Genomic DNA, 57,160 nt, shown 5'->3' with positions numbered 1-57,160 from the left:
GGTGTGCGCGCCTGCGCACGCGTGGAGCCGCGCGCCGCCGCCCCATGACGGCGCCACGCGTCGCAACTTGCCGTTACGTATAGGGGGCGGGCTGCCACAGACCCGACATAGGATAACCATTCATCAACCATACTCGGCGATGAATAAAATCCCGGTGCCGGGCGGATTTCGGCGGTTCTGGCGAGGTACCCATGAGCGACGACCTTCGGGCTGCGAGCAAGGGCGGAGATGCGGAGAGCCCGGGCATGGGTGCATCCGAGCGGGGCAGCGGCGAGATCACCACCGGGGCCGGCGGAGATGTCGCGGAGACCTTGAAGGCGCTGCGGGCGCTGGACGCCCAGGCCCAGCGGGATGCGGCGCCGCGGGTGCCCGAGCCGGTGGTCGGCCAGGGCGACCGGCCGGTACCGCCGGTCGGCGAGCGTGGTAAGGCCGCGCCCGCGCCCGCCACGCCGGACACGCGGCCGCAGGCGTCGGCCTCGGAGGCCGGGCGCCAGGCATCCGCCGGCGACGGCGGGCGGCCGAACTCACTCGTGGTCTGGCAACCGTCGGCCGCGGAGGCGCCGCCACCCGCGGCCGAGCCGGTTCGATCCCTTGCCAGGCCGTTCGCCTTCGCCGCCGGGCTCGCCGCCATGGCGTTGCTCGGCGGCATCGGCGTCAACGCCCTGAGGAACGGAGCGGCTCCGCCCGGCGTCTCGGCAGGTGCCGCGGTCGCGGACGGCGACGCCGGGCCGCAGCCCGCCGTCGCGGCGACCGATACGGACACAGACGCCCGCGCGCGCATCGAGCAGCTCGCGGCCGACGTCGCCGCGCTGAAGACCCAGGTCGCAGCGCTGGACGGCAGCGCCAGGGCGGCCGCCTCGTCCGGCGATCTCGCCGCGGTGCGCGATAAGGTCGCGGCCCTCGACGCGGGGCTCGCCGCCGTGCGGCAGGACGCGGGCCCGGCGAAGGGCGGCGACGTGGCGGCCGAGGCGGAGCGCATGACCCAGCTGGCCGAGCGGCTGAGCAAGGTGGAAAAGCAGTTGGCGGTTCCCCCGCCCAAGCCGGCCGCGGCGGTCAATCCGAGCGTGCCGGCCAAGGACGTCGTGGCAAGCACTGGGGCGATCGGCAATGCACAGGCGGCAGCGGCCAAGCCTGCGCCGCCCAAGCCGCAGGCCCGGCCTCTGGAGCTGGCCAAGGCGACCGCGGAGCCCCACGCCATGCCGGAGCGGCCGGCGGCCGAGAGCCGTGGCGCGGCTGATCTGCGTCCGCCCGCCGAAATCCCCGATCCGCGCAAACGCCAGGCGCGGGGGTGGGTGCTGCGTGACCTCTATGACGGAGTTGCCCTGATCCAGGGCCGCGACGGGGTGATCGAGGTGGCGCCGGGCCAGCGGGTCGCGGGCCTCGGCCGCGTCGAGCGCATCGAGCGGCGCGGATCCGGATGGGTCGTGGTCACCGAGCGCGGCTACATCCCGTCGCTCGGCTATTGAGGTCATGGCGCGGGCCGGACGCGGCATGGGCCGCGCCGGCTTGCGCCCGCGTCTTGACGGGTGCGCCGACGCGAACTAAGGCATGACGCTCGTGGTGATTTGGCCGGCCGGCTTGCAGCCACGTTAAACAAATTGCTAAAGGGCCGCGGACAGCTCTGTTGACCCCGGCCTTGGACTGTGTGCCCGGCCGGGTTTTTTGTTGCCGCGGCTCGCCCCGGCATCGCTGTCCGGAGGCCGAAAAGTGGCACCTAAAGTGGCTCCTTCACGTCCGCTTCACCCCGATACCCGCCTCGTCCACGCTGGCACGATCCGCTCCGAGTTCGGCGAGACCTCCGAGGCGCTGTTCCTCACCCAGGGGCATGTCTACGCCTCGGCCGAGGAATGCGAGGCTCGCTTCAAAGGCGAGATCCCGGGCTATCTCTACGCCCGCTTCTCCAACCCCACCGTGGCCATGTTCGAGCAGCGCATGGCGGCGCTGGAGGGGGCGGAGACGGCGCGAGCCACCGCCACCGGCATGGCGGCGGTGACCGCGGCGCTGATGGGCCAGCTCAAGGCGGGCGACCACGTCGTCGCAGCCCAGGCGCTGTTCGGCTCATGCCGCTGGGTGATCGAGGAACTGCTGCCGCGCTTCGGCGTCGCCTCTACCCTGGTGGACGGGGCCGACCTCGACCAATGGCGGCGGGCGGTGCGGCGTGAGACCAAGACCTTCTTCCTGGAGAGCCCGGCCAATCCGACGCTATCGATCATCGATGTCGCCGCCGTCGCCGAGATCGCCCATGCCGCGGGCGCGACGCTGGTCGTCGACAACGTCTTCGCCACGGCGATCTGGCAGAGCCCGCTGACGCTCGGCGCCGACTGCGTGGTCTACTCCGCCACCAAGCATATCGACGGGCAGGGCCGCTGCCTGGGCGGCGTCATCCTGGGCAGCAACGCCTTCATCGAGACCCACGTGCACAACCTGCTGCGGCAGACGGGGCCAGCCATGTCGCCCTTCAATGCCTGGGTGATGCTGAAGGGGCTGGAGACGCTGTCGCTGCGGGTCGAGCGGCAGACCCGCAGTGCCGGCGCCGTCGCCGACGCGCTCGCCCCGCACGCCAAGATCGACCGGCTCATCTATCCCGGGCGCGCCGACCATCCCCAGGCGGACATCATCAAGAAGCAGATGCGCGGCGGCTCTAGCCTGATTGCCTTCGACGTGGCCGGCGGCAAGGCCGGGGCGTTTCGCTTCCTCAATGCCCTGGAGCTGGTGCGGATCTCCAACAACCTGGGCGACGCCAAGAGCCTGGTCACCCATCCGGCGACCACCACGCACCAGCGCTTCGCGCCGGAGGTGCGGGCCAACATGGGCGTCGGCGAGGGGCTGGTGCGCCTCTCGGTCGGCCTCGAGCATCCCGACGATCTCATCGCCGACCTTGAGCGGGCGCTCGCGCAGGCCTAGAGCATTTTACCATTGGATGAGTCCATCCAAATGGCAGAGAAATGCTCATCGTCTTTTGAATCTGGAGCGGCTCTCAGCGATCGGGTGATTCCACCCGACTGCGAAGCGCTCGAGGCCGTGGCGGCGCGGAACGTGCGGCCGTCGGCGGTGCGGACTGCGGCGCTGAAGGGAGCGGTCATCGTGGACGCCATCCGGTCGCTGGCCTTCAACGCCGCTTTCTATGTCAGTACCTTCGTGTGGGTGCTCGCCATCCTGCCGACGCTGCTGCTCCCGCAGGAGCGTTTCGCCGGGGTGGTGCGGGCCTACATCCGCTCGACGCTGTGGCTGCTCAGGGTGATTGGCGGCATCCGCGTCGAGGTCCGCGGCGTAGAGCATATCCCCAAGGGGCCGCTGCTCGTCGCCGCCAAGCACCAGTCGACGCTCGAGACCTTCGCGCTGCTGCTGGTCTTCGACCGGCCGGCGTTCATCCTCAAGCGGGAGCTCACGCGGATCCCGCTCTTCGGCTGGTACCTGACCAAGTTCGGCAACATCAGCGTCGACCGCGCCGCCGGCGCCGCGGCGCTGCGGGCGATGATGGGCGAAGCCAAGGCTGCCATCGGCCAGGGGCGGCAGATCATCATCTTTCCGGAGGGCACGCGCCGACCCCCGGGGGCGCCGCCGGACTACAAGCCGGGCATCGTGCAGATGTATCGCGGGCTCGGCGTGCCTTGCCTGCCGATCGGCCTCAACACGGGCGTGTTCTGGCCCCGGCGGCGCCTGGCCATGCGCCCGGGTGTCGCGGTGATCGAGATCCTCCCGCCGCTGCCGGCGGAGCTGCCGCGGGCGGACATGCTGCCGGCCCTGATGGCCGCCATCGAGCCGGCCAGCGGCCGGCTGCTGGCGGAGGCCGGGGGCGCGGCTGCGTCCGGCGCTCCGCAGCGCGAGCGGGCCTGAGCCGTCCCGGCCCAGCCGTCGCCGCGCCGCGGCTTGCCCTCAGCTGCCCAGGTCCACCATCGTGCGCCGACGCGCCTCGTGGTTGGCGGCCAGCAGGTGAACGTGCAGCTCGTTGGCGCCGCGGTTGCGCATGGCGGCGAGCCAGCGGCCGTTGTAGCCGGTGAAGGCGAGATCGGAGCTTTCCCGCGCCTCCATCAGCCGGCGGCTGCCGTCGGCGTCCCGCGACACGGCGAGCAGCAAAGCGCCGGCATAGTCGCTGTCCGCATCGTCGAGAGGGTACACCGAGACCACGTAGCGCTTGCCCGAGCGTCCGCGCCAGGCCCGCAGCGCCAGGCCGTGGCTGCCCTCCGCCATCGCGGCGAGGGGCATTTCGCGGGCCGCCCCGGCCACTTCCAGCACACGCGCGGCACCACCCTGGGAGGCTCGGGAGCACATCAACATCTGAGACCTCGATGTTCGCTGTTCGTTCTATGAAACGAAAAGAGAACATAACGAGAGGCAAGTCAAGCCCTGCGCCACAGCCGTGACCCTTGGCGCCGCGTGAGCCGGCCTGATGCGAGGAGCGTTCCGTCCGCTACTCCGCGGCGGCCGGCAGCTGCTGCGTCGCCAGGATCCGCCCGATCTCGCCACGGCAGGAGCCGCAGTTGGTCCCTGCCCGCACCACGGCGCCCACGGCTTCGACGCTCGCCGCGCCTTCGGCGATGGCTGCGGCGATCTGGTTGGCACCGACGGAGAAGCAGGAGCAGACCAGGGCGCCGGGGTCGGGCTGGTCCGCCGCCGCCCGGCCCGACAGCAGGCGCAGGCGCCGGGCCCCTGTGGGCGCCTGCTCGGCCAGGCGCTCAACGGCCCAGGCCCGGGAGACGGCCACCGGGCCGGGCGCGATCCAGATGGCGCCGACGAGATCCCCGTCCCTGAACGCGGCGAACCGATGGTGGCCATGGCGGCGATCCCGGTAGGACAGGAGCTCCAGCAACGCGTCCCCGCCGGGTTCTTCGCCGGTGAACAGATCGCTCGCCAGCGCGGCGAAATCGTCCGCCGCCGCGGTGTCGGCGAGCTCGAGCCGCCAGCCGCCCACCGCCTTGGCCAGGGCCCAGTAGGCAAAGCCGAGGCGCCGCGGCCGCTCGCGCAGGATGGCGAAGCCGTGCCAGGCGGCGGCGAACGGCTGGATCCGGACGGCCGAGCCCTTCAGGCCCGGCTGGCCCGATACCGGGTCGACGGCATCGTCGACCAGCGCATCGACGCGGCCCTTGGCCGCGAACTGGTCGGTCCAGTGCATGGCGGCGAAGACGCTGCCGCGGCGCTGGCGCTCGGTGACGAGCGCGCGGGCGAGCATGGTGCCGTGCGGACTCTCGAGTTGCACCAGCGATGCGGTGGCGATGGCGTGGGCCGCCGCGTCCGCGGGGTGGATCTCGCAGAGCGGCTCGGCCAGATGCCCCATCAGCCGCGGCGATTTCCCCGTCCGCGTCATCGTGTGCCACTGGTCGCGGATGCGGCCGGTGTTGAGGATCAGCGGGAAGCGCGGATCGGCCGCCCGCGCCGGCGCGAGCGGCGTCGCGACGAAGCGGGCGCGGCGGTCGGCGGTGAAGAAGCCGCCGTCCGCGAACAGGCGGATGGGGCCCTCGGGCGCCGCCGTCGTGCGGGCGCGCGGCCATTGCACGGGCGCCAGATCGGCATAGGCGGCGTCGCCCAGGTCGGCGAGGCCGCCGATGTCGAAGTCGCGGCTGCCGTCGTTGCCATGCGCCGACAGGGCCGCGTGCTCGCGAAACACCTCGGCCTCGCTGGCGAAGGCGAAGGCCTCGGCAAAGCCCATGCGGGCGGCCACGTCGCAGATGATGCGCCAGTCCGCACGCGCCTCGCCCGGCGGCGCAAGGAAAGCGCGCTGGCGCGAGATGCGCCGCTCGGAATTGGTGACGGTGCCGCTCTTCTCGCCCCAGCCGGCGGCCGGCAGCAGGACATGGGCGTGGCGCGTCGTGTCGGTGCGCACGATGTCCGACACCACGACGAAGGGGCAGTTCGCCAGCGCCGCCACCGCCGCATCGGCCTTAGGCAGCGAATCGGCCGGGTTGGTGGACATGATCCACAGCGCCTTGATCCGCCCGTCGGCAACCGCCCTGAACATGTCGACCGCCTTCAGCCCCGGCCGGTCGGCGATGACCGGGCTTCTCCAGAACCGCTGCACCAGGTCCCGGTGGCCCGGGTCGGCGAGGCTCATGTGGGCGGCCAGCATGTTGGCGAGGCCACCGACCTCGCGGCCACCCATGGCGTTGGGCTGGCCGGTCACCGAGAAGGGGCCGGCGCCCGCGCGCCCGATGCGGCCGGTGAAGAGGTGGCAATTGATGATGGCGCTGACCTTGTCGGTGCCGACGACCGACTGATTGACGCCCTGGGAGTAGACGGTGACCACGCGCGGCGTCCCGGCCCACAGCCGGTAGAAGGCGGCGAGCCGGTGCTCGTCGATGCCCGTGGCGGCAGCCGCCCCGGCGAGGCCGCAGGCGCGCGCCGCGGCCAGCGCCGGTTCGGCGTCGCGGGTGTGGGCCTCGATGTAGGCGCGGTCGGCGCAGCCCTCCCGCTCCAGGTGGTCGAGCAGGCCGGCGAACAGGGCGACGTCGGAGTCGGGCGCCACGGCCAGGTGCAGGTCCGAGGCCTCGCTGCTGGCGGTGGCACGCGGATCGATGGTGACGATGCGCGTGCCGCGCCCGGCCTTCGCGGCCGCCAGGCGCTGAAACAGCACCGGGTGGCACCACGCCAGGTTGGAGCCGACGAGCACGACAAGATCGGCCGTCTCCAGGTCCTCGTAGGCGCCCGGCACCGTGTCGGAGCCGAAGGCGCGCACGTGGCCGGCGACCGAGGAGGCCATGCACAGGCGCGAGTTGGTGTCGATGTTGGCGGAGCCGACGAAGCCCTTCATCAGCTTGTTGGCGACGTAATAGTCTTCGGTCAGCAGCTGACCGGACACGTAGAGGGCGACCGAGTCGGGCCCGTGCGCGGCGATGGTGGCCGAGAAGGTCTCCGCCACGCGCGCCAGCGCGGCATCCCAGGAGGCTCGCTGGCCGTCGATCTCGGGCACCAGCAGACGGTCGTCGAGGTCGAGCGTCTCGCCGAGCGCCGAGCCCTTCGAACACAGCCGCCCGAAATTCGCGGGATGCTCCGCGTCGCCGCCGATGTCGACGGCGCCGTCGGGCCTGGGCGTCGCAACGATGCCGCAGCCCACCCCGCAATAGGGGCAGGCGGTCTTCACGCCGGCATTGGCGGGGGCGAGACCCGGGCCATGGCCGCCGCTTTGCGTGTCGTCGCCTGCGAGCATCCGCCGACTCCCTGCGTGCCGTTCGTCAGGCGGCGCGGGCGCCGGTGCGCAGCGCCGCCCCAGCGAGCAGCACGCGCCCCGCCTCCACCTTCACCGCCACCGTCGCGGTGCAGCCGTGGTCGGCTCCCTGGGCGGCGCCGTCGGCGAGGCCGATGACCCAGTTGTGCAGCGGGCAGGTCACCGCGTGGCCGTGCACGATGCCCTGGGACAGCGGCCCGCCCTTGTGCGGGCAGCGGTCGAACAGGGCGAACAGCGTGCCGTCGGCCGCCTTGAACACGGCGATGTCGCCGGCCGGCGCCCGCACCACGCGCGATCCGAGCGGCGGCACGTCGGCCTCGGCGCCCACGTCGATCCAGGTGTCCTCGCTCATTACTCAGCCGCCTCCTTGAAGCTGAAGTCCGCCAGCGGCGCGAACTCGTGCGCATCGACGCCCTGGAAGGCGCGCTCGGCCCATGGGTCGACCTGCGCGGTCTTCTGGGATTCCATGAAGCGGTCGTAGAGGGCCTGGCGCTTGTCCGGATCGTCGACGACGGCGGCGCGGATCGACTCCACGCCGACCCTGTCGGCCCACTTGTAGATACGCTCCAGGTAATGCCCCTGCTCGCGGTAGAGCTGGGTCAGCGCCGCGATGATCTGGATCGTCTCGTCTTCGGAGGCCGCCTTGCACAGCACCTGGGTGCCGCGGATGTCGAGCCCGGCGGCGCCGGCGAAATGGATCTCGTAGCCGCTGTCGACGCAGATCACGCCGATGTCCTTGCACGTGGCCTCGGCGCAGTTGCGCGGGCAGCCGGACACGCCGAGCTTCACCTTGGCCGGCGTCCACGAGCCCCACATGCGCTTCTCGAGCTTGATGCCGAGGCCCGTGGAGTCCTGCGTGCCGAAGCGGCACCAGTCCTTGCCGACGCACGTCTTCACCGTGCGCAGGCCCTTGGCGTAGGCGGCGCCCGAGATCATTCCGGCGCGGCCGAGATCGGCCCACACCGCCGGCAGGTCCTCCTTGCGCACGCCGAGCAGGTCGATGCGCTGGCCGCCGGTGACCTTGACCGTGGGGATCTTGAACTTGTCGGCGACATCGGCGATGGCGCGCAGCTCGTCCGGCGTGGTCACGCCGCCCCACATGCGCGGCACCACCGAATAGGTGCCGTCCTTCTGGATGTTGGCGTGCACGCGCTCGTTGATGTAGCGCGAGCGGCTGTCGTCCCGGTATTCGCCCGGCCAGTCGCAGATCAGGTAGTAGTTGAGCGCCGGCCGGCATTTGGCGCAGCCGTTCGGCGTCGTCCAGCCGAGCTCCTGCATCACCGCCGGCACCGACTTGAGGCGGTGGGCGCGGATCAGCTTGCGCACGTCCGCGTGGCCGAGCTCGGTGCAGCCGCATAGGCTGGGGGCCGCCGCGGCCTTGAAGCTCTCGCCGAGCGTCAGCGTCATCAGCTGCTCGACGAGGCCCGTGCAAGTGCCGCACGAGGCCGACGCCTTGGTGTGAGCGCGCACGTCGGCCAGCGAGGTCAGGCCCTTGTCGGCGATGGCCTTGGTGATGGTGCCCTTGCAGACGCCGTTGCAGCCGCAGATCTCCGCGTCATCCGCTAAGGCTGCAACGGCCGCCGTAGGGTCGAGGGGGGACCCTCCCTGGTAGGCCTGGCCGAAGATCAGCGTGTCGCGCATCTCGGAGATGTCGACCGCCTTCTTCTTGAGGTCGCTGAACCAGGTGGCGTCGGCCGTCTCGCCGAACAGCACGGTGCCGATGATGCGGTTGTCCTGGAGGATCACCCGCTTGTAGACGCCGGCCCGGGCATCGCGCAGCACGATGTCCTCGCGATCGTCGCCGTCGGCGAAGTCGCCCAGCGAGAACAGGTCGATGCCGGTCACCTTGAGCTTGGTCGGCGTGTCGCTGTGCACGAAGCCGGCGCTGTCGTCGCCGGCGAGCCGCGCCGCGGCGACCCGCGCCATCTCGTAGAGGGGCGCGACGAGACCGTAGACATGGCCGCCGACCTCGGCGCATTCGCCGAGCGCCAGGATGTCCTCGTCGGAGGTGCGCATGCCGTCGTCGACCAGGATGCCGCGCTTGACGGCGAGGCCCGCCTCCTTGGCGATGCCCGCGTTGGGCCGGATGCCGACGGCCATGACCACCAGCGTCGCCGGGAGAATGGTGCCGTCGGCGAGCTCGACCCCCTCGACCCTGCGGTCGCCGAGGATCGCCTTGGTGTTGGCGCCGGTGATCACGCGGATGCCGCGCTCCTCCACCGCCTTCTGCAAGAGGTAGCCGGCGGCCGGATCGAGCTGGCGCTCCATCAGCGTGGGCATGAGGTGGATGACGGTCACCTCCATGCCGCGGGCCTGCAAGCCCGCCGCCGCCTCCAGGCCGAGCAGGCCGCCGCCGATCACCACGGCCTTCTGCCGCGACTGGGCGGCGAGCAGCATGGCGTTGACATCGTCGAGGTCGCGGTAGGAGAGCACGCCCGGCAGGTCGTGGCCGGGGACCGGGATGATGAAGGGCACCGAACCGGTGGCGATCACCAGCTTGTCGTAGTCGACCGTCTCGCCGGGCTCCGAGGTCACCGTCTTCGCCGCGCGATCGACGGCGACGATCTTGTGCCCCTTGTACAGGGTGATGCCGTGCTTGATGTACCAGCCGTCGCCGTGGATGACGATCTGCTCGTAGTCCTTCTCGCCGGAGAGCACGGGCGACAGCATGATGCGGTCGTAGTTCACCCGCGGCTCGGCGTTGAAGATGGTCACGTCGTAGCGGCCGGGTGCCTTGTCCAGCAGATGCTCCAGCATGCGCCCGGGGGCCATGCCGTTGCCGACGATGACGAGTCTTTCGGGCATGGCCGTTACTCCGCTGCCTGGGTTTGAGGGTGGGCCGCCGCGGCGTTCGCTGCCGGAGGGGCGACGGAGGACCGGGGGCGGTGGTCGGAATTCGTGGCTGACATGGCGGCTATTCCGCCGCCCATTGCGGAGCCGCCTCGGCACGCCGGCCGGTGCGGCGGGCGCGCTTGTCCCTAATCGTGCTCAGCCGTTCGGCCGCAGGATTTGCGCCACCCTCGTAGGCCTCGAGGAAGTCCAGCAGCTCCTCCCGGTAGGCGTAGTAGTCGGGGTGCTCGATCAGCTCCTTGCGCGAGCGCGGGCGCGGCAGGTCGACCTCCATGATGTTGCCGATGCGGGCGTTGGGGCCGTTCGACATCATCACCACGCGGTCGGCGAGCAGGATCGCCTCGTCCACGTCGTGGGTGACGCAGATCGCCGTCACCCGCGTGCGCCGCCAGACGTCCATGAGCACGTCCTGCAATTCCCACCGCGTCAGGCTGTCGAGCATGCCGAACGGCTCGTCGAGCAGCAGCAGCTTGGGCGAGAGCGCGAAGGCGCGGGCGATGCCGACGCGCTGCTTCATGCCGTTGGAGAGCTCGGCGGCCGGCCGGTGCATGGCGTCGGCGAGGCCGACCCGGGCGAGGTAGTATTCGACGATCTCGCGTCGCTCGGCGGCCGACGCGTGCGGGTAGACCCGGTCGACGCCGAGCGCCACGTTCTCGCGCGCCGTCAGCCACGGCATCAACGACGGGGCCTGGAACACGACCGCCCGATCCGGTCCGGCTCCCCTCACTTCGCGGCCGTCCAGCACGATGCCGCCGCCGGAGATGCCGTTGAGGCCGGCGACCATCGACAGCACCGTCGACTTGCCGCAGCCGGAATGGCCGATGAGCGAGATGAATTCGCCCTTCTTCATGATCAGGGAGACGTCGTCGACGACGGTCAGCGGCCCCTTGGGGGTGGGGTAGACCTTGCGCAGCTCGAAGAGCTCCAGGTAGCGATCGAGGAAGGCCGAGCGGCCCGCCGCGCGCACCGCGTCCGGCACAGGCTCCAGCTGCGTCACCGGCTTGACGTCGGGCAGCGAGCGCTCCTCGCTGCCGCCGCCGCGGGTCGCGCCGACCTCCATGAGATAGGTGGTGACGTCGGCGCGCAGGCGCTTGAAGGCCGGATCGTGATTGAGCGCCGCGCGCTCGCGCGGGCGCGGGATCGCCACCTCGAAGGACGGGCCGAGCGCCGCGCCGGGGCCGGGCTTGAGCGGAACGATGCGGTCGGCGAGCAGGATCGCCTCGTCGACGTCGTTGGTGACGAGGACGATGGTCTTGCCGGCCTTGGCGCTGATGGTGGCGAACTCGTCCTGCAATTTGGCCCGGGTGAGCGCGTCGAGCGCCGACAGCGGCTCGTCCATGAGCAGCATGTCCGGCTCGCAGGCGAGCGCCCGGGCCACGGCGACGCGCTGGCGCATGCCGCCCGAGAGCTCCGCCGGCTTGCGCTCGGCGGCGTGGGTGAGGCCGACCATGTCGATGTATTTGGCCACGCGGGCGCGGCGTTCGGCCCTGGTCAGCGCCGTCGCCGTCGCCTCTACCGCCAGCTCGATGTTGCCGCGCACGGTGAGCCACGGCATCAGCGAGTAGGACTGGAACACCACGCCGCGGTCGGGACCGGGGCCTGCGACCGGCCGGCCGCGCACCGCGATGGTGCCGGCATCGGGCTCGATCAGCCCGGCCATCAGCGACACCAGCGTGGTCTTGCCGGAGCCGGAGAAGCCGACGATGGCGATGAACTCGCCCTCCTCGACCTCCAGGTCGATGCCGCGCAGCACGTCGGTGGCACCGGCGCCCTCGCCGTAGCCCTTGTTCACACCGGTGAGGGTCAGGATCGCCATCGCCGCCTCCTCAGCGCCGCGCCGAGGCGGCGAACGCCTGCTGGAAGGCGAACATGATGCGGTCGAGCAGGAAGCCGATGAGACCGATGGTGATGACGGCGACGATGATCTTGGCCAGCGACTGGGACGAGCCGTTCTGGAATTCGTCCCAGACGAATTTGCCGAGGCCCGGGTTCTGGGCCAGCATCTCGGCGGCGATCAGCACCATCCAGCCGACGCCGAGCGACAGCCGCAGCCCGGTGAAGATGAGTGGCATGGCCGAGGGCAGCACCAGCTTGCGCACGGTGGTCGCCGTCGACAGCTGCAGCACGCGGCCGACGTTGACGAGGTCCTTGTCGATCGAGGCGACGCCGAGCGCGGTGTTGATCAGCGTCGGCCACAGCGAGCAGAGCGTCACGGTGATCGCCGAGATCACCAGCGACTTGGGCATCGCGTCCCACGGGTCGACGTAGAGGGCCGAGACCACCATGGTGACGATCGGCAGCCAGGCGAGCGGCGATACCGGCTTGAAGATCTGGATCAGCGGGTTCAGCGCGCCGTTCACGGTGCGCGACAGGCCGCACACGATGCCGGCCGGGACCGCGAGCAGGGTGGCGATGATGAAGCCGAGCGCCACCGTCTTCAGGCTGGTGACGATCTGGTCGAGGTACGTCGGCTTGCCGGTGTAGGCGCGCACCTTCGCCTTGTCGCCCTGGCCGGCGGCGACGAGCTCGGCGTTGCGTGCGTCCTGGCGCTCGTGGAAGGCCCGCTCCTTGGCGCGCTCCGCCGTGTGGTCGGCGTAGAGCGCGCCCGCCTGGGTCCACACCTGCGCCGGGCCGGGAATGGCGCCGAGGGAGGTGACGACGCGCGGCGCCAGCGCCGCCCAGGCGAGCAGGAACAGGCCGATGCCCGTCAGCGGCACCACGAAGCCGGCGACGAAGTCCTTGAAATTCGCCGTCGACCAGTCGCCCAGCGCCGCCCGCGCCAGGTTGACCAGGAAGCCGAGGCCGAGCAGGGCGAGGTGGGGCTTCGCCCGGTCGAGCCGGCGGAAGGCGCCGTCGCGCCAGTCCGTCCGGGAGGCAACGGGGATCATGTCGGTGGCGGCGGTCATGGTGCTGTCCTGGCGGAGGTTGACGGGGCAGGCCGGCCCAACGTGACGCTGGCTAACGGTCCAGCTGCGCACCTCTCTCCGCGTGCGGGGAGAGGCCGGCTTGCGCGAAAGCGCAAGCCGGGTGAGGGGACTTCGCAAGAGAATGCTCGGCCGGTGCGCCGCGCGGGGCGGGCCCCCTCACCCTGCCCTCTCCCCGCAAGCGGAGAGAGGGGCGCCCAGCGGCACGCTCGGTGACTGCTCATGAGCGGCCCCTAGTTCCCGACCACGTCGGCGCCCTCGACCGTCTGCTTGCCCTTGAGGCCGATGGTCAGGGCGTCGAGATAGCCGTTGGGCTTGCGCCCATCGAAGGTGAGGCCGTCGATGAACTCGGCGGTGGGCGCCCGATAGCCGTCCGACGACCAGGGGAAATCGGCTTCCTTGGCCTTGCCGTCCTCCACCACCAGGCGCGCGGCCTTCAGGTAGATGTCGGGGCGATAGACGCTCCTGGCCGTCTCGGCGTACCAGGCGTCGTCCTTGCCGTCCGGGATCTGGCCCCAGCGGCGCATCTGGGTGAGATACCAGACCGCATCCGAGTAGAACGGGAAGGTCGCGTTGTAGCGAAAGAAGACGTTGAAGTCGGGCACCGGCCGCTTGTCGCCCTTCTCGTATTCGAAGGTGCCGGTCATGGAATTGGCGATGACGGCGGCGTCGGCGCCGACGTATTCGGGCTTGGCCAGGATGGTGACCGCTTCGGCGCGGTGGGCGCCATTGTCGGCATCGAGCCATTCGGCCGCGCGTATCAACGCCTTGACCAGCGCCAGCGTGGTATTCGGGTTCTTCTCGGCGAATTCGGCGGTGATGCCGAAGACCTTCTCCGGATTGTTCTTCCAGATCTCATAGTCGGTGACCACCGGTACGCCGACGCCCTTGAACACCGCCTGCTGGTTCCAGGGCTCGCCGACGCAGTAGCCGTTGATGGTGCCGGCCTCGAGCGTCGACGGCATCTGCGGCGGCGGCGTCACCGACAGCTGCACGTCCGCCTTGATGGTGCCGGTGGTGTCGCTCCTGGAGTAGTAGCCCGGGTTCAGGCCGCCCGCGGCGAGCCAGTAGCGCAGCTCGTAATTGTGGGTCGAGACGGGAAAGACCATGCCCATGCGGAAGGCCTTGCCGTCCGCCTTCCAGCGCTCCACCACCGGCTTCAGCGCGGTCGCCTGGATCGGGTGCACCGGCTTGCCGTCGGGGCCGGCGGGGATGTTGGGCTTCATCTCGCCCCACACCTCGTTCGAGACCGTGACGCCGTTGCCGTTCAGGTCCATGGAGAAGGGGGTGACGACGCGCGCCTTGGTGCCGTAGCCGATGGTGGCGGCGAGCGGCTGGCCGGCCAGCATGTGGGCACCGTCGAGCTCGCCGGTGATGACGCGGTCGAGCAGCACCTTCCAGTTGGCCTGCGGCTCCAGGGTGACGTACAGGCCCTCGTCCTCGAAGAAGCCCTTTTCCTTGGCGATGGCGAGCGGCGCCATGTCGGTCAGCTTGATGAAGCCGAGCTTCAGCTCGTCCTTCTCCACCGCGAGCGGTTTGGCGATGGCGCCCGCGCCGGCCAGCGCGGCAATCGCCGCGGCCACGACCAATGCCCGCGTCAACGTCGCCGATGGCAAGTGCTTGAACGTCATGCGCGATCCTCTCGCCGATACAGCCGCCGCAGCGGCGGGTCGAAGTTGCGAAGCCGGAGAACGACAAAAAGCGCCGCGCGATGGGTGTGATCCGGCAATTGCCGTGAAGACATCCATCGGCAACGCTGCCGCTCGCCCATCAATGGGCATAAAATGTACTTGAGATTACTCAGCCATCGTTGGCTGATTCTGCCGCGTGGAGGAGAAGAGCGCTTTCGCCCGATCTCGGAACTCCGACCGACGCCTACTTTGATACCGCTCTAAGGGGTGCAATCGCAAGATTATGTTATCGGCAAAGACTGCCTTTTTGCAGTGCAGCACGCGCATTCCGGCGCCAGTCGGGGATCCCCGGTTCGCCCCGGCACGGCCGGGCCACCTTGCGTTGAAGCTTAGGTTCAGGAGTCGCCGCGCGGCCCGTCGGCAAACCCGGCGAGGTACTCTTCGATGCGGTCCGGATCGAAGATGCGGCCGTCGAAGAAGCCGTCCGGGCCGAGCACCAGCCGTCCGCGGGTGGACGCGACGGCGGTCGGGGCCGTCAGCGCCCCTTCCACCTTGGCGTTGGCGGAGGGCAGGTCGACATCCCAGGGCTTGAGCGCGGCGCGGTAGAGGTCCGGCCGGTAGGCGCGGCGTGCCGCGAGCACCGCATCGGGCCGGTAGCCGGCGTGGCCCCACCGCACCATCTGGCTGTAGAACCACAGCGCGTGGCTGGCCCACGGGAAGGTGGCGGCCGGGCCGCCGAAGGTCAGCAGCGGTCCATGCGGCTCGCCTGCCGCGACGTCGGCGATGACCTGCCGGCCGTCGAGCGCCGCCTCCAGGATCGGCGCCGGCTTGTCGAGCAGGTCCGGGCCGGCCAGCAAACGCGCCAGCTCCGCCCGGTTCTGTGGCGCGCCGCACCACAGCGAGGCGTGATAGAGAGCCCGCAACAGCGCCGCCAGCGTCTCCGCATGAGACTCCGCCCAATCGGTGCGCATGCCCAGCACCTTCTCCGGTCCCGAGCGCCAGATGGCGGCGCCGGTGACGGCGATGACGCCGACGCCCGCCTCCACGGCGAGCGAGTTCCACGGCTCGCCGACGCAGACGCCGTCGACCACCCCCTCGCGCAGCGCATCGACGACGAAGGGTGGCGGCACCACCACGATGCGTACGTCGCGGTCGGGTTCGATGCCGCAGGCGGCGAGCCAGTAACGCAGCTCGTAATTGTGAGCCGAAAACGGGAATACCACGGCCAGCGTGAGCTGCGGCTGGCCCGCAGCCAGCCGGGCCGCGATCACCTGCGCCAGCGCGGCGCCGACCGCCGCCGGTGCCCCGCCGGTACCCGCGCCGGCGGCGGCGAGGGCTTGCCAGAGCGGGCGCGAGAGGGTCACGGCGTTGCCGCCGAGCCCGAAGGAGAAGGGCGCGATCATCGGCGCGGCGAGCGGCAGCAGGCCGAGGGCGGCGGCCACGGGGATCGGTGCCAGCATGTGCGCCACGTCGAAATGGCCGATGGCGACGCGGTCGCGGATGTTGGCCCAGCTGGTCTCGCGCGCGAGGTCGAGGGTGAGGCCCTCCGCCTCGGCGAAGCCCAGGCGTGCGGCGACGATGAGGGGCGCCGCGTCGAGCAGGGGGATGAAGCCCGCGCGCACGATCTCGCTCATGGCTCACCCCCGTCGAGCAGGCTCGCGGCGGTGACGAGACTGCGCGCCACCTCGACCAGCTTGCGGCTCTGGTTCATGGCCGTCTTGCGCAGCAGCGCGTAGGCCTCCTCCTCGCCGATGCCGCGGTTCTTCATCAGGATGCCCTTGGCGCGGTCGATGACCTTGCGTTCGGCAAGCTCGGTCCTGGTTGCCTCCAGTTCGCCCCTGAGGCGGCTGAAGGCGTTGAAACGGCTGATGGCCATGTCGACGATCGGCTTCACCCGCTCACGCTTGAGCCCGTCGACGATGTAGGCGGAGACGCCGGCGTCCACCGCGGCCTCGATCATGGCCCGGTCGGAGCGGTCGACGAACATCGCGACGGGCCGCGCCACCACCCGCGACACCTGGAACATCTGCTCCAGCACGTCGCGGCTGGGATCCTCCAGGTCGATGATCACCACGTCCGGGTCGAGGGCAACGAGCTGGCGCAGCAGGTTGGTCTTGCCGGAGAGCACGCTGACCTGGGCGATCCCGGCCATGTGCAGGCCTTCCTCGAGGATCGCGGCCCGCACGAGGTTGTCGTCGACGATGGCGACGGTGAGGGTGGTGTCGGGTGGATCGGGCCGGTTCATGGGCTGCGCAAGGTCAGTCCAAACCATGACAAGAATCGGAGCACGGCGCCACTATTCCGCCGCCTCCAGCGCGCCGACCACGTGGCTCAGCACCGGGTCGTGCACGCCGAGCTCCAGCAGCTGCGCGTGCGTGCTGCGGACATAGTCCGGGTTGACGCCCGATTGGCCGACGCCATGGCGCACCAGGCGCACCACCTCCGCCGGCGCCAGCCGGCCGGCGTACTGCGGATGTGTCCGATCGACGATGTAGACCAGCGCCCGGATGGCGACGCCGCTGTCGAGCGTGACGGAGGCGGTGCGCTCCAGATAGACCGAGGTGACCTGCTCGCGCTCGCGCAGATAGGCGATGGTGTCGTCGCGCCGCGCGGCCGCCACCCGGAAGGTCGAGCCGCGGCAGGAGCCGCCCCGGTCGAGGCCGAGCACCAGCCCGGGCTCCTCGGGCGTGCCGCGGTGGTAGTGCGAATAGACGCAGAGCGAGCGGTGATAGCCGTGCACGCGGCCGATATGGCGCTCGAGGAAGGGGAATCCCGGCCGCCACATCAGCGAGCCGTAGCCGAACACCCACAGGTCTTCGCCGGCCGCGCTCATGCCGGCCTCCGGCCCGCCGGGCGGCTGCGACGGCGCGGTTGCGAGCGGGGAGGAAAGGCCCACATGGTCGATATCGTTCTTCAAGGCTGGAGGTCGCGATGCGCAGGCGTGGCCCTCTTCTTGAGTGGATGCATAGCGGGGTCAAGCCCCGGCCCTCCGGCTCGATATCGTCGTGGGTTCACCCGGCCAACCATCGCGCCGGCCTCGGTGAGCATCATGTCGCCTCAAATCCGGCCTGCATGGTATGAGCGGCCGGCCGTGCCCGACAGGCCCAAGCGAGGAGTTCCGTGTGAGCGACAGGTCCCCAGAACGCGCGCCCCAGCCCCGTCGACCGTTCCGCTGGGCCCTGTATCTCCCCTATTTCGTGCTGCTGGTCCTGGCGATCGCCTGGTGTGCCTTCTGGTTCGTGGCGCGCCAGCGGGTCGAGGCGGCGATGGAAGGCTGGTTCGCCCAGGAGGCGGCGCAGGGGCGCAACTGGGTGTGCCCGAACCGGCACGTGGCCGGCTTTCCCATGCGCTTCGAGCTCGCCTGCGAGGCGCCCACATTCTCCGGCAATACGCCGCAGGGGCCGATCGAAGGCAGCGTCGCCCATTTCATTGCCGCCGCGCAGATCTACGACCCCAATCTGGTGGTCGCCGATCTCCGGGGGCCGCTCGTCGTCAAGTCGACCGTGACCGGCCAGTCGGCCAAGCTCGGCTGGGCAGCCTTCGACATCAGCGTGCGGCGCGGCCAGGGCGGCCTGGTGCGCATGTCGACCGTCATCCGGGAGCCCAACCTCACGCTGGTTGCCGCCAACGGCGGCGAGACGCCGCTGGCGCGCGGCCAGCTGTTCGAAGCCCATGTGCGGCCCGATCCGGACCGGCCGGCCGAGCAGGGCGCCTACGATCTGGTGAGCCGTCTCGACAAGGCGACGATCCCCATGCTCGACCAGCTGCTGCGCTCGGCCGAGCCCGCATCCCTGGAGCTGCAGTCCACCGCCACTCAGGCCAGTGCCTTCTTCACCGGCGCCGGCCCCGCCCAGTTCGAGCAATGGCGCGCCCGCGGCGGCGCGCTCGATCTGGTGCTGCTCAAGCTCGACAAGGGCCCGCAGCGTCTGGAGGCCAACGGCACGCTCGCGCTCGACGACCAGCACCGTCCGTCCGGCCGCATCACCGCGCGGGCCGCCGGTCTGGGCGAACTCGTCGGCGCCCTTTCCGGGCGTGGCGGCGGGCTCGGCGGGCTGATCGCGGGCGGTCTCGGCATGCTCGGCCGGCCGGCCGCGACGTCCGGCGCAGGCCCGGCGATGACGACGCTGCCGACGGTCGTGCTCGCCAACGGGCAGGTGATGGTCGGCCCGTTCGTCGTTGCTCGTATCCCGCCGCTCTACTGAATACTACAGAAATATTGAGTTATATTACATGCCCGTTGCCATCGGCCTGGCGGCTTTTCTTCCATCGGCCACCAGTAGCCGATGCAGACGAGCGCGAGCCCGACGCCTATGGCGATTGCGAAACCATGCTTCGCAGTTTGGCACCCGCCTCATCGACGGCCCTCGCTCTCGCCGTCGTTATGGTCGCAATGTCGAACGCGTAGGCCGCCCAACCCATGGGGCGGGGTGAGTTCCAGCCAAACATAGCCCTGGCGCGACTTAGTAGAGCGTTTTCGAGCGAAGTGGACGCCGGTTCGCGTGAAGAAAACGCGACAGATCAAACAGATAGAGCATTTCGGCGATTCGAAGAAACGCGGAAATGCTCTATCGGTTGCGTGGCCTGGCAGCGCTACCGCACCTTGGGCGTGAGCAAGGTCTTGGGCCGACGCTGCCGCGCCGTGTTGAACAGCGAGAAGGTGCGCGACACGTAGTTGGTCACCCCGGACAGGCCCTTGATGTATTCCTGCAAGGTCGGCGTCATGTCCGCCTCGATGAGGCGCACGGGGCGTGACGGATCCTGGGTCTCGAAGCGCACGTAGAACAGCGGCTCGCCGCGGCGGATGACGATGTCCTGCTTGGGATCGTACCACTCGAAGGCCCAGACGAGCTGGCGCGGCCACACGTCGATGGGAAACCGCCCGCCGATCAGCAGGCCGGGGAGCGCCGCCGGCCGGTAATGCACGAATGGCGGCATCTGATTGATGTAGACCGGCTCGTCGGCGATGAAGATGTAGGGCGTCATCATCTGCAGCAACGGGCGGCTGGGATGGCGCCACTCCTTCGGCGAGACGATGACCACCATCTGGCTGAGGTGCTTGGTGCGGATCGAGGAGGCGTCGCCGGCCCCGTTGATGAGGCGCGGGACCTTGGTTTGCTCGTCGACGGCGAACTTGAGGTGCAGGTCGATCGGCGACACCACCTCGAACAGCCGCGACTCATAGTCGAGCACGGCCGGGCAATAGGCGACGGACTTGGCGTGCTTGGGCGTCGGCTCGGACCGCGATACCTTCCGCGGCGCGTCCCAGATGAAGCCGGAGCTCTGCGATTCCAGCAGCCAGCCGACTTCGGCGAGCTTGCTCAGCTTCGGCGACCGTGGCCGCAGCCAGCTCATGTTCACGTTCAGCCCCATGGTGCGCCCCGTCCCTCGGGCGCCTGGTGATCCGGCGGCCTTGCCCGATCGCGCAGAAGGCGCCCACATCCAAAAACGTGAAGCCTCCGTCCCGGCCGGACGACCGCACCCGGCCGTGACAGGCTCCTGCCCCCGCGCGGGCGGCACCAATGCCCCGGCCGGACCGCGCCGACCGCTGCGTGAAATGCCGCTCTCGCTGACGAAGCAGAGCCCTCGTGCGCTCGGATCGTCAAGCGTGCGGCCGCACCTCGCGGCGCGCCGCCTGCGTGCCTGCGGGCGAAGGCCAGGCCTCCGTCCGGCCGCGTTCCGCCCATCGCGCCCGCAGGCCATGGCGCGGGACCGACGTGGTCCAATGCGGCCAGAGCCGGTCGACGGCCTGGCGCCGCGCCGTCCGCGCTCGCGCCGGGGCGGTATCGTTGCCCGCGCCATAACGCGGATCGTCGCGGGCGGCGACGATGACCGGGGGCGCGCCGAACTGATCGGCGGTCACGTCGACGATCCACGCGCCCGCCACCAGCCAGGCGTGCGCCTGCCAGGCGCGGCCGTCATGGAAGCCGTAGGGGCCAAGGTTCGGCGCGTCCGCGGCAAGCCTGGGGGTGCCGCTCGTCCAGCGGCTGAGGACAGCAAAATCCTCGCCGAGGACGCGCTGGAGGAACAGGCTCGACCGGCCGCAGGTGCCGCGAGACGGCGGCTCGCGCCGCTCGCTCGACGCGTGCCAGATGTCCCAGGTCGGCTCCAGAAAGGTGCGCACCGCCGTTGCGACCCGCATCAATTGCAGGTCGCAGACCGGCGGCTGCGCGTCGATCACTCCGGCTCCGCCTCGGCGTGACGCCGGCCGAAATCAGGCTCCGCCGTCTCCTGGCCGAGGTCGATGATGCCGCGCCGGATGGCCCGCGTGCGCGTGAAGAGCTCGAACAGCGCGTCGCCATCGCTCCAGCGGATGGCGCGCGCCAGGGCCGCCAGATCCTCGTTGAAGCGGCCGATCATCTCCAGCACAGCGTCCTTGTTGTGCAGGAACACGTCGCGCCACATGGTCGGGTCGGAGGCCGCGATGCGGGTGAAGTCGCGGAAGCCGCCGGCCGAGAACTTGATCACCTCGGAGCGCGTCACCGTCTCCAGGTCGGCGGCGGTGCCGACGATGTTGTAGGCGATGAGGTGCGGCAGGTGGCTGGTGATCGCGAGCACGAGATCGTGATGCTCGGCGGTCATCACCTCGACATTGGCCCCCATCCCCTCCCAGAGCGCGCGCAACGCCGCGACCGCCTCCGGGTTGGCGCCTTCCGGCGGCGTCAGGATGCACCAGCGGTTGAGGAACAGGCCGGCGAAACCCGCCTCCGGGCCCGAGTTCTCGGTGCCGGCGACCGGGTGGGCGGGCACGAAATGCACGCCGAGCGGCAGGTGCGGGGCCACCTGGGTGACGACGGAGGCCTTCACCGAACCCACGTCGGAGACGATTGCCCCCGGCTTCAGGGCGCTCGCGATGGCCGCCGCCACGGCGCCGCAAGCGCCGACCGGCACGCAGAGGATGACGACGTCGGCGGCGCGCGCCGCCGCCGCCGCGTCCGTTCCCACCGCGTCGCCGAGACCGAGACGTCGGGCCGTGTCCGCCGCCGCGGGGTCGTGGTCGGCGATGGCGATGTGGCGCGCCAGCCCGCGCTGGCGCACGGCACGGGCGATCGACGAGCCGATGAGGCCGATGCCGACGATCGCCAGCCGATCCACCAGCGGGGCGGCGAGCCGCTGCGCGAGGCGCTCAGGCATGAGCGACGCGCGCCTCGGGCGCCGGGGCTGTCGCGGCCTGGAACTCGGCCAGGGCTGCGACCAGCAGCCGGTTGGCCTCTTCGCTGCCGATGGTCACGCGCAGGGCATCGGGCAGGCCATAGGCCGCGACCGCCCGCACCACGAGGCCGCGCTTGACCAGGAAGGCGTCGGCGTCCCGTGCCGCGCGTCCCGGCTCGTCGGGAAAATGCACCAGCACGAAGTTGGCGACGCTCGGCGTTACGGCGAGGCCGAGCTTACCGATCTCCTCGGTCAGCCACGGCAGCCAGCGGTTGTTGTGGGCGACGGCGGCGGCCACATGGCCCTCGTCGCCGATCGCCGCCGCGCCCGCCGCGATGGCCGGGGCGCCGACGTTGAACGGGCCGCGGATGCGGTTCAGGGCGTCCACAAGGTGGGCCGGGCCGTAGGCCCAGCCGATGCGGAGTGCCGCCAGGCCGTGGATCTTGGAGAAGGTCCGCGTCATCACGACGTTGTCGTGACGTTCCGCGAGCTCCAGGCCGGAGACGTAGTCGTCGCGAGTGACGTATTCGGCATAGGCCGCATCGATGACCAGCAGCACGTGCGGGGGCAGACCGGCGTGCAGCCGCTCGATCTCGGTCGCCGGCAGATAGGTGCCGGTCGGGTTGTTGGGGTTGGCGAGGAAGACGACCTTGGTGCGCGCGGTGACGGACGCCAGGATGGCGTCGACATCGGCGCGGTGCCGGTGCTCCGGCGCCGTCACGGGCGTGCCGCCCGCCGCCAGGATGGCGATGCGGTAGACCAGGAAGCCGTGCTGGGTGAAGACACCCTCATCACCCGGGCCGATGTAGGCATCGGTGATCATGGTCAGCAATTCGTCCGAGCCTGCGCCGCAGACGATGCGGTCGGCATCGAGCCCGAAGCGATCGGCGATGGCGCGGCGCAGGCGCAGCGAGGAGCCGTCCGGGTAGGATTCCAGATGGGCCGCCGCCGCTCTGTAGGCCTCGACCGCGCGCGGGCTGGGGCCCAGCGGCGTCTCGTTGGAGGACAGCTTGTAGACCTTGGCGACGCCGGGCGCTTCGCTGCGGCCGGGGATGTAGGGAGCGATCGACAGGACGCCGGGGCGCGGCTCCGGACGGATCGGGCGAGGGGCCATGGTGAACTCCAGTCTACACGCGGGCGGCCGTGCCGTCGGCGCGCCACCGTCTGATGACAGGCACTGAGCGCCCGTAACCGCTTGCTTTAGCGCATCTGCCCCGGTTTGTGACACCGCTTTTCGCCAAAGCCCGACGGGAGGAGAGCTGACGCGTCGTCGCGGGGCCAGCGCATGGGCGGGAATGGCGCGCAGAGTGGGAAAACCCTTGCGCGTGTTCTTCGCCCGGCCCGATGTCCCATTGTCCGGTCAGGATCGGGAACGTGCAGGCCTCGTCGATGGCGAGCAGGTCAGAGGGCCCGCACCTGGGCTCGGCCATGCGGCGGCCTCGGCCCCGCCTCGGCCAGGGCGATAGAGGCTACGCGAGCCACTCTCTCACGGCTGAATGATGTCCGCCGCCTTCGGATCGGTGAGAAACAGCTTTTGACGCTGCATGGCCGCGATCCACCAATCTATGTTGGCGGGCGCGACGGTGCTTTGCAGGTTGGGGAAGCCGAGCAGCTTGAGCGCATCGGGCGGCAGCTTGGTGTATCGCGCCAGGCTCTCCAGCGCGGCGGGCTTGTTGTCGGCGACGAACCGCCGCCCGTCGTCGAGAGCCGCGCGGAAGGCGGCCAGCTCTGCCGGGTGCCTGGCGATCCAGTCGTCGGTGGCGACGTATGAGCCGAGCATCACCCCGGCCGGGGCCTTCTCGTAGACGGGACCGGCCGCATAGCCGACGGCCTGGTCGACGGCGCGTGAGAAGAACGGGTCGGTCATCACCGCGGCATCGACCTGCCCGCCCTTCATGACGTCGGCGTGCTGGGCAAACTGAACTTCGACCCATTTGACCCGACCCGGGTCGACGCCGTTCTCCATGAGCCAGTTGCGGGCGGCGATGTGCAGGATCGAGTTCAGGCCGCTCACCGCCACCTTCCTGCCGACGAAGTCCGCGGGCGCGTTGATGCCGCTGCCCGCGCGCGCCACGATGCCGAGCTTGCCGAAGGTCGGCAGGACCGAGCCGCCGGCGATGATCTTGAGCGTCAGGCCGGCGTCGGCCGCCGAAAGGGCGCTCGGCACGCCCGAACCCAAGACGTCGAAGGAGCCCGCCGTCAGCGCAGGCATCGCCGTGCCACCCATGGCTGGGACGTAGGTCACGTCGAGACCGTGCTTCCTGAACAATCCCTGATCCAGCGCGACGTAGGCTGCCAGGAAATCGCTCGTCGGCGCCAGACCGAGCTTCACCGGCTCGCCCGCATGGGCGGCCATCGGCAGCAGCGCGAGCGCGGCGACGCGGAGAATGAACGAGGGACGCATCCGAAGGCCTTTCGATGGAGTAGCGATGCGAGGAGGTCCGCCGTGCGCACCCCCGTGGAGAGCGGTTTTTGGTGTCGGCATGGCCGTCGAGGGTCAGGACGCGAGCCGCCAGCGCAGGCAGCGAGCTTCCAGGATGGACAGCAGCATCGCCCCGGCCATTCCGATGAGCCCCAGGATGGCGACCCCGGCGAAAACGTTCGCCGACCTCATCAGGCGGCCGGCGTCGAGGATGGCCGCCCCGAGGCCGTCGCCGCCGGCCATCATCTCCGTGACCGCGGTCAGGATGAGCGCAACGGTGAGGCTGAGCCGTAGCCCCGCCAGGATGTCCGGGATGGCGCTGGGCAACGCGATGTCGCGGATGACGCGCCGGCGCGGCATGCCGAGCGCGTGCGCCACTTCCAAGAGCCTCGGCTCGACCGACTGGACGCCGTGCATCGTCCCCACCAGCATGGGCCATACCGCGCCGAAGGCGATCACCGCCAGGACCATGCTCTCACCGAGGCCCAGCAGGGCGATGGCGACCGGGATCGTGGCGGAGGCCGGCAACGGGCGCAGCAGCTCGAGGGTCGGCTTCAGGTAGGCCGAGGCGAGCGGCGACAGCCCGATCACGGCGCCGAGCGCCACGCCGACGACGGACGCAAGCAGCCAGCCGACGAGCATGTGGCCGAGCGTCGTTGCCGTGCGCGCCGCCAGATCGCCCTGGGTCCAGCCCCGATGAAGCGCGCTCCAGATGCGATCGGGCCCCGGGAAGAACACCGGCGAAAACACGCGGGCGTCGGCCGCTTGCTGCCAGGCCGCGACGATGACGCAGAACACGAGCGCGCTGGCGGCAATCCAGGCGAGGCGGGACACGCTCATGGCGACGGCGCCTGGCGCGCGGCTGCGCCCATCACCCGTGCCGCGAGCAGCAGGAGCAGGGCATTGAGGGCCCAGCCGATGCCGCCGATCCACAGCAGCACGGCGAGCATCAGGGCGGGATCGAGCGCCTGCTGCGCCTCGATCATGGCGTAGCCCAACCCGACCGGGTTGGCCGTCATCTCGACGGTGATGGCGACGATGAGGGCAAATCCGACGGAGAGCCGGACCGCCACCACGATATTCGGCAGGATCGACGGCATGATGATCTTGCCGATGCGCGCCAGGGGCGACAGCCGCAGCGCGCGGGAGACCTCGATCAGGCGTGGCTCCACCCCTCTGACGGCCGACCGCGACAGGATGAGGGCCGGCCAGATGCAGGCGAACGCCACGGTCGTCACCTCGGTCCTGAAGCCCAGACCTGACACGATGATGAGGATCGGGATAATGGCGACCGGCGGCACCGGCCGGATCAACTCCACGGTGACTTCCATGAGCCGGTCGAGCGGGCGGACGAGGCCGAAGGCGATGCCGGCGGCCAGGCCCAAAACAACGCCGATGACGAGCCCGGCGAAGGCGGCCCCGAGCGTCTGCGCCGTCGCCGCGAACAGCGAGCCGTCGAGGGCTGCCCGCGCGCCCGCGCCGGCGATGGCGGACGGGGCAGCCAAGGTGGTGCTGTCGAGCCCGGAAATGCGGGCCGCGGCCTCCGCGACCAGCAGCCCGCCGAGGGGGAGGCACAGGCCGCGTGCGCGGTCGGCCCGGGACGCCAAGCCGCTCACGATTCGGCCGCCTTGATGAATTCGAACAGCGCGCGCCGCAGGCGCAGGAAATCGGGGTGCTCGATCGTCGCCAGCTGGTCGCGTGGCCGGGCCAGCCCGATATCGAACTCGCGGGCGACGCGGCCGGGATTGGGCGCCAGACCGATGACGCGGTCGGCAAGATAGATCGCCTCCTCCAGATCGTGCGTGACGAAGAAGACCGTGATGCCGCGGTCGGTCACGATTCGCAGCAGTTCGTCCTGCAGGTGCTGCCTGGTCATGGCGTCGAGCGCACCGAACGGCTCGTCCATGAGCAGCACGGTCGGCTCCTGGGCGAGTGCCCGGGCGATCTGCAGCCGCTGCTGCATTCCCCCGGACATCGCCGCCGGATATTTGTCCGCGTGGCCGCCCAAGCCCAACAGCGCGAGCAGCTCGGCGATTCGCGCCGGCCTTTGCGGCTTGGGCAGGCCGATGGCCTCGAGCGCCAGTGCGACGTTTCCTGCCGCGGTCCGCCACGGCAGCAGGGCCTTGCCGTAGTCCTGGAAGACGATGGCGACGTCGGGCCTGGGCGCGGCGGTCGGCTGGCCATTGAACGTGACCGTGCCGGCGGTCGGCTGGACGAAGCCGGCAATCATGCGCAGCAGCGTCGTCTTTCCGCAGCCCGACGGCCCCACGACGCAGACCACCTCGCCGCCGCGGATGTCGAGGGACACGCCGTCGATGATCGTACGGCCGCCGATGTCGAGCCCGACCTGGCGGAAGCGGATGAGGGGCGCGGGGGCGATCGCTTCGATCGCCACGCCGGGCGTCTCGAACCGCCGCTTCGCTTGTCTGACGCGTACGCTCATGAGGGGCCCCGGTGGGATGTCCTGCCGGGCCAAGCAATGCACGATCGGTGCCACACCGAGCCGCTTTACGCGATATTGGATACAATCGGGTACAGCAGCTGCGGTCCGCCGGCACCGCGAGCGGCCACTTGCCGCCGCGCGTGCGACCCTGGCGGTCGTCGTGCTCACATCTTCGGCAGCGTCCGTTCAGTATTGCGCCATTTGGCTGAGCGTCACGTCTCGGTGGCGAGCCGCGCACACTGCGAACCCGACGACGCATCGCCGAGGGGCAGGCTCAGGGAGGGGGGATCTCGAACCATCTCTTGCAATTATTGTGTCCAATCTGCCGGTCTGGCACGATGCGTGCTGCAACCCGCCGACAGTGTGAGGAGCCAACCTTGGATACGCATTCTCCCTATCTCGCCCGTCTCGATCCGGTCCGCGTCGCGGTGGTCCAGGGCACCCCGGCCGTCTTCGACGTGGCGGGCACGCTGGACCGGGTGCGGGCCTATGCGGCGGATGCCGCCGGCCGGGGCGCACGGCTCTGCGTCTTTCCGGAAGCCTTCCTCTCGGGCTACCCGCGAGGGTTCAACTTCGACAGTCCGATGGCGACGCGCATGCGGCTGGGCCGCTCGGCGCCGCCGGACCTGCGCGAGAGCGGCCATTTCGTCACCTATTGGCAGAGCGCGATCGAGGTTCCCGGCCCCGCGACGGAGGCCCTCTCGACCATTGCGGCCGAGACACGCCAGCACGTGGTCATCGGCGTCACCGAGCGAGACGGAGGCACCCTCTATTGCACCGTGCTGTTCTTCGGTCCGGACGGGCGCCTCCTGGGCAAGCACCGCAAGCTGATGCCGACGGGCAACGAGCGCATGCTGTGGGGCTTCGGCGACGGATCGACCCTTCCCGTGTTGAAGACGGAGATCGGCAACATCGGGGCGGCGCTCTGCTACGAGAACTACATGCCGTTGCTGCGGACGAAGATGTACGCCGACGGCGTGACCATCTATTGCGCGCCCACCGCGGCCAGCGGGGAGCTGTGGAGCGCTACCATGCAGCACATCGCCATGGAGGGAGGCTGCTTCGTCCTCGGCTGCAACCAGTTCACGCGCCAGCGCGACTACCCGCCCGAATACGCGGCCGGCCTGGGCAACGAGCCGGATCGGACGGTGTCGGCCGGCGGGAGCTGCATCGTCGATCCGACCGGCCGGTTCCTGGCCGAGCCCGCCTACGAAGGGGACACCATCCTGATCGCCGACCTCGATCCGACGGCGATCATCAACGCCAAGGCCCTGTTCGATTCCGTCGGCCACTATTCCCGGCCGGACGTGTTCCAGCTCACGGTCAACGAGCGCCGCAACACGCTGGTGGCGGCGGCGTCCGGCCAGCCGGACGGCCTCCTGCCGTGACGTCGGCCGGCCCGAACCAAAGCCCTGCGGCGACCCGCGCGGGAGCCCGGCCGGCCGAGCCCGCGCGCGCCGCGATGACGCGCGGCGAATCGGTCCTCTCCAAACTGCGTAACGGCATCCTGCGTGAAGAGCACGCCGGTGGGCAGCATATGAACGAGGCGGAACTGGCATCGCGCCTTGGCTGCTCGCGCACACCGGTCCGCTCGGCCCTCTCCGTGCTGGCGGCGGAAGGCCTGCTCACCTATACGCCGAACGCAGGCTACGTCGTCCGAACGTACTCGGCCAAGGATATCGCCGACATCTTCGAGGTTCGCTGCACGCTGGAGGGCCTGGCCAACCGCCAGGCCGCCGAGGCCGGGCTGAGCGATGCGCAGTTCGGACAGCTGCGCGGCATTCTGGCGGCCACCGACGAACTGCTGGCCCGCAATGAATGGTCGAACGCCGTGTGCGACCGGTGGATCGACCTGAACCAGGAATTCCACACAGCCATCTTCCTCGCCTCGGGCAACCGCCACCTCTGCGAGCTGCTGGCCCGCATTCAAAAGATGCCGGTCATCAGCAACCTCAGGTACAGCTGGTTCAACCGCGACATCGTCAGCCACGCTCACGACGACCACCTTGCCCTCTGCGACGCGCTCCGCGAGCGGCAGGCGACGCGGGCGGAGTCGCTCGGGCGCGAGCACATCTACCGCACGACGCGGATCATCATCGATCTCTGCAAGCGTCGGGAAGCCGAGGCTTCGGCGGAGGACGCCGGGCAGCCATTCCCCCATGCGGATGGCGGCGTTCGCAGCCGGGGCAGAGGGCGCGCCCGCAGCTGAGGCTGTCCACCGTTCACGCCGTCGGGGCCAGCGCCGGGTCCGGCCGGGTGGCCGCGTCGGGCAGGCGGAAGCGGTCGGCGTGGCTGCCGACCTCGGTGAGGTCCGCCCGGCCGCCGGTGGCCCGGGCCAGGGTCTCCTGCAGCACGTCGAGGCCGGTGGTGCCGGGCATGGCGATCAGCACCGAGAGGCCATCGCGCAGGCCGGCGCTGCCGATCACCTCGGCGCCCAGCGGCGCGAGCTGGGTCTGGGCGCTGCGCCGCCATCGCTCGACGTGAGCCGCCACGAGCACCGTCTCGCGCACGGCGGCGTCGGCCAGCGGCTTGGAGACGACGAAGATCGGAGTGGCGGCCGGATGGTCCCGCCGCTCGATGAACGGCAGCCGGGCGATGATCTTGGGCGTGCCGGGGCCGGTGAGCGCCTCCCACCACGGGCCCGAGGAGGTGCCGCTGTCGGGGCGGAAGATGCCGACGTCGCCGGCCGAGGCCGCCACCGCGGCGATCACCGCCGCAGCGCCCGGGTGAGGCAGGTAGGGCACGGTGAAGCCGAAATGGAAGCGGGCCGAGTCGCGCATCGGGCCGTCGCCGGACGACACGTCCGCGTGCACGCTGAACGGCGCCTGCAGGAACGTGAAGGTGGCGATGATGACGCGCCAGATGCCCTCGGCGGTGTCGAGTGGCAGCGAACCGTGGTGGCGGGCGGCGATCGCCCGCATCATCGCCGCTTCGCGGCCGGGCCGGAAGGCCGAGCCCGAGGCCTGGGTGCTCTTCACCGTGATCAGCCGATCGATGATCTGGCTGCGCTCAATCAACAGGGTGTGCATCTCCGCATCGATGCGGTCGATCTCCTGGCGCAGCACTCCGAGCTGGGCGGTGGCCGTGGGGCTGATGGGCTCTGACATGGCGGTCCAGTCTCAAGGATTGCCGGGACGCGTTCCAGCGGCTTGTAGGCCCCTTTGGGCGGCGGAGAAAGCCGCCAGGCCAGGGTGCGGCGTGGCCGCTGTCCGCTATAGCGAACGACTTGACTGATGTGTCGGCACGGCCTAATCGAAACCATTGTGGTGATTTGGCCGGCCGGCTTGCAGCCACGTTAAACAAATCGCTAAAGGGCCGTGGACAGCTTTGTTGACCCGGCCCCGATGCACATATCCGGCCGGGTTTTTTGTGCGCTGTCCGGGAGGCCATGGTCGTGGCGTCTGCACATCCGCTTCCTGATCCTCCTCCGCATCGCCTCGGCCGCCGCGGCGACGCGGCCGAACCGGCACCGGCCGGATCGGAGGCCGACGCGCCGTCGAGCCCGGTGATGGCGTTCGGCGCCGATCGGCCGCTCGCCATGGACGCCGGTGTGCTGCTGGCGCCCTGGCAGATCGCCTACCAGACCTACGGCACGCTCAACGCCGCCCGCTCCAACGCCATCCTCGTCTGCCACGCCCTGACGGGCGACCAGCACGTGGCCAACATCCACCCGGTCACCGGCAAGCGGGGCTGGTGGGAGACGCTCGTCGGCCCGGGCCGGCCGGTCGACACCGACCGCTTCTTCGTGATCTGCGCCAACGTCGTCGGCGGCTGCCTCGGCACCACCGGCCCCGCCTCGCTCAACCCGGCGACGGGCGAGCCCTACGGCCTCGACTTCCCCGTGGTCACCGTGCGCGACATGGTGCGGGCCCAGGCGCTGCTGCTCGACCGCCTGGGCATCGACAACCTGTTCTGCGTCGTCGGTGGCTCGATGGGCGGCATGCAGGTGCTGCAATGGGCGGCGAGCTTCCCCGAGCGGGTGTTCGCCGCCATCCCGATCGCCACCGCCTGCATCCACTCCGCTCAGAACATCGCTTTCCACGAGGTCGGCCGCCAGGCGGTGATGGCGGATCCGGACTGGCGCGGCGGCCGCTACTTCGTCGACGGCGCCAAGCCGTCGAAAGGGCTCGCCGTGGCGCGCATGGGCGCCCACATCACCTATCTCTCCGAGGCCACGCTGCACCGCAAGTTCGGCCGGCGGCTGCAGGACCGCGCGGCCCCGACCTTCTCCTTCGATGCCGACTTCCAGGTGGAAAGCTATTTGCGCTACCAGGGCGAGGCCTTCGTCGAGCGCTTCGACGCCAACAGCTACCTCTACCTCACGCGCGCCATGGACTATTTCGACCTTGCCGCCGACTACGGCGGCGTGCTGGCCAACGCCTTCACGGGCAGCCGCACGCGCTTCTGCGTCGTGTCCTTCACCTCCGACTGGCTGTTCCCCACCGCCGGCTCGCGGGCCATCGTGCACGCCCTCAACGCGGTGGCCGCGTCCGTGAGCTTCGTCGAGATCGAGACCGACAAGGGCCATGACGCGTTCCTGCTCGACGAGCCGGAATTGTTTGCGACGACCGGCGGCTTCCTGGCCGCCGCCGCCCGGGCGCGCGGCCTGTGAGCGAGGATCGTGCCGCGGCGAAGGCGGAGCCGTCGACGCCCTCCGCCGTCCTGCCCCCCACTGCCCGGCGCGTCGACCTGCTGCTGGTGGCCGACATGGTGGAGCGCGGCGCCCGCGTGCTCGACGTCGGCTGCGGCGACGGCGCCCTGCTCGAGCTGCTGGAGCGCGAGCGCGGCGTCGACGGGCGCGGCATCGAATTGTCGCGCGAAGGCGTCAACAGCTGCGTCGCCCGCGGCCTCTCGGTCATCCAGGGGGACGCGGACACCGACCTCGGCGCCTATCCCGACGACGCCTTCGACTATGTGGTGCTGTCGCAGACCTTGCAGGCGACACGTCACCCGCGCCAGGTGCTGGAGCAGATGCTGCGCATCGGCCGCCGGGCGATCGTGTCGTTCCCCAATTTCGGCCACTGGCGCATCCGCCTGCAGGTCGGTTTCGCCGGCCATATGCCGGTGACGCCCAACATGCCGTTCGCCTGGTACGACACGCCCAACATCCACCTGTGCACCATCCGCGACTTCGTGTCCCTGTGCGAGAAGGCGGACATCGTCATGGAGCGCTCGTTCGCGCTGGATGCGGGCGGCAGCCGCGTGCGCGTCGATGCACCCTGGTGGATCTGGAACCTGTTCGGCGCCCAGGGCGTGTTCCTGCTGCGGCGCGGCGGCGTGCCGGCCCGGCGCCCCTGAGCGGCGGTCGGACGTGCGCGAGCTCGATCTCAAGGGCCTGAAATGCCCCCTGCCGGCGCTCAAGCTGCGGCGGGCGCTGCGCCGGCTGCCGGCCGGCGAGGCGCTCATGGTGCTCTGCACCGACCCGCTGGCGCAGATCGACATCCCCAACGCGGTACGCGAGAGCGGCGACCTGCTGCTGAGCCAGGGTGAGCGCGACGGCGCCTTCGTGTTCGTGGTCGAGCGGCGGGCCGGCGTCACCGCGGCCTGAGCGCCGCCAGCCGTTCGGCGGCCTCGAGCTCGTCGGCCGTGTTGGCGTTGAAAAAGGGGTCGACCGGCTCGGCCGGCCAGTCCGCCGTCACCGCTCGCCGTTGCGCCGCGAACATCCCGACCCGGCGCAGGCCCTGCGCCAAGGCCTCCCGCAGAGCGTCGCGGAGCGCCACGGGCCACAGGGCGACGACCGGATGGTCGCGTCCCGCGGATGCGGCGACCGCAACCTCCACGCCCGCGGCGGCCCGCGCGGCCGTGAGCCGCGCCACCAGGTCGCGCGGCAGGAACGGGGCATCGGCCGGGGCACTGACCATCAGTGCCACGGCCGGGCGCCGGGCGGCGAGGTGGTCCATGCCGGCGAGGATGCCGGCCAGTGGCCCGGCGAATCCCGGGATCCCGTCGGGCACCACCGGAAGCCCGAAAGCGGCGTAGCGTCCGGCGCCGCCGTTGGCATTGAGCACGAGGCCGCCACCGCATTGCGGCTCCAGGCGCTCGATGACGTGGGCGATCAGCGGCCGCCCGCCGAGTGGGCATAGCGGCTTGTCGGCCCCCATGCGGCGCGACAGACCACCGGCCAGGACGAGGCCCGCGACGCTCTCGCTCATGGCGTGGCGGCCTTGCGGGACCTGCGCATCCTGATCAGGCCCGCGATGCGGCTGCGGTGGCGAGGGGTGATCATGCGGTAGGATGAACGCGTCGCCTGCATCGGGCAATCCGGTCCGGCTTTCTCGACGCGCCGGCGCCGATGGCCGGGTAGCCTGGCCGAGATCCTGCGCCGCCAACGTGTCCATCCGCCGCGATCCCGCCGCAACGAGCGGGCAGCACCTGCTATGGCCGAACCGGCCGATGTCATGCAGCCAGGCGCGAACGCTCCAACTCTGTGACATTGGAGCGCCGCGCGATCGACTGATTCGGTCGGGTCGGAGGCACCGGCGGAGGGCCCGCCGCTCCGGCACTCCCGACGACGGGCGCGGACAGTGTGGGAATCGATGACGAGAACAGGTGCGATGGTGCGAGAACGGCACGGCGGCCGCGGCGATGGGGCCGGGGGCCTGCTGCTCCACGGTTCGGTCACCCAGCGGCTGCGGCTCCTGTCCGGCCTCGTCCTGTTCGCCTTCGCGCTGACCCACTTCCTCAACACGGCGCTCGGCATCGTCAGCCTCGAGGTGATGATCGCCGCGCAGAACTGGCGCGTGGCCGTCACCCGCTCGCTGCCCGGCTCCATCGTCCTGGGGCTCGCGCTGGTCGTGCATGCAGGCCTTGCATTGGTGAAGGTGGCCGGCCGCGGCAACCTGGCGCTCAAGCCATGGGAGTGGCTGCAGGTCGGCCTCGGCCTCGCCATCCCGTTCCTGCTGCTGCCCCACATCGTCGGCACACGGTTCGCCGCAACGGCCTTCGGCGTCGACGACGATTATGTCTACGAGCTGACGCGGCTGTGGCCCGCCAGCGCCGTCAACCAATCGCTCCTGTTGCTGATCGTCTGGATCCACGGTTGCCTGGGGATGCACTTCTGGCTGCGCCTCGCCCCCGGCTACGGCCGCATCGCTCCGTTCCTGCTCGTCGGTGCCGTCCTGGTGCCGGTCCTGGCGCTCACCGGCTTCCTGGTGCAGGGCCGCGACGTCGCCGAGGCCATGTCCGATCCGGCGACGCTGGCGGCGCTCAAGGAGCGAACGCAATGGCCGACTGCGGCGGCCGAGGACAGGCTGGAGGGGTGGCGCCAGCAGGCGCGCTTCGGCTTCTACGCGCTGGTGGCCGCCGCGCTCGCGGTGCTGGCTGCGCGCATGGCGTGGTCGCGCACCCGCCGGCGCATTCCCGTGCAATATTTCGCCGGCCCGCGCGTGCTCACGGTACCGGGACGGACGCTGCTCGAGATCAGCCGCGCCAACGCCGTCCCGCACCTCGCCGTATGCGGCGGCCGGGCGCGCTGCTCGACCTGCCGGGTGCGCGTGCTCGACGGGCTTGCCGGCCTGTCGCCGCCGGCCGAGGCGGAGCGGAGGACGCTGCGCGCCATCGGCGCCGATCCGGACGTGCGGCTGGCCTGCCAGGCGCGGCCATGGAGGGCGGCGACCGTGCTTCGCCTGCTGCCCGACCAGCGGCTGGCGGACATGCGCGAGGCCGCGCGGTCCGAGGCGACCGGCGTCGAGCGCACCTTCGCCGTGCTGTTCGTCGACATTCGCGGCTTCACGCGGCTGAGCGAGGAGAAGCTGCCCTACGACGTCGTGTTCATCCTGAACCGGGTGTTCCAGACCCTCGGAGGCGCCATCGAGCAATCCGGCGGGAGGATCGAGAAATACATCGGCGATGGCCTCCTCGCCCTGTTCGAGGATACGCGCGGCGTCGGCGGGGCCAGCGCCGCGGCGCTGCGGGCCGCAGCTGCGGTTGACAGGGCGCTCGACCGCCTGAACGCGGATCTCGAGCCGGAGCTCGGCGCCCCGCTCGCGGTCGCCATGGGCCTGCATGCGGGGCCGCTTATCGTCGGCAAGATCGGCTGGGGGGCGGCGGCGTCGATCACGGTGATCGGCCCGACGGTTAACGTCGCGAGCCGCCTCGAGGCCATCGCCAAGAGCGAGAACGTGCAACTCGCCGTCTCGCAGCCGACGGTCGAGGCCGCCGGCATCGCCACGGCCGATCTCGACGTGCGTCGCTTCGAGGTGAAAGGCGTCGCGGCGGCCATGGACATCGTCCTGGTCGGCGCCGCACGCCACGTCGAGAGGGGCCCCGCGGCGTCGCCGGGCGCCGCGCAGCGATAGCCCGGCGCCGGGCGGCTCGCGCATGCGACGAAGGTCAGAAGGGACGGGCCTTGTGCCGCCGAGCGCCAGCCGACCATACTGCGGGCAATCGTCGTGCGTCCCGGGGGGCGGGGCGCGTCAGCAGGGGGGCCCTGATCAAGGATCCGGGGAGTAGACGCCATGAACAAGTTCGTTGCCGCCCTGGCGGCGACCGCCCTGGGCGCCGTCGCCGCCGCGGTCGCCCTGCCGGCCGGCGCCCAATCGCCCATCGTCATCAAATTCAGTCACGTGGTGGCGCCCGACACGCCCAAGGGCAAGGGCGCCGACAAGTTCAAGGAGCTGGCTGAGAAATACACGAGCGGCCGGGTCAAGGTCGACGTCTATCCGAACTCGCAGCTCTACAAGGACAAGGAGGAGCTCGAGGCCTTGCAGCTCGGCGCCGTGCAGATGCTGGCGCCCTCCCTCGCCAAGTTCGGCCCGCTGGGCGCCAAGGAGTTCGAGGTCTTCGACCTGCCTTTCATCATCCCGGACAAGGCGGGCCTGCGCAAAGTCACGGACGGGCCGCTCGGCAAGAAGCTGCTCGGCAGGCTCGACGCCAAGGGCATTGTCGGGCTCGCCTATTGGGACAACGGCTTCAAGATCATGAGCGCCAACAAGCCGCTGCGCCAGCCCGAGGATTTCCGCGGGCTGAAGATGCGGATCCAGTCGTCCAAGGTGCTTGAGGCGCAGTTCCGGGCGCTCGGCGCCATCCCGCAGGTCATGGCCTTCTCGGAGGTCTATCCCGCGATGCAGACCGGCGTCGTCGACGGCTCCGAGAACACCCCCTCCAACATGTATACGCAAAAGCACTACGAGGTGCAGAAGTACGGCACGCTCTCCGACCACGGCTACATCGGCTATGCGGTGATCGCCAACAAGAAGTTCTGGGACGGCCTGCCGGCGGACGTGAAGCCGCAGCTGGAGAAGGCCATGGCCGAGGCGACCGCCTACGCCAACGAGATCTCGCAGAAGGAGAACGACGAGGCGCTGGCGGCGATGAAGGCCTCCGGCAAGATCGAGTTCATCACCCTGACGGGCGAGCAGAAGGACGCCTGGCGCAAGGCCCTCGAGCCGGTCCTTGCCGAGATGGCCGGCCGGGTCGGCAAGGACGTCATCGCCGAGTTCCAGAAGGAAGCCAAGGGTGGCACCCAGTGATTGCCGCAAGGTTCATGAGTGGATGGATGGCTAGGTCATGCCCGGCCACGACGCTGGACGGTCGGCCATCAACCTTTCTGCCGTCATGGCCGGGCTCGACCCGGCCATTCATCGACCAGGACAACGCTCGCGCATCGTCGGCCTGAACCGATGATCCTCCTGCGGATCCTCGACCGGCTCGAGGAGGTGCTGATCGCCAGCCTGATGGCGGCGGCGACGTTGATCATCTTCGTCGCCGTCGTGCATCGCTACGGCTCGGGGATCTCCTTCCTGTATCCGCTGCTGGCGCCCATCCACCTGTCGTGGGCGCAGGAGCTCTGCATCTACATGTTCGTGTGGATGGCCAAGTTCGGCGCGGCCTACGGCGTTCGCACCGGCATCCACGTCGGCGTCGACGTGGCGGTCAACCAGCTCGGCCCGGCGCACCGCAAATGGGTGATCGGCTTCGGCCTGCTCGCCGGGGCGCTGTTCACCGGCATCATCGGGACGCTCGGAGCCGGCTTCGTCCATGGCCTGATGGGCACGGAGCAGACCTCGCCCGACCTCGAGGTGCCGAGCTGGATCGTCTATCTCTGCATTCCCCTCGGCTCCTTCCTGATGTGCTTCCGCTTCCTGCAGGTGTTCGTGACCTACATGAGGACCGGCGAGCTGCCGCACCACGACCCCGGCCACGTGGAGGGGGTGGAGGAGAGCCCGCAGGCGGCGGAGGACTTCGCCCGCGCCGCCGGGCAGGGCCGCGCCCCGTGAACGCCGCCATCATCTTCGGCCTGCTGATCGTACTGATGCTGACCGGCATGCCGATCTCGATCGCGCTCGGGCTCACGGTGCTGACCTTCCTGTTCACCATGACCGACGTGCCGATCGCCGCCGTGAGCCTCAAGCTGTTCACCGGCATCGAGAATTTCGAGATCATGGCGATCCCGTTCTTCATCCTGGCCGGCAACTTCCTCACCCACGGCGGCGTGGCACGGCGGATGATCGACTTCGCTACCTCGCTCATCGGCCATTGGTACGGCGGGCTGGGGCTCGCCGGGGTGATGGCCTGCGCACTGTTCGCCGCCGTCTCCGGCTCGAGCCCGGCGACGGTGATCGCCATCGGCTCGATCATCCTGCCGGCGATGGTGAAGCAGGGCTTTCCGCCGCGCTTCGGCGCCGGCGTCGTCACCACCTCCGGCGCCCTCGGCATCCTCATCCCGCCGTCGATCGTGATGGTGATCTATGCGGTGGCGACGGGCGGCGCCGTGGTCTTCGGTCCCGATGGGCAACGCGTGTCGTCGGCCTCCATCGGCCAGCTCTTCGTTGCCGGCGTGGTGCCCGGCCTGATGCTGGCGATGGCGCTGGGCCTCACCACCTGGTACCGCGCCTACAAGAACGACTACCCGCGCCTGCCGCGGGCGAGCTGGGCACAGCGCTTCACGGCCTTCCGCCGCTCGGTCTGGGGGCTGCTGCTCATCGTCCTGGTGCTCGGCGGCATCTATTCGGGGATGTTCACCCCGACCGAGGCGGCGGCGGTCAGCGCCGTCTACGCCTTCGTCGTCGCCGTCTTCGTCTACGGCGACATGTCGCTCAAGGACGTGCCGCGGGTGCTGCTCGCCTCGGCCAACATGAGCGCGATGATCCTCTACATCATCACCAACGCGGTGCTGTTCTCGTTCCTGATGACCAGCGAGCAGATCCCGCAGGCGCTGACCGGCTGGATCACCGAGTCGGGCCTGGGCTGGATCGGCTTCCTCCTCGTCGTCAACGTGCTGCTGCTGCTCGCCGGCAACGTCATGGAGCCGTCCTCGATCGTGCTGATCATGGCGCCCATCCTGTTCCCGGTGGCGGCCAAGCTCGGCATCCACCCGGTGCATCTCGGCATCATCATGGTGGTGAACATGGAGGTCGGCATGTGCCATCCGCCGGTGGGCCTCAACCTCTACGTCGCCTCGGGCATCACCCGCATGGGCATTACCGAGCTCACCATCGCCGTCATGCCCTGGCTGCTCACCATGCTCGCCTTCCTGGTGCTGGTGACCTACATTCCCGCCCTGTCGCTCGCGCTGCCGCGGGCGCTCGGCATGCTGTGAGGCGCCGATGATCACCGGCCTCGACCACCTCGTGCTCACCGTCGCCGACGCGGAGGCGACCTGCCGCTTCTACGAGGCGGCGCTGGGCATCCCGTCGATCACCTTCGCCGGCGGTCGCCGCGCGCTCCAGGTCGGCGAGCAGAAGATCAACCTGCACGAGGTCGGCCGCGAATGGGACCCGAAGGCCCGGGCACCGACGGCCGGCGCCGGCGACTTCTGCCTGATCACCGACACGCCGCTCAGCACGCTGATCGCCCGCCTCGGCGCCGCCCACGTCTCCGTCGAGGAAGGGCCGGTGCCGCGCACCGGCGCCCGCGGGCCGATGCGCTCGGTCTATTTCCGCGATCCGGACGGCAACCTGGTCGAGGTCGCGAACTACGCCGAGGCGTAGAGCCCGGCGGGGCGTCTCGGCCGGGCTTGACCAGACCATGCATCCGCCTGATGACACAGCTTAGGCCGGCCCCCTGCGGGCTGGTGCCGTTTGCTTCGATGGTTGGCCGGGTCGCGCCCGGCCATGACGCGTGAAGCACAGGTGTCATGACCCACGCCGCCGCCAAAGCTCCGCCGACCGCCGCCGATCCGCTCGCCGATCTGGGCCGGCGGCCGCTGATCATGGGCGTGCTCAATGTGACACCGGATTCGTTCTCCGACGGCGGCCGCTTCGATGATGCCGCCCGCGCCGTGGCGCAGGCGCGGCTGCTCGCGGCGGAGGGCGCCGACGTCCTCGACGTCGGCGGCGAATCGACCCGGCCGGGGCATGCGCCCGTTTCGGCCGAGGAGGAGCGGGCACGTGTCGTGCCGGTCATCGCCGCGCTGCGGCGGGACGGCGAGGCCGCGGCGCTGCCGATCTCCATCGACACCTACAAGGCCGCTACCGCGCGCGCGGCGCTCGAGGCCGGGGCGGCCATCGTCAACGACATCTGGGGCCTCCAGCGGGAGCCCGAAATCGCGCACGTGGCGGCCGCCCACGGGGCACCCGTCATCATCATGCACAACCGCGAGAGCGCGGATCCCACGCTCGATGTCATCGCCGAGTTCCGCCGCTTCTTCGATGTGTCGATCGCCATCGCTCGCGCGGCCGGGATCCCCGATCGCCATATCGTGCTCGACATCGGCTTCGGCTTCGGCAAGTCGCGGGCGCAGAACCTCGAGGCCATCCGCCGCCTGCCCGAACTCAAGGCTTTTGGTTACCCGGTGCTGGTCGGCGCCTCGCGCAAGTCCACGCTCGGCGTGCTCACCGGGAGGCCGGTGGAGCAACGCCTCGCCGCCACCATCGCCAGCCATGCGGTGGCGCTGAGCCTGGGAGCCGACATCATCCGCGTGCACGACGTCGCGGCCCATGTCGACGCGCTGCGCGTCGTCGCCGGCATCCTCGATCCCGAAGGGGCGCTGGCCCGGGCCCCGGGAGCGTAAGGGGTGGTCGAGTTCAAGTATCGTAGGGCCTATCTCGGTCTCGGCAGCAACCTGGGCGACAGCCGCGCCATGCTTGCGGCGGCGGCTGAGGCGCTCGCGGCGGTGCCCGGCCTTGCCGTCGTGGCGCGTTCGGCCGACTACCGCACGCCGCCGTGGGGCGATGCCGACCAGCCGGCCTTCGCCAACGCCTGCATCGCGGTCGACACCACCCTCACGCCCGAGCAGCTGCTCGACGCCTGCCTGGCGGCGGAGCGGGCGCTCGGCCGCGACCGCAATGCCCCGGAGGCCCGGCGCTGGGGGCCGCGCCTCATCGACATCGATGTCTTGGACTACGAAGGGGCGCGTCGCGCCACGGCGGCGCTGGTGCTGCCGCATCCACGCCTGGCCGAGCGCGCCTTCGTGCTGTTGCCGCTGGCCGAGATTGCACCGGAGCACATTATATCGGGTGGCGGCGGCGAGCGTCTGACGGTGCGCGAAGCGCTGGCCCGGCTCGATGCAAACGGCATCGAGCCGCTCACCTGAGGTCCGCCGTCAGCCCTTGACCAGCGGGCAGGAGCCGTCGAGCGGCCGCACCGCGTCCTTGCCGGGGATGACCTCGAGCACCTTGAACACGTCCCATTCGGACTTGGAGTCGGCCGGCGACTTCACCTCGGTCAGCAGCATGTCGTGCTCCATGCGGCCATCGGCGCGCACCTTGCCGCCCTTGACGAAGGCATCGTCGACCGGCAGCTCGCGCAGCTTGGCGGCGACGGCGTCGCGCTCCGTGGTGCCGGCGGCCGCCACCGCCTTGAGATATTGCAGCGCGGCCGAATAGACGCCGATCTGCACCCATGTGGGGGCCTTGCCGGTCTTGGCCATGAAGCGCCGCGACACCGCCTCCGCTTCGGGGCTCTGGGCCCAATAGAAGGGGCTCGTCGTGGTCAGGCCCTGGGCGTTCTTCAGCCCGACGGCCTTGGCGTCGAGTTCGAAGAAGATCACTCCGAACAGCCGCTGACCGCCCTGCGGCAGACCGAACTCGTTGGCCTGCTTGACCGAGTTGATGGTGTCGTTGCCGGCGTTGAGCAGGGCGACGACCTGCGCCTTCGAGCCTTGGGCCTGCAGCAGGAACGAGGAGAAGTCCGCGGTGTTGAGCGGCGTCTTGACGCGGCCGATGATCTGCCCGCCGGCGGCCCCCACGACCTTGTCCAGATCACCAGCCATGGCCTCGCCGAAGGCGTAGTCGACCTGCAGCAAGTACCAGGACTTGAGCCCCTGCCGGGCCAGCGCGCGGCCAGCGCCGTTGGCGAGCGCGTAGGTGTCGTAGCTCCATTGGAAGCCGTAGGGCGAGCAGAACTTGCCCGAGAAGGTCGAGGCGCCGCCGCCCGACGCCATCAGCAGTCCCGCCTTGTTGCGGACCAACTCCTGAAGCGCCAGCAGGACGGCGGAATTGGGCACGTCGAGGATGACGTCGACACCCTCCGTATCGAGCCATTTGCTGGCGATCGAGGCGCCGACGTCGGTCTTGTTCTGATGGTCGCCGGCGACGATCTCGATCGGTTTGCCCAGGGCCTTGCCACCGAAGTCGGCGACGGCGAGCTCGGCCATGATCACCGAGCCCTGGCCGCTGGCGTCCGCATACGGCCCGGACCGGTCGTTCAGCACGCCGAGCTTCACCGTATCGTCCGCCGCACGCGCGGCGACGAGGGCCGCCGCCATTGCGGCGCCCACCATGGCCGACCGCAGCATCGATTGCCGGATGAACGCGCGCATGGGCTCCCCCCGTTCGTAGGTCTCGTTCCGACGGTCCTACTATACGGCCGAGGGCCAGTCCATTCGGACAATGACTGACCGAGCGGTCATAAAAGACGTAGTGGCGCGGGAAGGACACCCGGCGTCGCCTGCGGCAGCGAGGCATCGGGTCGAAGTAGGCTCGACGGCGCGAGCGCGGCGCTGCCGTGGTGATGCCGCGCTCCTTGCCCCCGGGCCCACGCCGGAGGCTGCCCGCCAGCGCACCGCGGCGCCTGGCGGCTGCGGGTTGCCCGCGAGGGCGTCCCGGTTCAGTCCGAATCGTCCTCCCCCGCCTCGTCGTCCTCATCCTCGTCGTCTTCGTCGTCGAAGGCGACGAGGCAAGCCGCTGCAAGAACGGTGGAGCGGAAGTTGTCGTCGCTGTCCGCGTACCAGACGCAGGTGACGCCGGCCTCGGCGACCTCGGCCACGGTGAGCGCCGGCCCGCCCGATTTCAGCATGACGACATCGCCGACCTGGAAGCTCATGAGATTCTCCTCGGTTGCTGCCGGCGCCTGCGCTCCGGCCGAACAGGGGAGCCGTTCGCTGTCGCACGGCCGCCCTCGCGCCTCCTGTCTAGTTGTCGCCTATGAAGAACTGACGGCTAGCCGGCTGAGCGATCGCGGTGGTGCAGGGATCAGGGCCAGCGCACCGTGGGCGGCATGGACGACAGGATCGAGGCGACGTTGCCCCCGGTCTTCAGGCCGAAGATGGTGCCGCGGTCGTAGAGCAGGTTGAACTCGACGTAGCGTCCGCGACGGACCTGCTGCTCGGCCCGCTCCTCCTCTCGCCAGGGCTTGCCGGCATTGCCGCGCACGATGCGCGGGTAGACGTCGAGGAACGCCTCCCCGACGGCGCGGGTGAAGGCGAAATCGGCGGCGAAATCGTCGCGCCAGACGTAGTCGTAGAAGATGCCGCCGATGCCGCGCGCCTCGCCCCGGTGCTTGAGGAAGAAATACTCGTCACACCAGCTCTTGAAGCGCTCGTAGTCGGCGGGACGGTGGGCGTCGCACACCGCCTTCATGGCCCCATGGAAGAGGCGGCTGTCCGGGTCGTCCTGGCTGCGGCGGGCGTCGAGCATGGGCGTCAGGTCGGCGCCGCCGCCGAACCAGGGCTTCGAGGTCACGACGAAGCGCGTGTTGATGTGGACGGTCGGCACCTGCGGGTGCCAGGGGTGCGCGATCAGCGACAGGCCCGCAGCCCAGAACCGCGCGTCCGCCTCGGTGCCCGGAATCTGATCGCGGAATTCGGGCGCGAAGGTGCCATGCACGGTCGAGACATGCACGCCGGCCTTCTCGAACACCCGGCCGCGCAGCATGGCCATCACGCCGCCGCCCCCCGGCGTGCCGGTATGGTCGGTGCGCGCCCACGGCGTACGCTCGAAGCGGCCCGGGGCACTTCGGCGGGCCGGCTCCATATCGGGCGCGAACGGGCCGGACGCCTCGTCCTCGATTGCCTCGAGCGCCGCGCAGATGCGCTGCTGGAGGGTGGCGAACCAGGCGCTGGCGGTCCCCTTGTGGTGCTCCAGCCTGTCGTCCGGATCCACGGCGGTGTCGGTCACGGCATCGATCCTTCGATTGCGGCACGAGAGCATCTCGATCCGATGGACTCATCGCATGGGATAGAAATGCTCCAAGTTGTTGAATCCGGAAACGCTTCTCTCCGACCGGGCGCCTCTACCCGCGCGAAACGCGCCCGATCGGGCTCGCCTCCGGCCATCGGCCGGTCTGCCGGAGGGCCTCGCCGAGCAGCATGGCGGCCGCCACGGCGACATTGAGCGAACGCAGCCCGGGCGCCAGCGGGATGGCGAGGCGCGCGTCGGCTGCGGCATGCACCTCGTCCGGCACGCCCGCGCTCTCCCGTCCGAGCAGGATAGTGTCTGTCGCGGCAAACGCGAAGTCCGTATAGCGGAGCTCGGCGCGCGTGGTGGCCAGCACCAGGCGGCTTCCACGGGCTGCCAGGTCGTCGGCGAAGGTGCGCCAGGAGGCATGCCGCTCGACGGCGATGCGGTCGAGGTAGTCCATGCCGGCGCGGCGGAAGTTCCGGTCGGTCACCGGAAAGCCGGCCGGCTCGATGATGGCGACCGGCACGGCAAGGCAGGCGCCGAGCCGCACGATGGTGCCGGTGTTCTGAGGAATGTCGGGCTGGTAGAGGGCGAGGCGCATGGTGCCTCCTTAGCGCAACGGGGCGCCTGCCGCATCGCAGGGCGCGCGCTCCAGGCGCAAACCCCGCCGTCCGGCCTTACTTCAGCCAGAAGCGGCGCTTAAGGCCCCGCGCCTCAATCTCACGCCGGTACGCCGCGCGTCATCGCGGGGCGGTGACGGGCAGATCAGCCGTTCCGCGGCCGGGCGAGCGATCAGGAAGCGGGTCATGTTCTCCAGGATCTATGGGTGGCTCGAGCGACGCGTCGACGTCTTCGCCCCCTTCGACGACCGCCGCACGCCCCCCGACACGCTCGCCGGCTTCACCCGCTTCTACCTCGGTCCGGTCAAGGGCTGGCTGGCGCTCGTCTTCGTCACCTCGCTGATCGTCGCCGTCGTCGAGGCCTCGCTGCTGCTGCTGGTCGGCCGCTTCATCGACCTCCTGACCCGCAGCACGCCGCAGACGCTGCTGGCCGACCACGGCTGGCTCATCGCCGGCGGCGCGCTCACGCTCCTGGTGCTGCGGCCGCTCAGCCACGTGGTGAGCGAGATGCTGGTCAACCAGGTGATCGTGTCGTCGCTGACCAACCGCATCCGCTGGCAGACGCACCTCTACACCCTCGGCCACGCGCTGTCGTACTTCCAGGGCGACTTCGCCGGCCGCCTCGCCAACCGTGTCACCCAGGCCGGGCCGGCACTGCGCGAGGCGGCGACCGAAGTCCTCGACATGATCGTCTTCGTCGTCGTCTACGTGCTGGTGGCGCTCGCCGCCTTCACCTCGGTGAGTCCCTGGCTCGCCCTGCCGATGATCATCTGGATCATCGCCTACGGCGTCTTGATGCGCTACTTCGTGCCGCAGGCGCAGGAGCGCTCGCTTGCCGTCTCCGAGCGCCGCTCGTGGCTCATCGGCCGCATCGTCGACAGCTACACCAACATCCTCACGGTCAAGCTGTTCGCGCGTGCCGACGCGGAGCGGTCGGCCGTCCGTGACGCCATGGCGAGCCACACCGAGGCCTACCAGCGCAGCATGCGCCTGTTCACCGACGTCGCCACCATCCTGAGCGTCATGAACACGCTGCTGCTGCTGGCCACGGCCGGCGTCGCGCTCTGGCTGTGGACGGGCGAGGCGATCACCGCCGGCGCCATCGCCGCCGCGCTGGCCCTGGTGCTGCGCGTCGGCGAAATGTCCAACTGGTTCATGCAGGTGCTGCGCGGCCTGTTCGACAACGTCGGCGTCGTGCAGGAGAGCATGCAGACCATCGCCAAGCCGCACCAGCTGGTGGATCGCCCGGGTGCCAAGCCGCTCGTCGTGCGCCGGGGCGAGATCAGCTTCGAGGATGTGAGCTTCCACTATGGCCGCAGTCGCGGCGCCATCGACCGGCTCGACCTTGTCGTGGCGCCGGGCGAACGGGTGGGCCTCGTCGGCCCGAGCGGCGCCGGCAAGTCGACCCTGATCAGCCTGCTGCTGCGGCTCTACGACGTGGAGGCCGGACGCATCCTGGTGGACGGCCAGGACATCGCAGGCGTCACCCAGGACAGCCTGCGCCAGCAGATCGCCGTCGTCACGCAGGACACCTCGCTGCTGCACCGCTCGATCCGCGACAACATCGGCTATGGCCGGCCGGATGCCCCGGACGACGAGATCATCGCGGCCGCCGCCTCGGCCGAAGCCTCGCCGTTCATCGCCGAGCTCGAGGATCACCGCGGCCGGCGTGGGCTCGACAGCCACGTCGGCGAGCGCGGCGTCAAGCTGTCGGGCGGCCAGCGCCAGCGCATCGCCATCGCGCGGGTGCTGCTCAAGGACGCTCCGATCCTCATCCTCGACGAGGCCACCTCGGCCCTCGACAGCGAGGCGGAGGCGGCCATCCAGCGCCAGCTCGATCGGCTGATGGCGGGCAAGACGGTGATCGCCGTCGCTCACCGCCTGTCGACCATCGCGGCGATGGACCGCCTGATCGTCATGGACCGTGGCCGTGTCGTCGAGCAGGGCACCCACGCCGGGCTCGTCGCCGCGGGCGGGCTCTACGCGCGGCTATGGCAGCGCCAGTCCGGCGGCTTCATCGGCGAGAGCGACCGGCGGCCGGCCCCCACCCCGGCGTAGGCTAGCGCTGCGAGAGGCGGGCGTCCGTTGCGTCCGGGCCGGCTTGACCCTGCCCTCACACCACGCGCGCAGCCCATCCGGGCTCTTTCCCCGCCGGGCCGGCGCGCGCTGACTCGATGGATGGCCGGCTCAACTCCGGCCGTGGCGGCTGTCGCGCGCCCGGCGGATCGGGCCTGACGGGGGGTCGTCGCCCGCATGGCGCAAGGCTGATTGCATGGGCGCGGCGGGCCTCCGCCACAGTATGGACACCTCTTTTGAAGCATGCCAAACAGCGACCGCGGCGCCGGCGCGGTCCCGGGCAGCGCTTCGGTGCGACCCAGGGCAGCAAATTTGGGCCGTTCGGCCGCGGACAGGATTCGGCAACAACGCCAACCGGTTCTGCGAGCGGCAGAAGCGCTGGGGTTTTTGAACGGGTCTAGGCGACCGACGGTCGCATTGCGGAGTTCCGGCGTGCGTGTTTCGTGCGACGTGCGTCTTTTGTCCGGCTTGGCGCCGCGCGCGTGCGCCAGCCGCCGGCCTTGAAGCGAAGGTCGCGGGGGCGACGTCATTCACGTAGGAGCCTGACTTGGCCGATACCATCACTGCCGCCGAGCCGACGCGGCGCGACTTCCTCTACATTGCGACCGGGGCCGTGGGGGCCGTCGGCGTCGCGGCTGTCGCCTGGCCATTCATCAGCCAGATGCAGCCCGACGCGGCCACCATCGCCGCGGGCGCGCCGGTCGACTTCGACCTGGCGCCGGTGACCGAGGGCGCCATCGTCAAGCTGTTCTGGCGCGGCAAGCTGATCTTCGTCCGCCACCGCACCAAGGACGAGATCGCGTCGGCCGAGAAGGTCGACGTCAACACATTGCCTGATCCGCAGCCCGATTCGGCCCGCGTCAAGGAGGGCCACGCGCAGTGGCTCGTGGTCTATGGCAACTGCACGCACCTGGGCTGCGTGCCGCTCGGCCACCAGGGGCATTACGAGGGCTGGCTGTGCCCGTGCCATGGCTCGGTGTTCGACACGTCGGGCCGCATCCGCCAGGGGCCCGCGCCCACCAACTTGCCCGTCCCGCCCTACAAGTTCGTCTCCGATACGAAGATCACCATCGGCTGAGGCGAAACCAGTTCCTCTATAGAGACAGGCGACCATCATGGAAGGCCATTCGACCTACGTTCCGAAGAGCGGCATCGCCAGGTGGCTCGAGTCCCGCCTGCCCATCGGCGGGCTCATGCACTCCTCGTTCATCGCCTTCCCGGTGCCGCGCAATCTGAACTATTTCTGGACCTTCGGCGCCATCCTCATGATGATGCTAGTGGTGCAGATCGTCACCGGCGTCGTGCTGGCGATGCATTACACGCCGAACGCCAAGCTGGCTTTCGCCTCGGTCGAGGCGATCATGCGCGACGTGAACTTCGGCTGGCTGCTGCGCTACATGCACGCCAACGGCGCCTCGATGTTCTTCATCGCCGTCTACATCCACATCTTCCGCGGCCTCTACTACGGATCCTACAAGGCGCCGCGCGAGGTGCTGTGGATCCTGGGCGTCATCATCTTCCTGCTGATGATGGCGACCGCGTTCATGGGCTACGTGCTGCCGTGGGGGCAGATGAGCTTCTGGGGCGCCACCGTCATCACCAATCTGTTCTCGGCGTTCGACGAGATCATCCCCGGCGTCGGCACCTGGATCGTCACGCTGCTGTGGGGCGGCTTCGCCGTCGACAACCCGACGCTCAACCGCTTCTTCGCGCTGCACTACCTGCTGCCGTTCATGCTCGCCGGGGTGGTCATCCTGCATATCTGGGCGCTGCACCACGTCGGCCAGAACAACCCGACCGGCGTCGAGGTGAAGAACGTCCGCAAGGACACCATTCCCTTCACGCCCTACGCAACTCTGAAGGACACGGTCGGCACCGTCGTCTTCCTGCTGTTCTTCGCGTGGTTCCTGTTCTACATCCCCAACTACATGGGTCACGCCGACAATTACATCGAGGCCAACCCCTCGGTGACGCCGGCGCACATCGTGCCCGAGTGGTACTTCCTGCCCTTCTACGCCATCCTGCGCGCCATCCCGTCCAAGCTCGGCGGCGTCATCGCCATGTTCTCGGCGGTGCTGATCCTGGCCGCCGTGCCCTGGCTCGACACGTCGCGGGTGCGCTCGGCTTCCTACCGGCCGCTGTACCGCCAGTTCTTCTGGGTGTTCGTGCTGGTGTGCATCGGCCTTGGCTATCTCGGTGCCAAGCCGCCGGAAGGCGGCTACACGATCGCCGCGCAGATCCTGACCTTCTATTACTTCCTCCACTTCCTCGTCATCCTGCCGGTGCTCGGCCTCGTCGAGACGCCGCGCCGGCTGCCCGGATCGATCGCCGAATCGGTGCTGGAAAGCACGAAAGGCGGGTCAGCGACCGCCGTGTCGGCCGGACCGGCAGGGGCCGTGGCGAGCCCCCAGACCAAGGGCTGAGCCGTGAAGGGGCATCGCATCATGTGGAACAAGACCCTCGCCGCCGCCGGGCTGCTGACTGCGGTCGCGGCTGCGCTCGCGCTGCCGGCCCGGGCGGCCGAATCGGGCGGCGATTCGCACGGCGGCGCCGTGCCGCCGCCCATCAGCTGGAGCTTCGCCGGTCCGTTCGGCACCTTCGATCAGCAGCAGCTGCAGCGCGGCTTCAAGGTCTATCGCGAGGTCTGCGCCAGCTGCCACGGGTTGAAGTTTCTCGCCTTCCGCAACCTCGCCGACCCCGGTGGTCCGGGCTTCAGCGAAGGTCAGGTCAAAGCGCTGGCGGCCGAATACAAGGTCAAGGACGGCCCCAACGACCAGGGCGAGATGTTCGAGCGTCCGGGCCGGGCCGCCGACCGCTTCCCCGAGCCGTTCCCGAACGAGCAGGCGGCTGCCGTCGCCAACGGCGGCAAGGCGCCGCCGGACCTGTCGCTGATGGCCAAGGCCCGCACCTATGAGCGCGGCTTCCCCTGGTTCATCTTCGACGCGTTCACCCAGTTCGCCGAGACCGGGCCGAACTACATCCACGCCGTTCTGACCGGCTACGAGGCGGCGCCGGCCGGCTTCCAGATGCCGGACGGGGGCAACTACAACCGGTACTTCCCCGGCCACGTCATCGCCATGCCCAAGCCGCTGAACGATGGGCAGGTCGACTACAAGGGGCCGGACGGCAAGCCGCAGGCCCCCGAGACCATCGACCAGTATTCCAAGGACGTCTCCGCCTTCCTGATGTGGGCGGCGGAGCCGAAGATGATGGCGCGTAAGGAGATCGGCTTCAAAGCCTTCATCTTCCTGATCGTGCTCGCCGGCTTGGTCTATTTCGTCAAGAAGAAGGTCTGGGCGCCGCTGCACGATCATCCCGAGACCGCCTGAACCTCTTTCGGATCCTAGAGCATTTCCGCGTTTCTTCGAATCGCCGAAATGCTCTATCTGTTTGATTTGTCGCGTTTTCTTTACGCGAACCGGCGTCCACCTCCCTCGAAAACGCTCTAGGCACGAGGGCCGGAGAAGCGTGATCGCTTTTCCGGCCTTTTGCTGTTCGCAGGGGCTCACGCCGTTCCCGCGTCACGGCCGGGCTTGACCCGGCCGTCCATCCACTCAGGATACGGCCGATCACGAGAGCGCTTCTCAGGGATCGGGTGAGGCCACCCAATCGCCAAGCGCTCCAGCCCAGACGGAACCGGAATCGACCGATCGACGGCCGGCCGGGTGCGCCGGCCGGGGCCTGGGAGACGGAGCGGGGATCGAAGATGGCCAAGGCGGTGCTGGGAGTGATCGGCGGTTCGGGCATCTACGACCTGCCGGGCCTGGAAGACGTGCGCGAGGAGCCGACCGCGAGCCCCTGGGGCGAACCGTCCGACATCCCGCGCCGTGGCCGCATCGGCGCGACCGAGATCGTGTTCCTGGCCCGCCATGATCGGGGCCACCGGCTGCCGCCGTCCGAGATCAACTACCGGGCCAACATCGATGTGATGAAACGGGCCGGCGTCACCGATCTCGTCGCGCTGTCCGCCTGCGGCTCCTTCCGCGAGGAGCTCTACCCCGGGCTGTTCGTCTTCGTCGACCAGTTCATCGACCGCACCGTGCGGCGCGAATCGACCTTCTTCGGTCGCGGCTGCGTCGCCCACGTGGCGTTCGCCCATCCGGTGGGGCCCCGCCTCGCCGAGCGCCTGGCGCAGGCGGCAGCGGCGGAGAACATCGGCCACCACAAGGGCGGCATCTATGTCTGCATGGAGGGGCCGCAGTTCTCGACCTTGGCGGAGTCGCGAGCCTACAAGGCGATGGGTGCCGACGTCATCGGCATGACCAACATGCCGGAGGCCAAACTCGCGCGCGAGGCCGAGATCACCTACGCCTCCGTCGCGATGGTGACCGACTACGATTGTTGGCACGAGGATCACGACGCCGTCGACGTCGCCGCCGTGGTGCGCGTGCTGCGCGAGAACGGCGACCGGGCGCAGCGCCTGGTGGCGCGCCTGGCGCGGGATTTTCCGGCCGAGCATGAGGCCTGCCCCGCCGGCTCCGACCGGGCGCTCGACGGGGCGATCATCACCCCGCCGCAGGCGCGTGACCCACTGCTCCTCGCCAAGCTCGATGCCGTCGCCGGCCGCGTCCTCAATGCCTGACTCCCTTCTCGCCGATCGTGTGATTTCAGCCGATCGGAGCGCGCTCTAGCCCTGAGGCCCAGGATTGACGTCATGATCGCCAGCCAACTCGCCACCGACCTCGCCGCGACGGTGCGCTCCATTCCGGACTACCCCAAGCCCGGCATCATCTTCCGGGATATCACCACGCTGCTCGGCAACCCCCGCGCCTTCCGCCGCGCCGTCGACGAGCTGGTCCAGCCCTGGGCTGGGTCGAAAATCGACAAGGTGGCCGGCATCGAGGCGCGGGGCTTTATTCTCGGGGGCGCCGTCGCCCATCAGGCCTCGGCCGGCTTCATTCCCATCCGCAAGAAGGGCAAGCTGCCCCACGCCACGGTCCGGATCGCCTACTCGCTCGAATACGGCCTAGACGAGATGGAGATGCACGAGGATGCGGTCACGGCGGGCGAGCGCGTGGTGCTGGTCGACGACCTGATCGCCACCGGCGGCACCGCGGTCGCCGCCACCAAGCTGCTCAAGCAGTGCGGCGCCGAAGTCGTGGCGGCGGTCTTCGTCATCGATCTGCCGGATCTCGGCGGCGCCGACAAGCTGCGCGCGCTCGGCACGCCGGTGCACACGCTGATGTCGTTCGCCGGTCATTGAGGCGGCACTCTCGGCCGCGACGAGAACTCTCGCCACCCTGGTACACCGTGTCGACCGAGCGCCTCGCCCAGAGGGGTCGACCCAAGTTTCGGCGTGGCGCGCGCATATGATGGCGACCTTTGCCAAATGCGATTCGGAGACAATCCGAACCTGATCGACCTGTTTCGGTGCGGCGTTTAGTGCATATGTTCTATGCGGAGCGGTCATGGATGCGAGCTCGAGCGACGCCGGAACGGAAGCGCCCGCGCCGAACTGCGCGGAAGGGCCTGTGTTTCGAAGGCCTGAGGTTCGAACCTCGGCCGGTGCCCTTTTTAGTGCCACAATATTGACACCATCCGATATTGCTGCCTATTGCGCCCGAGCGTCAAATGGTTACCAAAGGGTTAACTTATGCATAAGCCGTTCGTCTTAGGTGCGCTTCTGCTCTCGCTCGCTGCATGTCAGTCTCCGCAAGACTCAATGGTCGATGCGCAAATGACTTGTTCTGCTTCCGGGCTGAGGCCGGGAACACGCGCCTATGAACGCTGTGAGAGTGTGAACTATCAGCAGAACCGCCAGAAATCCGATCAGACGGCCAACGCGGTGGCGGTCGGCGCTGCCGCAGGTGTCGTGGGCGGCGCTCTCCTCGGCGCGGCGACGGCTCCACGCCCCTATTACTATCGCTGTCGCGGTTGGGGGTGCTGGTAGGCGCCGCCAGCCGCGCGGGGGCTCGGCTAGTTCGGCGCCCCCGTGCCCGATGCTGCTGCGGGCCGGCGTGTGTTCGGCCGGTAGCAACTCTCGAGTCGTGGTCGCGGCGCTGTGGGCCGGCACCAGCCGCAGCTCCTGCCGCGGCGAGAACGGCTGTTTCCTGGCCGCCCGACGGCTGCCGGCCGCGGCGGCGCTGGGCGCCGCATGTGGCGCGTGGGTTCGCTGCAGGTATGGCGGGGGCTCAGCCTTCGCCGCTTGTTCCAGCTCTGAGTGCGGGAGGCCGGACGAGGCCCTAATCTGCTCCGGCACGCGACCGGACCCGCCATCTGGCGCAGCCGCGCACCACCGCGGTGAGCCGGATGCGACCGGCGCGCTTCTCATCGCGGCGAGGGCGGCTATGGTGATGGCCAAACAGCCTGATCGCAACGACCTCGGGAGAGCGCCATGACCTACGAGCACATCCTTTATTCCGTCGACGACCGCGTCGCGACCATCACGCTCAACCGGCCCGACAAGCTCAACGCCTGGACCGGGACGATGGAAAAGGAGATGCGGCAGGCCGTGGAGAACGCCGCCGATGATGCGGCGGTGCGCGCCATCGTCATCACCGGGGCGGGCCGCGGCTTCTGCGCCGGCGCCGACATGACCCTGCTCAGCGGCATCACGGCGGGCGATCGGCCGGCGGAGAACGGTGCCGCCAAGGCGCCGGCGCCCGCCAGCAACAGCGATTTCGACGCCAATTTCGAGCGGCGGTTCAGCTACCTGCTGCGCCTGCCCAAGCCGGTGATCGCGGCCATCAACGGCCCCATCGCCGGCATGGGTGTGTGCATGTCGATGTTCTGCGACTTCCGCTACATGGCCGACAGCGCCAAGCTCACCACGGCCTTCGCCCGGCGCGGCTTGATCGCCGAGCACGGCATCTCCTGGATGCTGCCGAAGCTCGTCGGCGTCACCAATGCGCTCGACCTGCTGCTGTCGGCGCGCACGGCGACCCCGCCGGAGCTCGAGCGCATGGGGCTGGTGCGGGTGCTGCCGGACGAGGATTTCCTCGCCGCCGTGCAGGGCATCGCCCGCGACCTGGTGACCAATTCCTCGCCCCGCTCGATCGGCGTGATGAAGCGGCAGGTCTACGAGGGGCTGTTCCAGTCGCTCGACGGCGCTTGGGCCGTCGCCGACGAGGAGATGGTTCGCTCCTTCGACAGCGAGGACTTCAAGGAGGGCGTCGCCCACTTCCTCGAGAAGCGGGCGCCGGCTTTCACCGGCCGGTAGAACGCAGCCGCATCGGGTGGATCTGCCCGGTCGCGGCCGGCACCGCCCGGCTCATGACACCTCTTCGGCGACGGCGCCCTTTTTCGGCGCCGTCCCTTCACTGAGGGCGCGCTGGAAGGCGAACACGCGCTCGGTCAGCAGCGCCTGGCCTTCGGCCGAGGCGGCGCCCCGCAGCGCCAGCGCGTAACCGAGGCCGGCGGCGGCCTGCAGGTTTTCCACCTCGATCTCGCCGATGACCCAATGCAGCATCACCGAGCGGAAGCTGTAGTCCAGGCTGCGTAGCAGCAGGTTGGTGTCGATGCCCTCCATCAGCAGGCCGGCGGCGGACGCCTCGTCCAGCAGCCTGATCCAGAAGGCCTGGCGCTTGGGGTTGAAGATGGCGTCGCGCTCCTCGGCGCCGGCGGCGGCGAGCACGCTGGTCCACAGCACGCGGTAGAAGACCGGATCCTTCTCGTAATAGCTGATGGCGAGCTCCGCGGCGCGCAGCAGCTTGTCGAGCGGGTTGAGGGTGCCGTAGCTGGCGAAGCGATGGCCGAAGCCCTTGATGTCCTCGAGCACCGCGAGCAGCACCGCCCGCTTGGAGCCGAACAGATTGTAGGGCGTGGCCAGGCTCACGCCGGCGCGGGCCGCGAGCGCCCGCATCGACAGGCCCGCATCTCCCGTCTCGCGGATCAGCTCGCGGGCAGCGACGATGATCCGCTGCCGTCGCTCGCTCTTCGCCGCCTCGCGTTTGCTCTCCATGGCTGCTCCGTCGCCCGGCCTCGTCAGGTGCGCCTTCTCATCATGCCTCGGTTGACGCCCCGCGGAAACTATATCACGTTATAAAAATATAAGGCACCCGATCCACCTGCGAATACGGGGAATCGGCGGCGCGTGGCGTTTTCGGGGGAGGAAGGTTTGCGTCTCGTTCACATTCTCGGGCTCGGCTGTCTCGGCGTGGTCGCGGCTGCGGTCGTGGGGTCGCCGGCGCGTGCCGAGGCGGCCAAGCCCGACGTCAAGTCCGACATCAAGATCGGCAATCTGGCACCTTACAGCGGGCCTGCGTCCTCCTACAGCGCTTTCGCCAAGACCCAGGCGGCGTACTTCCGCATGTTGAACGAGAGCGGTGGCATCAACGGCCGCAAGATCCAGTTCATCTCCTACGATGACGCCTACAGCCCGCCTAAGGCGGTGGAGCAGGCGCGCAAGCTGGTGGAGCAGGACGAGGTTCTGGCGATCTTCCAGTCGGTGGGCACGCCGCCCAACGCGGCGATCATGAAATACATGAACGCCAAAAAGGTGCCGCAGCTGCTAGCCGCCACCGGCGCCACCAAATTCGGCGACCCCAAGCATTATCCATGGACGATGGGCTTCTCCACCTCGGTCTACCGGGTGGAGAGCGCGATCTACGCCAAGTACATCATGGCGAACTACCCCAGCGGCAAGATCGCCGTGCTGTTCCCCAACGATGACTATGGCCGCGATATCTATCAGGGTTTCAAGGACGCGCTGGGCGACAAAAGGTCGATGATCATCGCCGAGGCGCCCTACGACACCTCGGAAGCGACCATCGATTCGCAGATCGCCAGGCTCAAGGCGTCGGGCGCCGACATCTTCATGAACTTCTCCACGCCCCGCTTCGGCGCCCTGGCCATCCGTAAGCTGGCGGAGCTGGGGTGGAAGCCGGTGCACTTCGTCAACACCACCGCCGCCTCGATCCCGCTCGTCTTGAAGCCGGCGGGCCTGGAGAATGCCGTCGGCGTGCTCACGGCCACGTCGATCAAGGATCCCGCCGATCCGCGCTACGCCGACGATCCTGGCGTGCGCGAGTACCTGGCGTTTATGGACAAGTACAACCCCGACGGCGACAAGACGAACGGCCAGAATGCCTATGGCTATCTCGCCGCCCAAGTGCTGCGGAAGGTGCTCGAGCAGTGCGGCGACGATGTCTCGCGCGCCAACATCATGAAGCAGGCGGCCAATCTGAAGGACCTCAAGTTCGGTCTCCTCTTCGACGGCATCACCGTCAACACCAGCCCGACCAACTATTTCCCCATCACGCAGATGCAACTGCTTCGCTTCAACGGCACCGGCTTCGATCCGGTCGGGCCGGTGACGTCCGAAGTGGTCACGCTGGACTGAGGAGTGCATCCATGAGCGTCCGCCCCGCCATTGCGCCCGCCGCCTTCGAATGCCTGCTCTACGAGGTCAAGGACCACATCGCGCTCATCACCCTGAACCGGCCGCAGCGTCGCAACGCGCTCAATCGGCGTGCCTACGACGAGGTCGAATCGGCGTTCCGCGCCGCGGCCGCCGATCCGGAAGTGCGCTGCGTCGTCGTCACCGGCGCCGATCCAGCCTTCTGCTCCGGCGAGGACGTGAAGGAGATGATGACCGGCGAGAAGCCGGCCGAGCGGCCGGCGCCGGTGGTGCGCCGGCCGCCGACGCCGGCCGCGCTGGCCGCGCTGGAGTGCGACCGGCCGGTGATCGCCGCCGTCAACGGCTCGGCGGTCGGCTGGGGCATGGAGCTCGCGCTCTATGCCGACATCCGCCTCGCCTCCGTTCAGGCGAGCTTCGCCGAACTGTTCATCCGGCGCGGGCTGATCTGCGACGTGGGTGGCCTGCTGCGCCTGCCCGCCATCGTCGGCCCCGCGAAAGCGGCGGAACTGCTCTACACGGGCGATCTTATCGACGCGGCGGAAGCCGCCCGCATCGGCCTCGTCAGCGAGGTGGTGCCCCATGGCGAGTTGATGGCGAAGGCGATGGACCTGGCTGGGCGCATCGCCCGCAACTCGCCGCTCGCGCTCCGCTATATGAAGGAGGGGCTCCGCCGCACCAGCTACGGCGATCCGCGCGAGATCGGCGGCTGGGCCATCGAGGTGATCTATCGCCTGTTCGATACCGAGGATCATCGCGAGGGCGTGCGCAGTTTCCTGGAGAAGCGTGAGCCCGTGTTCACCGGGCGCTGAGCGCGTGCGGACATCGGGCCCGGCGGGCTTCCGTGACGGATCACAAGCCCGGGGCCGCAGGAGGGAGGGCGCCATGAGCGCAGAGGCTGGATCCTGGATCAGGATCGGCGATCGCACCAAGACCAAGGACGAGGTCGACGAGCGTGCCCGCCGGGCCGCTCGCGGCTATGCCGAGCTCGGCGTCGGCCGTGGCGACGTCGTCGCGGTCTGCATGCGCAACGACTTCCCCTTCATCGAAGCCTCGGTCGGGGCGGGTTTCGTGGGCGCCTACGTGGTGCCGGTCAACTGGCACAACACGCCCGAGGAGGCGCGCTACGTGCTGGAGAACTCCGGCGCCAAGGTGCTGGTGATCCACGCCGACCTCTATCGCAAGCTCAGCCATGTCGTCCCGGCCGGCATCGCCGTCGTGGTGGCGGCGACGGCGCCCGCACTGATGAGGCCCTACAAGGTGGATGCCGAGAGTGCCCGGGTGCCGGACGGCGCGACCGATTGGGACGCGTGGATCGCGGGCTTGGCGCCGCTCCAGCCGCCGTTCGAGACGTCGCCGGGATCGATGATCTATACCTCGGGCACGACGGGCCAACCCAAGGGCGTGCGCCGGCAGCCGCCGACGCCGGAGCAGGCGCTCGCGAGCCAGCAGATGATGCGGACGCTCGGCGGCCTCGACCTGTGGACGCGGCCGATCAACGAGGTCGTCCTGCTGATCCCGGGGCCAGCCTATCACTCCAGCCCCAACGGCTGGATGTTCGCCTTCTACAATCTGGGTGCCAACCTGGTGATCGAGCCGCGCTTCGATCCGGAGGGGGTGTTGCGCACGATCCAGGACAACCGGGTGACCCACGCGCTGGCGGTCCCGACGATGTTCGTGCGCATGCTGGCGCTGCCGGCGCAAACGCGCGCGAAGTACGACCTGTCGAGCCTCGTGTTCGCCACCCACGTGGGGGCTCCCTGTGCCCCTCACGTCAAACGCGGCATGATCGATTGGTGGGGCCCGGTGATCACCGAGCACTACGGTTCGACGGAGGTCGGCGCCGTCACCTTCTGCACGTCCCAGGAATGGCTGGCGCACCCGGGCACCGTCGGCCGCCGGCTCGACGGCTGTCAGGTCGTGATCATGGGCGAGGACGGGCGCGTCCTGGAGGCCGGGGAGGCGGGGGAGATCGTCTGCGGTCGCGATCTCTATCCGGAGTTCACCTACCACGGGGACGACGGCAAGCGGCAGCGGTCGGGCCGCGGCCGGCTGGTCGCGACCGGAGACGTCGGCTACTTCGACGCCGACGGCTTCCTGCACCTGTCCGGCCGCGCCAGCGACATGATCATCTTCGGTGGCACCAACATCTACCCGGCCGAGATCGAGGCGGAGCTGATGAAGGTGCCGGGCGTCGCCGACTGTGCCGTCTTCGGCATTCCCGACGAGGAGTTCGGCGAGCAGGTCTGCGCGTTCATCCAGCCCACGGACGGGGCCGATCTCGACGCGGAGGCGATCCGGGCCGATCTGA

The 57,160-nt window shown here is 69.7% G+C and carries 51 protein-coding genes and 2 riboswitches (1 of these 53 only partly in view); of the genes, 26 read left to right on the top strand and 25 right to left on the bottom strand.

The annotated features are described in order from the left end of the window. Positions 1-191: 191 nt before the first annotated feature. The 3 genes from IEW34_RS28590 (at position 192) to IEW34_RS28580 (ending at position 3,837) form a co-directional block, all read left to right on the top strand. Positions 192-1,466, top strand: coding sequence for a hypothetical protein (locus IEW34_RS28590; protein ID WP_188612650.1), 1,275 nt, complete (start codon positions 192-194; stop codon positions 1,464-1,466). A gap of 81 nt (positions 1,467-1,547) precedes the next feature. Continuing rightward, positions 1,548-1,625, top strand: a riboswitch (SAM riboswitch). 94 nt (positions 1,626-1,719) lie between these two features. Then, the gene (locus IEW34_RS28585; RefSeq protein WP_244642280.1) at positions 1,720-2,904 is read left to right on the top strand and encodes an O-succinylhomoserine sulfhydrylase; all 1,185 of its coding nucleotides are present in this window, start codon (positions 1,720-1,722) and stop codon (positions 2,902-2,904) included. An 84-nt stretch (positions 2,905-2,988) separates the two neighbouring features. After that, positions 2,989-3,837 (top strand): lysophospholipid acyltransferase family protein, encoded by an 849-nt coding sequence (locus IEW34_RS28580; protein ID WP_244642279.1) that lies wholly within the window; start codon positions 2,989-2,991, stop codon positions 3,835-3,837. Positions 3,838-3,876: 39 nt separating this feature from the next. Here the strand turns inward: IEW34_RS28580 and IEW34_RS28575 are convergent, their stop codons facing one another. The 10 genes from IEW34_RS28575 to IEW34_RS28530 form a co-directional block, all read right to left on the bottom strand. Further along, positions 3,877-4,278: a hypothetical protein gene (locus tag IEW34_RS28575; RefSeq protein ID WP_188612647.1), complete on the bottom strand. Its 402-nt coding sequence runs from the start codon at positions 4,276-4,278 to the stop codon at positions 3,877-3,879. A gap of 133 nt (positions 4,279-4,411) precedes the next feature. Further along, a complete protein-coding gene (locus tag IEW34_RS28570) occupies positions 4,412-7,141 on the bottom strand; it encodes a nitrate reductase (protein ID WP_188612646.1) in 2,730 nt (909 codons plus the stop codon). Between the two features lie 25 nt (positions 7,142-7,166). Beyond that, positions 7,167-7,511 (bottom strand): nitrite reductase small subunit NirD, encoded by a 345-nt coding sequence (gene nirD, locus IEW34_RS28565; RefSeq protein ID WP_188612645.1) that lies wholly within the window; start codon positions 7,509-7,511, stop codon positions 7,167-7,169. Continuing rightward, complete coding sequence (nirB, locus tag IEW34_RS28560) at positions 7,511-9,964, bottom strand: nitrite reductase large subunit NirB (protein WP_188612644.1); 2,454 nt, start codon at positions 9,962-9,964, stop codon at positions 7,511-7,513. The genes nirD and nirB overlap by 1 nt, the downstream gene beginning before the upstream one ends. Positions 9,965-10,073: 109 nt before the next feature. Next, positions 10,074-11,825, bottom strand: coding sequence for an ABC transporter ATP-binding protein (locus IEW34_RS28555; protein WP_188612643.1), 1,752 nt, complete (start codon positions 11,823-11,825; stop codon positions 10,074-10,076). Positions 11,826-11,835: 10 nt separating this feature from the next. Beyond that, a complete protein-coding gene (locus IEW34_RS28550; protein WP_188612642.1) occupies positions 11,836-12,915 on the bottom strand; it encodes an ABC transporter permease in 1,080 nt (359 codons plus the stop codon). Positions 12,916-13,166: 251 nt separating this feature from the next. After that, positions 13,167-14,564, bottom strand: coding sequence for a CmpA/NrtA family ABC transporter substrate-binding protein (locus IEW34_RS28545; RefSeq protein WP_188612641.1), 1,398 nt, complete (start codon positions 14,562-14,564; stop codon positions 13,167-13,169). A gap of 395 nt (positions 14,565-14,959) precedes the next feature. Beyond that, positions 14,960-16,198 carry a CmpA/NrtA family ABC transporter substrate-binding protein gene (locus IEW34_RS28540; protein WP_188612640.1) on the bottom strand — a complete coding sequence of 413 codons (1,239 nt, stop codon included), beginning with the start codon at positions 16,196-16,198 and terminating at the stop codon, positions 14,960-14,962. Further along, positions 16,195-16,809: an ANTAR domain-containing response regulator gene (locus IEW34_RS28535; RefSeq protein ID WP_188612684.1), complete on the bottom strand. Its 615-nt coding sequence runs from the start codon at positions 16,807-16,809 to the stop codon at positions 16,195-16,197. Before IEW34_RS28535 ends, IEW34_RS28540 begins: the two co-directional genes overlap by 4 nt. 51 nt (positions 16,810-16,860) lie before the next feature. Continuing rightward, positions 16,861-17,397: a gamma-glutamylcyclotransferase gene (locus tag IEW34_RS28530; RefSeq protein WP_188612639.1), complete on the bottom strand. Its 537-nt coding sequence runs from the start codon at positions 17,395-17,397 to the stop codon at positions 16,861-16,863. A 289-nt stretch (positions 17,398-17,686) separates the two neighbouring features. Here IEW34_RS28530 and IEW34_RS28525 point away from each other — a divergent pair, with 289 nt between their 5' ends. Next, positions 17,687-18,766 carry a DUF2125 domain-containing protein gene (locus tag IEW34_RS28525; protein WP_188612638.1) on the top strand — a complete coding sequence of 360 codons (1,080 nt, stop codon included), beginning with the start codon at positions 17,687-17,689 and terminating at the stop codon, positions 18,764-18,766. 388 nt (positions 18,767-19,154) lie between these two features. Here IEW34_RS28525 and IEW34_RS28520 read toward each other — a convergent pair whose 3' ends face one another. The 8 genes from IEW34_RS28520 to IEW34_RS28485 form a co-directional block, all read right to left on the bottom strand. Beyond that, positions 19,155-19,934 carry a hypothetical protein gene (locus tag IEW34_RS28520; RefSeq protein WP_210324615.1) on the bottom strand — a complete coding sequence of 260 codons (780 nt, stop codon included), beginning with the start codon at positions 19,932-19,934 and terminating at the stop codon, positions 19,155-19,157. A gap of 229 nt (positions 19,935-20,163) precedes the next feature. Continuing rightward, positions 20,164-20,742: a hypothetical protein gene (locus IEW34_RS28515; RefSeq protein ID WP_188612637.1), complete on the bottom strand. Its 579-nt coding sequence runs from the start codon at positions 20,740-20,742 to the stop codon at positions 20,164-20,166. Further along, positions 20,739-21,695 carry a prephenate/arogenate dehydrogenase family protein gene (locus IEW34_RS28510; RefSeq protein ID WP_188612636.1) on the bottom strand — a complete coding sequence of 319 codons (957 nt, stop codon included), beginning with the start codon at positions 21,693-21,695 and terminating at the stop codon, positions 20,739-20,741. Before IEW34_RS28510 ends, IEW34_RS28515 begins: the two co-directional genes overlap by 4 nt. Continuing rightward, positions 21,688-22,827, bottom strand: a complete 1,140-nt coding sequence (hisC, locus tag IEW34_RS28505) for a histidinol-phosphate transaminase (protein ID WP_188612635.1) — start codon at positions 22,825-22,827, stop codon at positions 21,688-21,690. The genes IEW34_RS28510 and hisC overlap by 8 nt, the downstream gene beginning before the upstream one ends. A gap of 372 nt (positions 22,828-23,199) precedes the next feature. Beyond that, positions 23,200-24,117, bottom strand: coding sequence for an ABC transporter substrate-binding protein (locus IEW34_RS28500; protein WP_188612634.1), 918 nt, complete (start codon positions 24,115-24,117; stop codon positions 23,200-23,202). A gap of 93 nt (positions 24,118-24,210) precedes the next feature. Further along, positions 24,211-24,975: an ABC transporter permease gene (locus tag IEW34_RS28495; RefSeq protein WP_188612633.1), complete on the bottom strand. Its 765-nt coding sequence runs from the start codon at positions 24,973-24,975 to the stop codon at positions 24,211-24,213. Beyond that, on the bottom strand, positions 24,972-25,751 hold the full coding sequence (locus IEW34_RS28490; RefSeq protein WP_244642278.1) for an ABC transporter permease: 780 nt from the start codon (positions 25,749-25,751) through the stop codon (positions 24,972-24,974). The genes IEW34_RS28495 and IEW34_RS28490 overlap by 4 nt, the downstream gene beginning before the upstream one ends. After that, on the bottom strand, positions 25,748-26,578 hold the full coding sequence (locus IEW34_RS28485; RefSeq protein WP_188612632.1) for an ABC transporter ATP-binding protein: 831 nt from the start codon (positions 26,576-26,578) through the stop codon (positions 25,748-25,750). The genes IEW34_RS28490 and IEW34_RS28485 overlap by 4 nt, the downstream gene beginning before the upstream one ends. A 377-nt stretch (positions 26,579-26,955) precedes the next feature. Between IEW34_RS28485 and IEW34_RS28480 the strand changes: the two genes are divergently transcribed. Further along, entirely contained in the window at positions 26,956-27,966 is a 1,011-nt protein-coding gene (locus IEW34_RS28480; RefSeq protein WP_244642277.1) for a nitrilase-related carbon-nitrogen hydrolase, read from the top strand. Then, on the top strand, positions 27,963-28,787 hold the full coding sequence (locus tag IEW34_RS28475; RefSeq protein WP_188612630.1) for a GntR family transcriptional regulator: 825 nt from the start codon (positions 27,963-27,965) through the stop codon (positions 28,785-28,787). Before IEW34_RS28480 ends, IEW34_RS28475 begins: the two co-directional genes overlap by 4 nt. A gap of 13 nt (positions 28,788-28,800) precedes the next feature. On the opposite strand, the gene IEW34_RS28470 is transcribed toward IEW34_RS28475, so the two are convergent. Further along, positions 28,801-29,685, bottom strand: a complete 885-nt coding sequence (locus IEW34_RS28470) for a chorismate mutase (RefSeq protein ID WP_188612629.1) — start codon at positions 29,683-29,685, stop codon at positions 28,801-28,803. A gap of 146 nt (positions 29,686-29,831) precedes the next feature. After that, a riboswitch (SAM riboswitch) is annotated at positions 29,832-29,909 on the top strand. A 177-nt stretch (positions 29,910-30,086) separates the two neighbouring features. Between IEW34_RS28470 and metX the strand changes: the two genes are divergently transcribed. Genes metX through IEW34_RS28455 form a run of 3 tightly spaced genes read left to right on the top strand, consistent with a single transcriptional unit; the run spans position 30,087 to position 32,126 of the window. Further along, entirely contained in the window at positions 30,087-31,190 is a 1,104-nt protein-coding gene (metX, locus tag IEW34_RS28465; protein ID WP_244642276.1) for a homoserine O-acetyltransferase MetX, read from the top strand. 50 nt (positions 31,191-31,240) lie between these two features. After that, positions 31,241-31,876, top strand: a complete 636-nt coding sequence (gene metW / locus IEW34_RS28460; protein WP_244642283.1) for a methionine biosynthesis protein MetW — start codon at positions 31,241-31,243, stop codon at positions 31,874-31,876. Between the two features lie 13 nt (positions 31,877-31,889). Further along, positions 31,890-32,126, top strand: coding sequence for a sulfurtransferase TusA family protein (locus tag IEW34_RS28455; RefSeq protein WP_244642275.1), 237 nt, complete (start codon positions 31,890-31,892; stop codon positions 32,124-32,126). On the opposite strand, the gene mobA is transcribed toward IEW34_RS28455, so the two are convergent. After that, on the bottom strand, positions 32,113-32,730 hold the full coding sequence (gene mobA, locus IEW34_RS28450) for a molybdenum cofactor guanylyltransferase MobA (protein WP_188612626.1): 618 nt from the start codon (positions 32,728-32,730) through the stop codon (positions 32,113-32,115). The genes IEW34_RS28455 and mobA overlap by 14 nt on opposite strands. A gap of 384 nt (positions 32,731-33,114) precedes the next feature. Between mobA and IEW34_RS28445 the strand changes: the two genes are divergently transcribed. From IEW34_RS28445 to folK, 7 genes are all read left to right on the top strand, one after another. Further along, entirely contained in the window at positions 33,115-34,875 is a 1,761-nt protein-coding gene (locus IEW34_RS28445) for an adenylate/guanylate cyclase domain-containing protein (protein ID WP_210324614.1), read from the top strand. 159 nt (positions 34,876-35,034) lie between these two features. Then, positions 35,035-36,048 (top strand): TRAP transporter substrate-binding protein, encoded by a 1,014-nt coding sequence (locus IEW34_RS28440; protein WP_188612624.1) that lies wholly within the window; start codon positions 35,035-35,037, stop codon positions 36,046-36,048. A 150-nt stretch (positions 36,049-36,198) separates the two neighbouring features. Then, positions 36,199-36,795 (top strand): TRAP transporter small permease, encoded by a 597-nt coding sequence (locus tag IEW34_RS28435; RefSeq protein WP_188612623.1) that lies wholly within the window; start codon positions 36,199-36,201, stop codon positions 36,793-36,795. After that, complete coding sequence (locus IEW34_RS28430) at positions 36,792-38,117, top strand: TRAP transporter large permease (protein ID WP_188612622.1); 1,326 nt, start codon at positions 36,792-36,794, stop codon at positions 38,115-38,117. The genes IEW34_RS28435 and IEW34_RS28430 overlap by 4 nt, the downstream gene beginning before the upstream one ends. A gap of 7 nt (positions 38,118-38,124) precedes the next feature. Then, the gene (locus tag IEW34_RS28425; RefSeq protein ID WP_188612621.1) at positions 38,125-38,508 is read left to right on the top strand and encodes a VOC family protein; all 384 of its coding nucleotides are present in this window, start codon (positions 38,125-38,127) and stop codon (positions 38,506-38,508) included. Positions 38,509-38,654: 146 nt separating this feature from the next. Further along, entirely contained in the window at positions 38,655-39,530 is an 876-nt protein-coding gene (gene folP, locus IEW34_RS28420) for a dihydropteroate synthase (RefSeq protein ID WP_188612620.1), read from the top strand. Between the two features lie 3 nt (positions 39,531-39,533). Then, a complete protein-coding gene (folK, locus tag IEW34_RS28415; RefSeq protein ID WP_280516343.1) occupies positions 39,534-40,052 on the top strand; it encodes a 2-amino-4-hydroxy-6-hydroxymethyldihydropteridine diphosphokinase in 519 nt (172 codons plus the stop codon). Positions 40,053-40,061: 9 nt separating this feature from the next. Here the strand turns inward: folK and IEW34_RS28410 are convergent, their stop codons facing one another. The 4 genes from IEW34_RS28410 to IEW34_RS28395 form a co-directional block, all read right to left on the bottom strand. Next, positions 40,062-41,279 (bottom strand): ABC transporter substrate-binding protein, encoded by a 1,218-nt coding sequence (locus IEW34_RS28410; RefSeq protein WP_244642274.1) that lies wholly within the window; start codon positions 41,277-41,279, stop codon positions 40,062-40,064. A gap of 287 nt (positions 41,280-41,566) precedes the next feature. Continuing rightward, entirely contained in the window at positions 41,567-41,782 is a 216-nt protein-coding gene (locus IEW34_RS28405) for a YodC family protein (protein ID WP_188612619.1), read from the bottom strand. A gap of 149 nt (positions 41,783-41,931) precedes the next feature. Further along, entirely contained in the window at positions 41,932-42,888 is a 957-nt protein-coding gene (gene hemF, locus IEW34_RS28400; RefSeq protein ID WP_188612618.1) for an oxygen-dependent coproporphyrinogen oxidase, read from the bottom strand. A gap of 82 nt (positions 42,889-42,970) precedes the next feature. Then, positions 42,971-43,459 carry a tRNA (cytidine(34)-2'-O)-methyltransferase gene (locus IEW34_RS28395; protein WP_188612617.1) on the bottom strand — a complete coding sequence of 163 codons (489 nt, stop codon included), beginning with the start codon at positions 43,457-43,459 and terminating at the stop codon, positions 42,971-42,973. 205 nt (positions 43,460-43,664) lie between these two features. Between IEW34_RS28395 and IEW34_RS28390 the strand changes: the two genes are divergently transcribed. The 7 genes from IEW34_RS28390 (at position 43,665) to IEW34_RS28360 (ending at position 52,713) form a co-directional block, all read left to right on the top strand. Then, entirely contained in the window at positions 43,665-45,536 is a 1,872-nt protein-coding gene (locus IEW34_RS28390; RefSeq protein WP_280516342.1) for an ABC transporter ATP-binding protein, read from the top strand. A 565-nt stretch (positions 45,537-46,101) separates the two neighbouring features. After that, positions 46,102-46,632, top strand: a complete 531-nt coding sequence (petA, locus tag IEW34_RS28385; protein WP_188612616.1) for a ubiquinol-cytochrome c reductase iron-sulfur subunit — start codon at positions 46,102-46,104, stop codon at positions 46,630-46,632. A gap of 37 nt (positions 46,633-46,669) precedes the next feature. Continuing rightward, positions 46,670-47,977, top strand: a complete 1,308-nt coding sequence (locus tag IEW34_RS28380) for a cytochrome b (RefSeq protein WP_188612615.1) — start codon at positions 46,670-46,672, stop codon at positions 47,975-47,977. Between the two features lie 21 nt (positions 47,978-47,998). Continuing rightward, positions 47,999-48,883, top strand: coding sequence for a cytochrome c1 (locus tag IEW34_RS28375; protein WP_188612614.1), 885 nt, complete (start codon positions 47,999-48,001; stop codon positions 48,881-48,883). Between the two features lie 377 nt (positions 48,884-49,260). Beyond that, a complete protein-coding gene (locus tag IEW34_RS28370; protein WP_188612613.1) occupies positions 49,261-50,136 on the top strand; it encodes an S-methyl-5'-thioadenosine phosphorylase in 876 nt (291 codons plus the stop codon). A gap of 72 nt (positions 50,137-50,208) precedes the next feature. Next, entirely contained in the window at positions 50,209-50,757 is a 549-nt protein-coding gene (locus IEW34_RS28365; RefSeq protein WP_188612612.1) for an adenine phosphoribosyltransferase, read from the top strand. Between the two features lie 1,131 nt (positions 50,758-51,888). Beyond that, the gene (locus IEW34_RS28360; protein ID WP_188612611.1) at positions 51,889-52,713 is read left to right on the top strand and encodes an enoyl-CoA hydratase; all 825 of its coding nucleotides are present in this window, start codon (positions 51,889-51,891) and stop codon (positions 52,711-52,713) included. A 51-nt stretch (positions 52,714-52,764) separates the two neighbouring features. On the opposite strand, the gene IEW34_RS28355 is transcribed toward IEW34_RS28360, so the two are convergent. After that, on the bottom strand, positions 52,765-53,454 hold the full coding sequence (locus IEW34_RS28355) for a TetR/AcrR family transcriptional regulator (RefSeq protein WP_188612610.1): 690 nt from the start codon (positions 53,452-53,454) through the stop codon (positions 52,765-52,767). Positions 53,455-53,610: 156 nt separating this feature from the next. Here IEW34_RS28355 and IEW34_RS28350 point away from each other — a divergent pair, with 156 nt between their 5' ends. From IEW34_RS28350 to IEW34_RS28340, 3 genes are all read left to right on the top strand, one after another. Next, positions 53,611-54,834 carry an ABC transporter substrate-binding protein gene (locus tag IEW34_RS28350; RefSeq protein WP_244642272.1) on the top strand — a complete coding sequence of 408 codons (1,224 nt, stop codon included), beginning with the start codon at positions 53,611-53,613 and terminating at the stop codon, positions 54,832-54,834. 11 nt (positions 54,835-54,845) lie between these two features. Beyond that, a complete protein-coding gene (locus tag IEW34_RS28345) occupies positions 54,846-55,661 on the top strand; it encodes an enoyl-CoA hydratase/isomerase family protein (RefSeq protein WP_188612609.1) in 816 nt (271 codons plus the stop codon). Between the two features lie 73 nt (positions 55,662-55,734). Then, positions 55,735-57,160, top strand: partial view of an acyl-CoA synthetase gene (locus IEW34_RS28340; protein ID WP_188612608.1) — the 5' portion only. It continues 134 nt past the right edge of the window; 1,426 of the gene's 1,560 nt are visible here — the first part of the coding sequence; the start codon lies at positions 55,735-55,737; its stop codon lies off the right edge, out of view.

This window comes from Chelatococcus reniformis, assembly GCF_014640075.1.
GTDB lineage: Bacteria > Pseudomonadota > Alphaproteobacteria > Rhizobiales > Beijerinckiaceae > Camelimonas > Camelimonas reniformis.
Note: the sequence above shows the minus strand (reverse complement) of the source record. Positions and strands in the feature narration are given on the sequence as shown.

Coding starts and splice junctions, on each gene's coding strand:
- IEW34_RS28410 (WP_244642274.1), bottom strand. CDS start 41,279: ATGCGCGCGTTCATCCGGCAATCGATGCTGCGGTCGGCCATGGTGGGC.
- IEW34_RS28355 (WP_188612610.1), bottom strand. CDS start 53,454: ATGGAGAGCAAACGCGAGGCGGCGAAGAGCGAGCGACGGCAGCGGATC.
- IEW34_RS28405 (WP_188612619.1), bottom strand. CDS start 41,782: ATGAGCTTCCAGGTCGGCGATGTCGTCATGCTGAAATCGGGCGGGCCG.
- nirB (WP_188612644.1), bottom strand. CDS start 9,964: ATGCCCGAAAGACTCGTCATCGTCGGCAACGGCATGGCCCCCGGGCGC.
- IEW34_RS28425 (WP_188612621.1), top strand. CDS start 38,125: ATGATCACCGGCCTCGACCACCTCGTGCTCACCGTCGCCGACGCGGAG.
- IEW34_RS28530 (WP_188612639.1), bottom strand. CDS start 17,397: ATGAGCGCGGCCGGCGAAGACCTGTGGGTGTTCGGCTACGGCTCGCTG.
- IEW34_RS28495 (WP_188612633.1), bottom strand. CDS start 24,975: ATGAGCGTGTCCCGCCTCGCCTGGATTGCCGCCAGCGCGCTCGTGTTC.
- metX (WP_244642276.1), top strand. CDS start 30,087: ATGGCGTTCGGCGCCGATCGGCCGCTCGCCATGGACGCCGGTGTGCTG.
- hemF (WP_188612618.1), bottom strand. CDS start 42,888: ATGCTCTCGTGCCGCAATCGAAGGATCGATGCCGTGACCGACACCGCC.
- IEW34_RS28380 (WP_188612615.1), top strand. CDS start 46,670: ATGGAAGGCCATTCGACCTACGTTCCGAAGAGCGGCATCGCCAGGTGG.
- folP (WP_188612620.1), top strand. CDS start 38,655: ATGACCCACGCCGCCGCCAAAGCTCCGCCGACCGCCGCCGATCCGCTC.
- IEW34_RS28395 (WP_188612617.1), bottom strand. CDS start 43,459: ATGCGCCTCGCCCTCTACCAGCCCGACATTCCTCAGAACACCGGCACC.
- IEW34_RS28375 (WP_188612614.1), top strand. CDS start 47,999: ATGTGGAACAAGACCCTCGCCGCCGCCGGGCTGCTGACTGCGGTCGCG.
- IEW34_RS28360 (WP_188612611.1), top strand. CDS start 51,889: ATGACCTACGAGCACATCCTTTATTCCGTCGACGACCGCGTCGCGACC.
- IEW34_RS28440 (WP_188612624.1), top strand. CDS start 35,035: ATGAACAAGTTCGTTGCCGCCCTGGCGGCGACCGCCCTGGGCGCCGTC.
- hisC (WP_188612635.1), bottom strand. CDS start 22,827: ATGGCCCCTCGCCCGATCCGTCCGGAGCCGCGCCCCGGCGTCCTGTCG.
- IEW34_RS28365 (WP_188612612.1), top strand. CDS start 50,209: ATGATCGCCAGCCAACTCGCCACCGACCTCGCCGCGACGGTGCGCTCC.
- IEW34_RS28470 (WP_188612629.1), bottom strand. CDS start 29,685: ATGTCAGAGCCCATCAGCCCCACGGCCACCGCCCAGCTCGGAGTGCTG.
- IEW34_RS28510 (WP_188612636.1), bottom strand. CDS start 21,695: ATGCCTGAGCGCCTCGCGCAGCGGCTCGCCGCCCCGCTGGTGGATCGG.
- IEW34_RS28590 (WP_188612650.1), top strand. CDS start 192: ATGAGCGACGACCTTCGGGCTGCGAGCAAGGGCGGAGATGCGGAGAGC.
- IEW34_RS28575 (WP_188612647.1), bottom strand. CDS start 4,278: ATGTTGATGTGCTCCCGAGCCTCCCAGGGTGGTGCCGCGCGTGTGCTG.
- IEW34_RS28545 (WP_188612641.1), bottom strand. CDS start 14,564: ATGACGTTCAAGCACTTGCCATCGGCGACGTTGACGCGGGCATTGGTC.
- IEW34_RS28485 (WP_188612632.1), bottom strand. CDS start 26,578: ATGAGCGTACGCGTCAGACAAGCGAAGCGGCGGTTCGAGACGCCCGGC.
- IEW34_RS28370 (WP_188612613.1), top strand. CDS start 49,261: ATGGCCAAGGCGGTGCTGGGAGTGATCGGCGGTTCGGGCATCTACGAC.
- IEW34_RS28435 (WP_188612623.1), top strand. CDS start 36,199: ATGATCCTCCTGCGGATCCTCGACCGGCTCGAGGAGGTGCTGATCGCC.
- nirD (WP_188612645.1), bottom strand. CDS start 7,511: ATGAGCGAGGACACCTGGATCGACGTGGGCGCCGAGGCCGACGTGCCG.
- IEW34_RS28550 (WP_188612642.1), bottom strand. CDS start 12,915: ATGACCGCCGCCACCGACATGATCCCCGTTGCCTCCCGGACGGACTGG.
- mobA (WP_188612626.1), bottom strand. CDS start 32,730: ATGAGCGAGAGCGTCGCGGGCCTCGTCCTGGCCGGTGGTCTGTCGCGC.
- IEW34_RS28520 (WP_210324615.1), bottom strand. CDS start 19,934: ATGGGGCTGAACGTGAACATGAGCTGGCTGCGGCCACGGTCGCCGAAG.
- IEW34_RS28540 (WP_188612640.1), bottom strand. CDS start 16,198: ATGAGCGAGATCGTGCGCGCGGGCTTCATCCCCCTGCTCGACGCGGCG.
- IEW34_RS28535 (WP_188612684.1), bottom strand. CDS start 16,809: ATGAACCGGCCCGATCCACCCGACACCACCCTCACCGTCGCCATCGTC.
- IEW34_RS28445 (WP_210324614.1), top strand. CDS start 33,115: ATGACGAGAACAGGTGCGATGGTGCGAGAACGGCACGGCGGCCGCGGC.
- IEW34_RS28390 (WP_280516342.1), top strand. CDS start 43,665: ATGTTCTCCAGGATCTATGGGTGGCTCGAGCGACGCGTCGACGTCTTC.
- IEW34_RS28345 (WP_188612609.1), top strand. CDS start 54,846: ATGAGCGTCCGCCCCGCCATTGCGCCCGCCGCCTTCGAATGCCTGCTC.
- IEW34_RS28500 (WP_188612634.1), bottom strand. CDS start 24,117: ATGCGTCCCTCGTTCATTCTCCGCGTCGCCGCGCTCGCGCTGCTGCCG.
- IEW34_RS28555 (WP_188612643.1), bottom strand. CDS start 11,825: ATGGCGATCCTGACCCTCACCGGTGTGAACAAGGGCTACGGCGAGGGC.
- IEW34_RS28570 (WP_188612646.1), bottom strand. CDS start 7,141: ATGCTCGCAGGCGACGACACGCAAAGCGGCGGCCATGGCCCGGGTCTC.